Below are 55,939 nucleotides of genomic sequence, written 5' to 3'. Positions count from 1 at the left end.
CGCCGGAAGCCGCGGGCGCGGCGGCGGGCGGCGCGGCGGCGGGAGCGGACGCCTCCTGCCCCGCGGCGACGAGGTTGAGCTGGTCGATCAGATCCCTGTCGTTGCCGTCGGGCTCGGTCTCGTTGGCCTCGATGTAGGCGAGGATTTCCTTGATGCGGTCGATCGAATGCAGGATCAGCGTCACCGAATTCGGCGACACGGTGAGTTCGCCGCCGCGGAACTTGCCGAGCACGTTCTCGCCCGCGTGCGCCAGGGTTTCCAGCCGCGGCAGGCCGAGAAAGCCGCAGGTCCCCTTGATCGTGTGCACCAACCGGAAAATGTTGGAAAGGATGCCGTTATCGTTCGGATTGCGTTCGAGATTGACCAGCTCGACATCGAGCGTCGCCAGACTCTCCGACGTTTCGGTCAGAAACTCGCTCAACAGATCGTCCATATCGTCCTCTCCACACCCCCGGTGAACCCCGCACGAACGGCGGGTATGCCGGACCTTCCGGCCCGGATGCGATGCCGTCAACGGCTCCGGCTTTGCCTCAAGCCCCAGGCGCACAGTATGCCGTTACGGGGCCTTAATGAAAAGACTATTGTCGCAGTTAGAGTTTTCCCACCCCGCCGGGAAGAATGTCGAGGCCGCAGACGTCGGCCTCCTGCCAGGGGCGCGCGGCGCACCCGGCGGCGGCGGCGCGCGCCGCAAGAAGGGCGGCGGCGGCGGCGCGCGGGTCGGCGGTCTCCGCCGCGGCGAGCCCGGCCTCCGCCGCGGCGGAAAACCCGGCGCGGCGGCCCGCGGCGCGCAGGCGCAGGCCGCCCGCTTCCGCCGTCACCGCCACCTCGCCGCCGAAGGGCAGCGCATCGGCGCCGATCAGCGCCAGCAGCAGGGCGCGGCGCAGGGTCTCCGGGTCCGCCTCTTCCTCGGGAAACGCCGCCAGGGTGAACACCCGCGCCCGGTCGCCGAGCTGGGCGAAATAGGCCGCCGCCACGGCGCGCGCCGCCGCGGCGGATTTCACCGCATGGGCGGTCGGCGCGCCGAAGACGGCGCGGAAAAGCTCCAGCCGCGCGGCGAGCGCCCGCGCGCTCGCCCGCAGCAGGCCCAGCGCCTCCGCCGCAAAGCCGCCGCCGCCCTCGGCCTGTAGAAGGTCGGCGCCGTTGACCAGGGCGGAGGCCGGTCCGGCCAGGTCGTGGCACATCCGCACCACCGCCGCCTCCGCCAGTTTCGCCGCATCCGAGGCCATGCCGCTTCCCCTTTCCGTTCTTTCCGCTCGCCCCATCATAGCCGCAGCGCCGCCGCGCCGCAGCGGCAAATCCGATTGTCCCCATGACAAGATGTTGGGTGCGGCGGCCGGTTCGTGCTATGACAGGGGCGAACCGTCGGAACGCGCCCCCACGCTTCCGCCCGGCCCCACAGACGATCCGGATCGCATTCGCCCATGTCCCTGCCCGTCGCCTCGCCGCGCATGGCGTTCGTGGCCGCCGAAACGCCGAGCGCCCAGTTCGCCCGCCAACGCCTCGCCGACCGCTACGGCGCGACGGCGCTCTCCGACGCCAACGTCATCGTCGCGCTCGGCGGCGACGGCTTCATGCTGGAATGCCTGCACCGCTTCATCGACCACCCGGCGCCGATCTACGGCATGAACCGCGGCACCGTCGGCTTTCTGCTCAACGACTTCGAGGAAAACGAGCTGCCGGAGCGCATCGCCCGCGCGGTGATGGTCAGCCTCACGCCGTTGCGCATGGAGGCGGTCACGGTGACCGGCCAGACGGTGCGCGCGCTGGCGATCAACGAGGTCTCTCTCCTGCGCGAAACCCGCCAGGCGGCGCGCCTGCGCATCCGCATCGACGACATGGTCCGCCTCGACGAGCTGGTCTGCGACGGCGTGCTGGTGTGCACCCCGGCGGGCAGCACCGCCTACAACCTCTCCGCCCACGGGCCGATCCTGCCGATGGGGGCCAACGTGCTGGCGCTCACCCCGATCAGCGCCTTCCGCCCGCGGCGCTGGCGCGGCGCGATCCTGCCGCACTCCTCGCGGGTCTCCTTCGAGGTGATGGAAACCGGCAAGCGCCCGGTGAGCGCGGTGGCCGACTACACCGAAGTGCGCGACATCGCCGCGGTCACCGTGCACGAGGACCCGATCGCCAAGCTGCGCATGCTGTTCGACCGCGAACACCACCTGGAAGAACGCATCCTCAAGGAGCAGTTCACCCCATGAGCGGCGAACCGGAGCCGACGGCGCGCGCCTTGCGCATTCTCCTGCGCGGCGCCCCGGCCTGGGGCGGCACCGTCGCCGTCGGCGCCGCCGGGGGGTGGGCCTTCGACCTTCTGCACATGCCGCTCGCCTGGATGCTCGGGGCGATCGCCGCCACCACCGCCGCGGCGCTCTGCCGCGTGCCGGTGCGCATCCCGCAGCGCATCGCGCCGGTGATGTTCTCCGTCGTCGGGGTGCTGCTCGGCTCCACCTTCCCCGCCGACATCCTCTCCCGCGCCGGGCGCTGGTCGGTGTCGCTCGCCGCGATGCTGCCCTACGTCATCGTCATCACCCTGGCGGTGGCCGCCTACTTCCGCTTCGTCACCCGCTTCAACCACCCCACCCGCTTCTTCTCCGCCTGCCCCGGCGGCCTCAACGAGATGATGATCATGGGCGGCGCGCGCGGCGGCGACGAGGCGGCGATCGCGCTGATCCACGGCATGCGCATCCTCACCGTGGTCTACGTGCTGCCGCTCTCCTTCCAGTATTTCGGCGGCGCGGACACCGCCGCGGCGCGCGCCGCGGCGCGGGTCACCGCCATCCCCGACGCCGCCGCCTGGGCGATCATGGCCGCCTGCGCCGTCGCCGGGGCGTGGGGCGGCATCCGCCTCAAACTGCCCGCCGGGGTGCTGGTCGGCCCGATGATCCTCTCCGCCGCCGCCCACCTCGCCGGATGGACCGACGCCCGCCCGCCGGACTTCCTCGTCCACGCCGCCCAGGTGGTGATCGGCTGCGGCATCGGCTGCCGCTTCCTCGGCACCGCGCCCGCAGTGTTCCTGCGCGCCGTAATGGTCTCGCTGGGCTCCACCTTCCTCATGCTCGGCATCGGCGCGGCCTTCGCCTGGGCGCTCGGGCCGATGGCGGGGGCGAGCTTCGCCGCCCTCATCCTCGCCTACTCGCCCGGCGGCATCACCGAAATGAGCCTCGTCGCCATCGCGCTCGGCATCGACCCGCTGTTCGTCACCACCCACCACCTGGGGCGCATCATCATGGTGCTGTCGGCCACCCCGGTGCTGTTCCGCCTGATGCGCAAATCCCCCGCCCCCGACGCCGCGGCGGAGTGAAACAACCAAAACTTTGCGAGGGGCCTCGGTCTCCTCCCCGCACCTCCCCTAAACTTGTTTTCCCCGCGTAGAGGGACACATGCCCGTCAATCTCGACAAGCCGCACCTCTGGAAAACCGACATCGCCCAATCGGTCGATATGTATAACGACTGGTTCATGCAGTTTGCGCCTCAGGCATTCCGCGAGACGCGAATGAAAACGACAGCAGAAGTCGAGGCGGCCCTGAAATTTACCGACAACCTGCGCCGCATCGAACCGGCCACCTTAAAAGATCACCCCAAGGTGCTCTCGACCTTACGCATGGCGACATGCCCGCCGATAGCCGTTGACCGCTTGGTCGGTCTGTCCGGTGCGAGCAAAAACCTCGTCGGGCGCATGGAAGAGGGCAGGATTCCGTCCCGCATGGATCCCGCCATCCTGGAGGGAGACCTACAAAAAATCTGCACCACCATCCGGCGCATGGCCGACCCGGATATTTTCGTTTGGCTGGACCGAGGTGCCGAACCGGCCGAAGCGGAAGTTTACCGCGCGGCCACCATTGTCGCCGACCGCCTTTGCGGCGCTATGGCAAACCCGATTATTCGCAACGCGCAGGAGAAACGTCAGTTGGCCGCCATCTCGGCATGGTTGCAAGCACGTGGTTACCGGACCGCCGATAACGGCACCAAATTCAACGGTATGGCTCCCGGCACCTTCTCGTTCCGCATGAACGTTCCAGTTACGCTGGAAGGTGGCAGACAGGTCAATATCCCCGTCGATGCCGTCATCCTGCCGAAAAACGCGCGGGCGGGTCAGTTGCCTGTTTTCTTCGAGGCGAAGTCGGCCGGTGACTTCACGAACGTGAATAAGCGCCGCAAGGAAGAGGCCGTAAAAATGACTCAATTGCGCAACACACACGGCCCCTCCGTCAGCTTCAGCTTGTTCCTGTGCGGCTACTTCGACAGCGGATACCTTGGCTACGAGGCGGCGGAGGGAATAGACTGGGTTTGGGAACACCGCATCGACGACATGAAAAAGTTCGCCATCTGATGGACCACGGGAAGCTCGAGGCGCAACGATTAGTCCTCCAAGCGGAACTCGACGCCCAAAAGAGCCAAGTCGAGCGGAACAAACTCGGACAATTCGCCACGCCGACCGCCCTGGCCCGCGAGATTCTCTCCGCCTCCCTGGGCCTTCTCCCGCCTGACGAAACCATTCGCTTCCTCGACCCGGCTATCGGAACGGGTGCATTTTTTTCGGCGCTGCTGGCGACCGCCAGCCACGCGCGCATCGCCAAAGCCGTCGGATACGAAGTCGACGCGCACTATGGCTCACCCGCCATCGAACTATGGCGCGGCACCGGCCTGGACTACCGCATGGGGGACTTCACCACACAAGAACCGGGCGAGCGCGCCAATCTTGTCATCTGCAACCCGCCCTACGTGCGGCACCACCACATGACGAAAGAGAAAAAAATAAGTCTTCAAGACGCCTCGGAACACACCTTCGGCGTGCGCGTGGCCGGTCTCGCCGGTCTTTACACCTATTTTCTCGCCCTATCGCATGCATGGATGGCTGAAAACGGCATCGCCGCATGGCTGGTCCCATCCGAATTCATGGACGTGAACTATGGACGGGCCGTAAAAAAATATCTTCTGGGCAAGGTTACCCTACTGCGCATTCACCGCTTCGAGCCGCATGACGCCCAATTCAACGATGCGCTGGTGTCTTCATCCGTCATCTGGTTCCGCAACGCGCCACCGCCGCCGACACACCACGTTGAGTTCACCTTCGGTGGAACGCTTGCAGATGCCCGGGTCCGCAAAATGATCGCAGACACCGACCTAGCGGACGAACCCAAATGGACGCACTACCCCGTTTCCGGCGTCCGCATACAGCGCTCCGGGGCCAGAATCGGCGATTTTTTCAAAATCCATCGCGGCATCGCCACTGGCGACAACAAATTCTTCCTGCTGACTGCGGAGCAGGCATCCGCACGCGGCATTCCAGCGCAATTTCTGCGCCCGATCCTGCCGAGCCCGCGATACCTCAAAGACTCGGAAATTCCGGCCGAAACCGATGGCACCCCCAAGATCGAGAAACCCCTGTTCCTCCTCGATTGCCGCCTCCCCCCCGAAGAGGTCGCGGCAAGACACCCCGCACTATGGGCCTACCTCTCCAGTGGCATCCCTCGCGTCTCCAATCGCTACCTCTGTGCCCACCGCTCACCCTGGTACCGCCAGGAAAATCGTCCCCCGGCGCCGATCCTCTGCACCTACATGGGCCGGAGCGGCGGAAAAAACGGTAAGGCACCGTTCCAAATGATTCTGAACCACTCGAAAGCAATCGCCGCCAATGTCTATTTGATGCTCTATCCCAAGCCCTCGCTTCAGAGCGCCATCGACGAACGACCGGAACTGCTCCACAAGGTCTGGCAATTCCTGCAAACCGTGCGACTCGAAGAGATGCTCGATGAAGGAAGGGTGTATGGCGGAGGACTGCACAAAATGGAGCCGAAGGAACTGGCGAACGTCGGCGCCGGGGAAATTGCCGAGTTGATCAGTCTCGGCAAACCGCAACGGCGAAGCCTCTCCGCGGCGGAGTGAAGAGAACCAAAACTTTGCGGGGGGACTCGGTCCCCCCGCAAAGTTTTTTCTTTGAACTCAGCCCCAGACGAACGCCGGGATGGCGGCCACCGGGGTTTCTCCGGCGGCGGCGGCGAGGGCGTGGGCGGCGGCGGGGTCCGGCATCTCGCCGTGGGCGGTGGCGAGTGCGGCGGCGTTGACGCCGCCGGTGCAGAGCACCGCGTCGATGCCCGCGGCGCGGCAGCCCGGGATATCGGTGGCGAGTCCGTCGCCGATGCCCGCGACGCGGCTTTTCTCCGGGTTGCCGAGAAGGGCGAGCGCCTCGTCGTAGACCGCGGCGTCGGGTTTGCCGACGAAGGCGACGGCGCCGCCCCGCGCGGCGTAGAGGTCGGCGATGTTGCCTGCGCAGACGACGTTCCGCCCGGCGCGGATGACGCCGCGGTCGGGGTTGGCGCAGATCATCGGCGGGCGGGTTGCGGCGAGGCGGGCGATCTCCGCCTCGTAGGCGGCGAGCGGGTGTGCGAAGTCGCGCGGGCCGCAGACGAGGACGAAGTCCGCCTTTGCCGGGTCTGCGGTTTCGGTCACCGGCAGCCCGGCGAAGACGTCGCGGTCCTTGTCCTGGCCGATGAAGTAGAGACGCTGCCCGAGGGATGCGAAGGCGGGTCCGCTGCGGCGTTCGAGGCGCTGCCGCGTCGCCTCGCCGGAGGAGTGGATGGCGTCGTAGGCGTCGCGCGGCAGGCCCATTTCCGCCATCGCGGCGACCAGCGCATCGGCGCGGCGCGGCGCGTTGGAGAGCAGCACGGTGCGCTTGCCCGCCGCCTTGAGGCGGGTGAGCGCATCCAGCGCGCCGTCATAGGCGGTGACGCCGTCGTGCAGCACCCCCCACAGGTCGAGAACGAAGACGTCGTAGCGGCAGATCAGGGCGGAGACGCCGGAGAGAAGCGGGAAGCCTGAAGTCACGGCGCGCTGCCCCGCACCGCGGGCCGGTCCGCACCGACCGCGTCGGCGACGTGGGCGAAGCCGTCGGCCTTGAGGCATTCGGCGAGTTCGCGCGCCACCTTGGCCCCCACCGCCGGTCCGTCGAAGACCATGGCGGTGTAGAGTTGCACCAGGGAGGCCCCGGCGCGGATCTTGGCGTAGGCGTCCGCCCCGGTGGAGATGCCGCCGACGCCGACGAGCGGCAGCAGGCCCTGGGTGAGGCGGTACATCGCGGCGAGCACGCTGGTGGAAGGCTCCATCAGCGGCGCTCCGGAAAGGCCGCCCTGTTCGCTGCGCAGCGGGCTCTTCAGGCCGTCGCGCGCCCAGGTGGTGTTGGTGACGATGAGGCCGTCCACCCCGGTTTCCCCTTCCGCCAGGTCCATGCCGTCGCCCAGCGCCACGGCGGCGATGTCGGCCAGGTCCTCCGGCGTGAGGTCGGGGGCGATCTTTAAAAGCAGCGGCGGGCGGCGGCCTCCCGCCGCGGCGATGCCGTCCAGCACCGCGCGCACCCCCGCGAGGATCTCCACCAGCGGTTCGCGCGATTGCAGGGCGCGCAGGCCCGGCGTATTGGGCGAGGAGACGTTGACCGCGAGATAATCGGCATAGGGCGCAAGGCGCCGCGCCCCGGCCACGTAGTCGTCCACGGCGCGCTCGGTGTCCTTGTTCTTGCCGAGGTTGACGCCGACGATGCCGCGGCGGCGGCGCGCCGCGAGGCGGGCGGCCATCGCCTCCATGCCTTGATTGTTGAAGCCCATGCGGTTGATCACCGCGCGGTCCGGCACCAGGCGGAAGAGGCGCGGCTTGGGATTGCCGGGCTGCGGCCTGGGCGTCACCGAGCCGACCTCGACGTATCCGAAGCCCTGGGCGAGCATCGCGTCGGCGACCGCCGCGTCCTTGTCGAACCCGGCGGCGAGGCCCACCGGGTTGGGAAAGTCGAGACCGAAGACGCGGGTGGCCAGCACCGGCTCGGCGATGCGCGGCTGCGGCGGCACCAGGCCGAGACGCAGCGCGCGGATGGCGAAGGCGTGGCCGCACTCCGGGTCGAAACGCATCACCAGCGGCTTGATCAGGGGATAAAGGTCCATCCGTCCGCCTCCGTGGGTTGATCCGCCGCGTCGAGAAAGCCGAAATCGCGGTCCGGCAGGGTGCGCACCGCGCGCACCGCGGCAAGCGGCAGCGGCGCATAGAGGTGCGGGAAGAGCGCGCCGCCACGGCTTTCCTCCCACTTCAACGCCTCGCCCAGGGGCGCGGCGGCCACCGCGAGGAGGACGAGCACGCCCCCGGCGGCATAGTGGCGCGCGGCGGTGGCGGCGATCTGCGCGGCGGTGGAGAAGTGGATGAAGCCGTCGCGGCGGTCGGCCTCGCCCCCGGCATAGACGCCGCCGATGCGGAAGCCGGCCCACTCGGCCTCGGTGCAGAGCCTGAAGATCCAATCGCGTTCCATCATGGGCGCGACACTACCCGCTTTCGCGCGCCCTCTCAAGCCGCGGCGATTTTCACAACCATGACGATTTCGCTTTGCATTACGGGAATGCGGCAGCCGCGCCGCAACCGCGCAAACCCACAGGGTTTCCGGGGGCGCACAAAAAAACCAAGCAAACGCAGGGGTTATTACCCAAGCGCACGCACCGCGCGCAAATGGCACGGCGGTTGCTCCTGAAAGGCCAAGACGGACGAACACACACACAAACAAGAACGATAGCTTGGGAGAGACAACCATGGTCACCATCCACAACGCACCCTTCGGACGCTCGAACGCCTTCAACCTGTCCCTCGCCCTGATCGAAGCCCTGGGAGGCGCGGGGTTGACCGTGGTTTCCGTTCAGCCGACCCCCGCGATGCTGGAGGCGGGCGCCAGGGCGGGACAGATCGAACCCGCCGCCGCCTGCCGCGTCTATGCCGCGATGCTCGATAACGACGTTTGAACCGCGTTCGAGAGAAAAAGTCGGCGGGCAGAAGGCCCGCCGCGACACCGGCACCCGCCACCATCTGCGATGGTGGCGGTTTTTTGTCGGTCAGGGCGTGGACAATCCGCGGTTTTGCGGGATATCCTGACGCCGACAAATCAAAACAAAAAAAACCCTTGGCGCGAGGAACAAGACGGCATGGATACCCTGACGTATTCCCGCGGCGCGTGGTTCGTCGGCAACCCGCCGCTCCTGGGACCGCACGCACACTCGGTCTGGCTCGGGTCCGCGGTGTTCGACGGCGCGCGGGCGGTCGGCGGCTGCGCGCCGGACCTCGCCCTGCACTGCGAACGCGTCGTGCGCTCGGCACGGGTGATGGGCCTGGACCCGGTGCTCACCGGGCCGGAGATCACCGAACTGGCGTGGGACGGCATCTCCCGCTTCCCGGCGAAGGCGCACCTCTATATCTGCCCGCTGTTCTACGCCGACGGCGGCTTCGTCATCCCCGACCCGGCGACGACGCAGTTCGCCCTCACCGTCACCATCTCGCCGGTGCCGGAACCCACCGGCTTCGCCGCCATGGTCAGCAGCTTCCGCCGCCCGGCGGCGGACATGGCCCCCACCGGGGCGAAGGCGGCCTGCCTCTACCCCAACGTGGCGCGCGGCTACCGCGAAGCGCTGCAAAAGGGTTTCGACATCGGCGTCAGCCTCGACCCCGACGGCATGGTCGCGGAGTTCTCGTTCACCAACCTCTTCTGCGCCAAGGGCGGGTTGGTGTTCACGCCTGCAACCAACGGCACGTTCTTGAACGGCATCACCCGGCAGCGGGTGATCCAGCTTCTGCGCGACGACGGCATGACGGTGGAGGAAGTCCCCCTCTCGGTGCAGGACGTCAAATCCGCCGACGAGGTGTTCGCCTCCGGCAACTACCAGAAGGTCGGCTGGTGCCGCCGCATCGACGAGGTGGACTTCGCCAAGGGCCCGGTCTACGAACGCGCCCGCGCGCTGTATTGGGAATTCGCCCGCTCCGAGTGCTCGCGGTAGGGAACACCAAAGCTTTGCGGGGGGACTCGGTCCCCCCACCCCCCCATAACCAAGTTTTTGCGTGCCGCGCGATGGAGCCATCGCGCGGCGTGACGGTTGATGGCCGCTTCGCGCAAAACCAAACTCATGGGATCGAGGGGACCGAGTCCCCTCGCGGGTCCAGGGCGGAGCCCTGGCCTGATTTTCACCCCAGCTCTTCGCCCGCGATCGCCTTGTCCAGCAGGGCGATGCTTTCGGCGAGGCCGTAGAGGGCGAAGAAGGAGCCCATGCGCGGGCCGGTATCCTGGCCGAGCAGCATCTGGTAGAGCGCCTGGAACCATGCCTTGAGGTCGGCGAAGCAGGCATGCGTCTTGCCGACTTCGTAGACCACGGTCTGGAGGTCTTCCGGCGTGGCATTGGCGGGCTGCTTGGCGATTTCCTCGCGCAGGTGCTTGAGCGCCGCGGTCTCCTCCGCATTGGGTTTGCGGAAGGCCTTCTTCGGCAGCACGAAGTCGCGGTAGTAGGCGATGGCGCAGCGCACCAGGGAGTCGAGGAAGGGCATCGCCTTGGCATCCGCGCCCGGCACGTAGCGGCTGAGATATTGCCAGATCACCGCCGGATCGTCGGAGTGGCACACCGAGACGAGGTTCAAGAGCATGGAGAAGGCGACGCCCTCGGCCTCGGCGGGCGGGCGGCCGTTATGGATGTGCCAGGCCGGGTTGGCGAGGCGTTCCGCCTCGCTCTGCCGCGGAAAGGCGGAGACGAAACTCTGGTATTCGTCCACGGCGCGCGGGATGACGTCGAAGTAGAGGCGCTTCGCGGCCTTGGGCTTCTGGTACATGAACAGCGACAGGCTCTCCGGCGGGGCGTACTTCAGCCACTCCTCCACCGCGAGGCCGTTGCCGCGCGACTTGGAGATCTTCTCCCCCTTGTCGTCGAGGAAGAGTTCGTAGGTGAGGTTCTGCGGCTGCTCGCCGCCGAGGATGCGCACGATGCGGGAGGCGAGCTTGACCGAATCGATGAGGTCCTTGCCCGACATCTCGTAATCCACGCCGAGGGCGGCCCAGCGCATCGCCCAGTCGGCCTTCCACTGCAATTTGACCGCGCCGCCGGTAACCGGGGTTTCCACCAGTTTGCCGTCGTCGCGCTTGTAGACGATGGTCCCGGCCTTGGCGTCGGTTTCCACCACCGGCGCCTGGAGGACGACGCCGGTCTCCGGGCAGATCGGCAGGAACGGGCTGTAGGTGGCGCGGCGCTCTTCCCCGAGGGTCGGCAGCACCACCGCCTTGACCTCGTCGTGGCGGGCGAGGACGGCGAGCAGCGTCGCGTCGAAGCGGCCCGAGGCGTACCACTCGGTGGAGGACTGGAACTCGTACTCGAAGCCGAAGGAATCGAGGAAGGCGCAGAGCCGCGCGTTGTTGTGGTGGCCGAAGCTCTCGTGGGTGCCGAAGGGGTCCGGAATGCGGGTGAGCGGCTTGCCGAGGTGGGCGCGCACCATCTCCTTGTCGGGAATGTTGTCCGGCACCTTGCGCAGGCCGTCCATGTCGTCGGAGAAGGCGAAGAGCCGCGTCTTCACCCCGGGCGCGATGATATGCAACGCGTTGCGCACCATGGTGGTGCGCACCACCTCGCCGAAGGTGCCGATGTGCGGCAGGCCCGAGGGGCCGTAGCCGGTCTCGAACAGCACATAGCCCTTCTCTCCGCCTTCGTTGCCTTTGCCGCGTTTGGCCAGCCGTTTCTCCAACAGAGCCTTGGCTTCCTGGAACGGCCAGGCGTTGGAGGCGAGCGCGGCGGCAACGAGGTCGGACATGGTTCTGGTTTCCTGAAACGTCGAAATGCCCCGCCGCATCCGCGCGGCGGGGGAAAGCGAAGCTAGGCAATGCGCAGGCCGGTGTCAAATGGCGCGTATCGCCGGAGGCCGGCCTGCGGAAAAGCTCAGAACGACTTCGCGTGTTCCAGAATGGCGTCGCAGAGCCTGGTCTTGGCCTTGTCCTTCAAGGTGCTGAGGGAGAAGGTGTCGCCGTTGCCGGTTTCGAGAATGCCCTTGGTCCCGGAAACGTAGGAGGACGAGGCGGTGCCGACGTCGCCGCTGCCGGTGAGGCGGCTCAGCAGCGATTTTGCGGTGGAACCCTTGAGGTAGCTGTTCTGCACGCAGTAGCTGAGGAGGCCGCCGGTGTTGGAGGCGTTGGCCGAAGAGACGTCCGGCAGCATGCCCTTGAGGCTGGAGCCGAGCGCGCTGCCGAGGCCGTTGAGAGTCTGCGCCTGGCCGGAACCGGAAAACCCGAACGCCAACGCGCCGAAAATCAGAACCCCTCTGCAAAACCTGAGCATGAATCGCAAACTCCTCTCGTTGCGGCGCACCGCGCCATCGGCCCTGGGGGAGTGTCCGCCCCTGCCCGGCAACGCCAGGATAGTCGGAGTCCGCCGCCGCAGGAAGCGCGGTGAACCTATCGTGCGCCACGGCGCGCCGGTGCGCCGGTGCGCCGAAAGCGTGACCCATCCCACGCAAAAGGCGCATCCGGCGCATTGACGCGCCGTGGGAGCGGGCGTATGTGGAATTCTTCCGAGAACCGCCGCACGCCGCGGCGGGCCTGCACATACCGAGGCCATGACCCAGTCCCCCCTTCTCGTCCGCGTCCTCGCCGAGGCGGACGCCCCGGCCTTCCGCGACCTGCGCCTCGCCGGCATCGCCGAGCATCCGGAATACTTCGGCGCGCCCTATGCCGAGGAGGAGGCCGCCGGGCTTCCCCTGTTCGAGAAGCGCATCCGCGGCGGCCTGCCGGGCGATGCGATGTTCGGCGTCTTCCGCGGCGCGCGCATGGTCGGCATCGCCGGCATGTTCCGCGCCGCCAGCGGCACGATGCGGCACCGCGGCACCCTCTGGGGCGTCTATGTGGACCCGGCGGAACGCGGCGAGGAAACCGCGGAACGCCTGATCCGCGCGGTGATCGCGCACGCGCGGCGGCACGTGGACGTGCTGACCGGCCTGGTCACCGTCACCAACCCGCGCGCCCGTGCCTTCTATGTGCGGCTGGGTTTCGGCTTCAGCGGCATCGAGCGCAAGATTCTCAAGGTCGGCGGCCGCCACTTCGACCAGGAAATCCTGGTCATGGATTTCACCGGCGAAGCCCCTTAAACGGCAGGGGCCACCACCGCAAATTTAACATGCGCACATTTGTACGCACGACGATATTATCGTCGTTGTCCAATCTCAGCCGCGCCAGGAAACCCGCCTCCGTGTCCCCATCCCCGCTACCCGCCGCCCAGAACAGCACCAAAGTCGGCATCGCCATGATGGCCGCCTCGACCCTGCTGTTCTCCATTCTGTGGATTTTCGTGAAGATTCTGTCCGACCGCTACTCGGTCTACGAGATCGCCTTCTTCCGCAACTTCTTCGCCCTCATCCCCGCCACCTGGATGCTGCTGCGCCACCACGCGCCGGGCGAGATTCTGCAGGTGCACCGCGTCTCCGGCCACGTCTGGCGCGCGGTGCTGGGGGTCTCGGCGATTCTGCTCGGCTTTCTCTCCTACCACCTGATGCCGCTGGCCGACGCGGTGGCGATCTCCTTCATGTCGCCTTTGCTGGTCACCGCGCTGTCGGTGCCGCTCCTCGGCGAGAGGGTCGGCATCTTCCGCTGGAGCGCGGTGCTGGTGGGCTTCGCCGGGGTGATGATCATCATCCAGCCGGGCAAGGGGCTGATCACCCCCGGCGTGCTGGTGGCGCTCGGCGCGGCGCTGTTCGGCGCCCTGGCGCAGATCACCATCCGCCAACTCAACCGCCGCGACCACCCGCTCGCCATCGTGTTCTATTTCACCGTCTTCGCCACCCTGCTCACCGCGCTGCCGCTGCCCTTCGTCTGGCAGGCGCCGCAGGGGTGGGACTGGGCGCTGATGATCGCCATGGGGCTGGCGGGCGGCGCCGGGCAGTATTTCCTCACCCGCGCCTTCAACCTCGCGCCCGCCGCGGTGATCAGCCCGTTCAACTACACCAGCCTGCTGTGGACCACCATCGCCGGGGTGGTGTTCTGGAACACCATCCCGCAGCTCCACGTGTTCGTCGGCGCGGCGATCGTGGTGACCAGCGGCCTGGTCATCCTCTACCGCGAAAGCCGCAAGGGCATCCCGCCGCTGCCCCCGACGACACGGTAGACGGCAAAAACTTTCCGAGGGGACCGAGTCCCCTCGCGGGTCCGGGCCGAGCCCGGCCTGGCTTTACCCGCACACCAGCTCCGCCAGCCGCGCCCCGTCGAGCGCGGGGACGAAGCGGCCCTTGTAGCCGGTGCAGGGCTCCGCCGCGAGCATGGCGTTGAGCACCGCCTCCTCCACCGCCTCCACCACGGCGAGGAAGAGCGGGTCGAGGCGGCCGTTGCCGATGGCTTCCAGGGTCAGGCGGCGCGGTTCCGGCAGCGGGCCGGGGTTGTTGGCGGTGGAAAAGGCAAGGAAGATGTCGCCGGAATTGTTGCCCGAGGGGGTGCCGCCGCGGCCGATGCCGATGGCGGCGCGGCGCGCCAGGCGTTGCAGCTGGATCGGCAGAAGCGGCGCGTCGGTGGCGATCAGCACGATGATCGAGCCGCGTTCGCGGGTCCACACCCGGTCCCCCGGCAGGGCCTCGCCGACGGCGCGGCCGCACACGGTGAGCCAGGGGCGCAGGCCGTGGTTGGCCTGCACCAGCACGCCGAGGGTGGCCTCCTGCCCCGCCACGGTCACGCGGCGCGAGGCGGTGCCGGTGCCGCCCTTGAACTCGTAGCAGATCATTCCGGCGCCGCCGCCCACCGAGCCCTCCGCCACCGGGCCGGGCGCGGCGCGGTCGATCGCCGCGAGAACGTGGTCCTCGCCGACGTGCTGGCCGTAGATGTCGTTGAGCCAGCCGTCGAAGGTTTCCGCCGCCACCGGCAGCAGCCAGAGGTTGTTCTCCTCCAGGCGCGGACGGAAGCGTTCCACCATCCAGCGGGCGGTGGCGTGGTGCGCGACGCCGAGGGAAAGGGTGTTGGTGAGGGTGACCGGCCCGGCGAACCATCCGGCCTCGCCGATCCAGTGGGTGCCGGTCATCTCGCCGTTGCCGTTCATGGTGAAGCCGCCCGCCCACACGGGGGAGAGCAGGTCGCCCGCGGGGCGCGGCAGCACCGCGGTGACGCCGGTGCGGATGGCGGGCGCGGCATCGTCGGAAAGCGTGGTCAGCCCGACGCTCACGCCGGGCACGTCGGTGATGGCGTTGAGCGGCCCCGGGGTTCCCGGCAGGGGCAGGCCGAGGCCGCGGGCGCGCGGCCTGCCGGAGGAAGAGCGGGTCGGGGGAACGGAAACCGGCATCGGCGGGGCCTCGCTTCAGAGGTGGAAAACGGCGGCCACAGAATGCCACCCGCGGCGCGCGCGGACAACGCCCGCGGCGCGCCGCCGCCCCGCTTTCCGGTGTGCCGGGTTTTGCGAGTCGCACCCACCCCTAGGGGTGGATAGGCACTCCGGAAGGGGCGGCTATTTCCCTTCCCCGCGATAGTTCTAGGGGAAAAATGTTAAGGGTTGTGAAACCACCCCGGAGAGGGGTATTTTCGTCGCAGCTCATGAGGGGGCAAGGGGGAGGAGAACCTTCGCTGCCGGCCCCGCGCCGGGGCATTGAGGCTAACGGTCTTTCGAACAGCAGGAAACAAAGATGTACCAGATTTTACGGTGCGAGCGGTTTTCCGACGTGACGTTTCTGTGGGAAGTGCTCGCTCCCGATATCGCACACGCGGCGCGGCCGGGGCAATTCGTCATGCTGCGGCTCTACGAAGGCGGCGAACGCATCCCGCTGACGATTGCCGATTTCGACAGCGACCGGGGCACCATCACCATGGTCGTCCAGGCGCTCGGCAAAACGACTCGGGAAATGCGCGACCACTACGGCGCGGGCGACAGCTTCCTCGATTTCGTCGGACCGCTCGGCCAGGCCTCGCACCTGGAGAAGATGGGCCACGTGGTGTTCGTCGGCGGCGGCCTGGGCGTCGCGCCGATCTATCCGCAGTTGCGCGCGGCGAAGCAGGCGGGCAACCGCACCACCGGGATCATGGGCTTCCGCAACAAGGACCTGATCTTCTGGCAGGACCGCTTCGCCAAATACAGCGACGACCTGGTGATCTGCACCGACGACGGCAGCTACGGCCGCGCGGGCTTCGTCAATGCGGCGCTGAAGGACATCATCGAGAGCGAGAAGCCCGACATGGTGGTGGCGATCGGCCCGCTGCCGATGATGAACGCCTGCGTCGAGACGACGCGCCCCTACGGCGTCAAGACCGTCGTCTCGCTGAACACCATCATGGTGGACGGCACCGGCATGTGCGGCTCCTGCCGCGTCACCGTGGACGGGGTGGTGCGGTTCGCCTGCGTCGATGGCCCGGACTTCGACGGCCACCTCGTGGACTTCAAGGAACTCCTGCTGCGGCAGAAGCGCTTCAAGAAGGAGGAGGGCGAGGCGAACGAGCAGTTCGACCATGTCTGCAAGCTCGACCAGCTGCTGATCCAGGAGGGCAAGCGCACCTACAAGAAGATCACCGAGGTGGAGCCCCACCAGGTGAAGATGCCGGAGCGCGACCCGGTGGAGCGCGCCGCCAACTTCCTCGAGGTCAACCTCGGCTACTCGGCGGAAGACGCCTTCCGCGAGGCGGAGCGCTGCCTACAGTGCAAGAACCCGCTGTGCGTCGAGGGCTGCCCGGTCAACGTGGATATCCAGGGCTTCGTCCGCAACCTGCTGGTGCACGACCTCGACGCCGCGCTCCAGGTGATCTACCAATCCAGCATCTTCCCCTCGATCTGCGGCCGCGTCTGCCCGCAGGAAAGCCAGTGCGAGCAGCACTGCATCCTCGGCAAGCGCATGGAGCCGGTGGCGATCGGCCGCCTCGAGCGCTTCATCGGCGACCACGCGCGCGCCCCCAAGGCGGTGCCTCTGAAGTTCGAGAAGATCCTCGGCAAGGTGGCGGTGGTCGGTTCCGGCCCCGGCGGCCTCGCCGCGGCGGCCGACCTCAACCGCTTCGGCGCGGAGGTGACGGTCTACGAGGCGCTGCACGTCCTCGGCGGCGTGCTGCAATACGGCATTCCGCCGTTCCGCCTGCCGCGCGACATCATCGACCGCGAGATCCAGCGCCTCAAGGATTCGGGCGTCGCCTTCCTCACCAACAAGGTGATCGGCAAAACCTTCACCGTGCCGCAGTTGCTTGAAGAAATGGGCTACGACGCGGTGTTCATCGCCGCGGGCGCGGGCGCGCCTTCCTTCCTCGGCATTCCGGGGGAATACGCGGGCCGCGTCTACTCGGCCAACGAGTTCCTCACCCGCATCAACCTGATGGGCGGCAACATCTTCCCGATCGTCGATACCCCGGTCAGCGTCGGCGAGAGCGTGGTGGTGATCGGCGCGGGCAACACCGCGATGGATTGCCTGCGCGTCGCCAAGCGCCTGGGCGCGCCCAAGGTGCGCTGCGTCTACCGCCGCTCCGAAGCCGAGGCCCCGGCGCGCAAGGAGGAACTGCGCCACGCCAAGGAAGAGGGCATCGAGTTCTACTTCCTGCACTCGCCGACGGAGATCAAGACCGACGCCGACGGCAACGTCGTCGGCATGCGGGTGCAGCGCATGGAACTCGGCGAACCGGACGAGCGCGGCCGCCGTTCGCCGATCCCGGTGAACGACTTCGTCGAGCTCGACTGCGACACGGTGATCTACGCGCTCGGCACCAACGCCAACCCGGTGGTGGCGAGCACCGCTCCGGCGCTGGAGCGCAACAAGTGGGGCTACATCGTCGCCGACGAAAAGACCCAGGCGACCACCATGCCCGGCGTGTTCGCGGGCGGCGACATCGTCACCGGCGGCGCCACGGTGATCCTCGCCATGGGTGCGGGCCGCCGCGCCGCCAAGGCGATCGCCACCTATCTTTCGAACCGCGGCCACGCCTGGCCGCCGTCGCAGGATGCGATCGAGGCCTTCGTGCCGCCGACCCCGCTTCCGCCTTCCCCCGAAGACGAGGCCCCGGAACAGGCGAGCGCCTGATCCATCCCCGTCGCAAGCGGCAAGGGGCGCCTCCGGGCGCCCCTTTTCCCTTCCGGAGACCCGCCATGCCCCCTCGCGACCTGCGGCTGATCTTCTTCGGCGATTCCCTGGTCAACGGCGCCTGCGACCCGGAGATGCTCGGCTGGTGCGGGCGGCTCGCCCGCCTCACCGCGGCGCGCACGCCGGAGGCGACGTACTACAACCTCGGCGTCCGCCACCAGACCTCGCGCGAGCTGCTCGCCCGCTTCCGCGCCGAACTCGGCATCCGCCTCGCGGGCGATTTCGAAAAGCGCGCGGTGATCTCCATCGGCTTCAACGACACGGTGCTGGAAGACGGCATCCCGCGCGTGCCGCCCGCGGACTCCCGCGCCGCCCTGGCGGAGATGCTGGCCGCGGCGGCGGAGTTCGGCTGCCCGGTCCTCGTGGTCTCGCCGCCCACCTCCACCGAGGCGGCGCAGGCGGCGCGCATCCGCGCCCTGGCGGAGGCGCAGGCGGAGATCTGCGCCGCCCGCGGCGTTCCCTTCATCCCCGGCCACGCCCTCACCGCGGCAAGCCCGGCGTGGCTGCGCGAAGCGGCGGAAAACGACGGCTACCACCCGCGCGCCGCGGCCTATGCGGCGCTGGCCGAGGCGGTCTTCCGCACCCCGGAGTGGACCCGCTTCACCGCCTGAGCGCCTGGAAGCGGCACCCTAGAAAACCGCCATCGACACCGCGGCCCCGGCCAGCACCACCCAGAGCACGTCCGCCTTGAGGCGGAGCGCCGCGAGCGCCGCCGCCGCGATCAGCCCGGCGGGCGCGGACCACGCGACCGCCGCGCCGAAGTGCAGGGTGACGAAGACCAGCAGCCCGACGAAGGACGCCAGAACCCCGCGCACCGCATGGCGGAACGCGGCGGAGCCCTGTAGCCGGTCGAAATGGGGAACCGTCAACAGCACCATGAGGAACGACGGCGCAAACACGCCGATGGTGGCGGCCACCGCCCCCGTCAACCCGGCGAGGCGATAGCCGACGAAGGTGGCGGTGATGACGATCGGCCCCGGCGTCACCTGCCCCAGGGCGATGCCGTCCATGAACGTCGGGCCGTCGAGCCAATGCCGCACATTCACCACCTCGTCGAGCATCAGCGGCACGGAGGCGAATCCGCCGCCGAAGGCGAACACGTCCACCCGCATCATCAACAGAGCCAGGTCGAACAGCCGCCGGTCGAGAACGGACAGCGCCGCCAGCGCCAAAACCACGGCCGCCGCCGTCCCCGCGGCGAAGCGCAGCACCCGGCCGCCGTCGCCCGCCGTGGCGAAGCGCGCCGCCGCGGGCAGGGCCTGGCCGCGGTAGAGGACGACGCCGAGCGCCGCAGTGGCGGCGATCACCGCCATCGGGTTGCCGTGCAGGAGCAACGCCCCCGCCGCGCCCGCCGCCAGGGCCGCGTCCCGCCAGGAGGCGATGGAGGCGCGGCCGAACTCCAGGGCGGCGTTGGCGACCAGGGCGACGACGATCACCTGCAACCCCCGGAAACCGGCGAGCACCCACTCCACGGACTGCCCCGCCTGATAGGCCGCGGACAGCGCGGCCATCAACCCGAAGGCGGGCAGGCCGAAGCCCACGTAGGCGGCCAGCGCCCCCCACGGCCCACCGGCGCGCAACCCCACATACGCCGCCACCTGCATCGCGGTGGCGCCGGGGATCGACTGGCACAGCGGAATCCCCTGGGCGAACGCCTCCGGCGAAATCCACCGCCTGCGCCGCACGCTCATCTCGCGGATGTAGGAAACCATCGCCGGACCGCCGAAGCCGGTCAGCCCCAAACGCAGAAACGCGGCGAACAGCACCAGGGCGGAAACCGGCTGCCCGGCGCTCTCGGTGGACATGGCGGCGCCCTCCCCCAGCTTGCGGGTCGTCCCCCGCACCAGAACCGGACTCCGTCTTAGCGCGCCGGGCGCATCGGCCATATGATACGAATCATATTCCAGCCGGTTTGCGCGGAGGAGAAGAAGAATGACGCCTGGGGAAGATGCCTGGTGCGCGGCGGCGTGCGGCGCGGCGCGGCAACGCCGCCTCAAGGCGGGGCAGACGCTGTTCCGCCAGGGCTCCCCGGTGTTCGGCGTATTCGCCTTGGCGGAAGGGCGCATCCGCCTCGTCCGCTACGCGCCGGGAGGCGCGGCCTGCATCCTCCACGTCGCCCGTCGCGGCGAAACCTTCGCCGAAGCCGCCCTGTTCTCTCCGACCTACCGCTGCGACGCCGTCGCCGAGACCGCCTGCCGCGTCACCGTGCTGCCCAAGCGCGCCCTGCTCGCGGCGTTCGCGGCGGACCCGGCGGCGGCCATGGCCTTCATGGCCAGGCTGGCCGGGCAGGTCCAGGACCTGCGCGCGCAGTTGGAACTCCGCAATCTGCGCTCAGCCGCCGAACGGGTGATGCAATACCTGGCGCTGCTCTCGCAGCCGGAGCGGGAGACCATCGTGTTCGACCGCCCGTTCAAGGACGTGGCGGCGGAGATCGGCCTCACCCACGAGAGCTTCTACCGCACCCTCGCCGCCCTCGCGGCGAAGGGCGCGATCGTCCGCCGGGGCCGGGAAATCCGCCTGCTGCCGGGTCGGGACGGATGACGCCATGCGAAAAGGGGCGCCCGGGAGCGCCCCTTTCCTTGCCGTGTCCGCGCCCTCAGGCGGCGAAGGCGCGCTTCGCCACCTCCAGCAGGATCGCCACGCCCTTGGGCAGGGCGGCCTTGTCGAAGTCCATCTCCGGATGATGCAGGCCGGGTTCGAGGTCGCTGCCCAGGCCGATGTAGGCCGGGCGGAGCTTCGGGTTCTTGCCGACGTAGAAGTGGAAGTCCTCGCTGCCCGGCGTGACGATGGCGCCGAGCACCCCGGCATCGCCCAGCACCGCGCGGATCGCTTCGCGCGACAGGTCCACCATCGCCGGGTCGTACTCGGCGGCGGGCACGCCGCCCCGCACCGAGACCTCCGCCTCCGCGCCGTTGGCCGCCGCGGCGTGGGAAACCGCGGTGCGCAGCTTGGCCATCAGTTCGTCCATCAGCGCGTTGGTCTCCGCCCGCAGGTCGAAGATCATCTCCGCGCGGTCGGGGATGAGGTTGGTGGCCACGCCGCCCGCCTGCAGCTTGGTGGTCTTGGCCGACCACGCCTGCGCGGGGTTGAGGCGGATGGCGTTGACCGCGCCCACCACCGCCGCCGCGGCGTCGATGGCGTTGACCCCCAGGTGCGGCCGCGCCCCGTGCGAGGGCACGCCCTTGATCACCGTCTCCACCACGGTGCTCGCCCCGTGGCGGAGCGCGGGCGTGGCCTGGCCGAGCCGCGCCTCCTGGATCGGCCGCAGATGGATGCCGAACAGCATCTCCACGTCGGCCACCGCGCCGCTCTCGATCATCGCCAGCGCGCCGGTGAGAATCTCCTCCGCCGGCTGGAAGACGATCTTGAGCCTGCCGCGCGCGGGCGGCGCCTTGGCCAGCGCCTCCGCCGCGGTCAGCAGCATGGCGGAGTGCGCGTCGTGCCCGCAGGCGTGGCGGCATTCCTTCCGCCCGTCGATGACGAAGGGCAGGGCGTCCATGTCCGCCCGCAGGCCGACCACCGGGCCGGGCTTGCCGCTGTCCAGCGTGCCGACCACCCCGGTGCCGCCGATGCCGGTCTGCACCGCGTAACCCGCCTTCTTCAGCGCATCCGCCAGATAGGCGGAGGTCTTCACCTCGGTGAAGCCCACCTCCGGCATCGCGTGGAGGGCGTCATAGACCTCCCGGACTCTGCTTTCCTGTGACATCTCGAACCTTTCCTTCCACGGCTCAGGCGACGAAGCGCATCACCAGCATGGCGATCCCCGCGTTGAGGACGCAAATCCCGAACAGCACCGGATAAAACCGGGTCTGCACGCCCGCGGTGCCGAGCAGACGGCCCATGTACTGAATCTGCGACCCCATGAGGAAGATCGCAGGGATCAGGATGGTGACATGGGTCATCGTCAGCACCTTGCCCGCATAGAGCGAGGCGGCCACGCCGACGCCGCCGCCCATGGACAGCCACGCCCCCATCAGCACCGCGATGCTCTCGCCCGGCAGGCCGAACACCGCCATCACCGGGCCGAACGCCTTGCCCAGAAGGTCGAGCGCGCCGGTGACCTTGAGAATCTGGATCAGCACGAAGGCCATCAGCACGTTGGGCAGGATATTGGCGACGCCGACGGTCCACCCCTTGCGCGCTCCGTCCACGAAGATATCGACGACGGTTTTCTTGCTTTCCATGGCTCAGGCCTCCTTGACCGCGTGGCGCAGGTACATGCGCATCAGGTTCGCGCCGAAAATCTTGAGGATGAACATCAGCGCCAGAGGCACGATGATCGGCACGGTCATGAATCCGAACAGCGCCGCGCCGCTGGAAAGGTAGTTGGTGATGGTGCCGCCCGCGGAGAATTGGAAGGCGCAGAAGATCGTCTTCTCGTCCTCGGTGAGGAAGTCCTCCTCGCGCAGCATCTTGGTCATGCCCGCGCCCGCATCGGTGCTCTGCAAGCTGGTCACCAGGGCCAGGCCGGCGATGCCCGGAATGCCCATCAGCGGCCGCAGGATCGGCGTGAGCAGCTTCTGCCCGGCGCGCAGGCCGCCCAGGTGGTCCACCACCTCGACGATGCCGAGCGCCAGCATCACTGCAGGCACCAGGCTGATCGCGAAGAGGAAGCCGTCGCGCGCGCCGTTGCCGCCGCTGCCGCGGAAGGTGGCCTTGCCGGTCGCCGCGATGGCGCCGTAATGGCCGTTCAAGGTGTTGAAATCGATGACGGAAAGCCAGCCCTGCTGCTTGGCGAAAATTCCGGAAAAAATCAAAATCGCGCAGATCAGCGCAATGTAGCCCGAGAGCGGGACCTTGATATCCTCCAATATGCCGAGAGACCTCTCTTTTCGCTCCTTGTCGTCTTCATTCATTTGGTCATTCCTCCGAATGCACTTTTTTATCGATGCCGGGCATATCCCCCGGCCGGAGACCCAAAACGCCCCCCCCCTTTCCGGCCGTCAATCGGCCGAGCGCATCCGCGTTTCCCGCAGATACGCATAGATCGTGTACTTCGTGTTCCCCATCTCCTGCGCCAGAGCCTCCACCGCGCCCTTGAACAGAAAGAACCCCTCGCGGTCGAGCCACTCCACGGCCTGAATCTTCTCCACCTTGCCCGCATACGACAAAGGCTTGCCCAGGTGCCGGCGCACCCGCTGCAAGCCCTGCTCCACCAACGCGTTGACGCTCGGCGGCGCGGCGGAGGCGGGAGCCTCCGCCTCCTCCTCCGCCGGGGCCGCGCCCCCGGTCAACTGCGCCACCAGCGCCTGCAACTGCTCGGCGCGGGACAAATCGTAATGCACCGCCAGAAAAACCGCGCCCGCGCCCCCCGCCCCGGCGACCCGCGCCAGGGTGGACCGCAACCGCCGCCCGCCGGAAGAAACGCTGAAATATTGCAGGGAAGCCGCCGCCCCCGGACGGCATATCTCGGAAATCGCGGCGGCATCCGCCGCCAACGCCGCAGACCCCTCGGCCAGCCCGGCAACCCCGCCGTTGGCCACCGCAACCGCACGCGCCGCGCCGCCCGCACCCGCCAGGGCATACAACACGATGCAGTAATCCCGCCCCAAAGCCTCCGCCAAACCGGAAACCATGGAAACGAGACTCCCTATCCCGAAAACCAGGTTCGGGTCGTGATCGTCCGTTTTGTCGAGCAACTCTGCACCGGATTCTTATTGCGGCAGATGCGCCCCCTGAGCAAAAAAACGCTAACTTTCCGCCCCCACGCGAGTCAAGAACCTTCCATCACTTTTTTGACCGCCTATCACTTTTCTGTTGATGCCCCTCCCCCGCCGCGCACAAAAAGAGCGGGCCCCCTCGCCCGCTCCAAAACAAGGCCGGGCTCCGCCCGGACCCGCGAGGGGACTCAGCCCCCTCGACCCCCTAACCTGTTTTTCGCCGCGTAGCGGCAATCAAACCCTGCTGCATCGGCACGGACTTATCGCGCTTCGCGCAAAAACTAGAACCGGCAACGATGAGTCCAAGATGGCGACTCAGTCGAGTGGTACGGGCTTCCGAAAGCTGCCGTTTGGCTACTAGCCGTAAGAGTACAGGGTGGAAACTATCGTCGAACCCCGTGGTTTAAGGTCGCTTATGAAAACCTATTGAGGGAACATCATATTTGAGAGAACATCCTATCGTCGCACTAAGGGGAGGGGATAAATGGAACTCAAATCCTTTCGCGTGAGTAACTTTCGCTCAATCAACGACAGCGGCGATATCGACGTTTCACGCATCACCGCATTGCTTGGCCGGAATGAAAGCGGGAAGTCCAACATACTCCGGGCGTTGCACAGTTTGAACCCGGCGGACGGTTTTAAAGCACTTACCCCAATCAAAGATTTTCCCCGTCACCGTAAACTGTCCGAATGCCAAAACCAAACTCCGGTCGTGAGTTCCACTTGGACGTTGACTGAATACGAACAGCAACGCCTTGCAGAAATTTGGCCTGCCGCTGATGGTGTCAGCGAAGTGACCGTTAATCGCCGATACGACGAAATACGAACAGTCGGCATCGCTGCACCTGAATCGACATTCGATTTGAACGCTATTAAAGCTGATGCACGCAAAATTGATGCTGCTGTCAAAGCAAAAGCGGCAAAGCTAACGGACGATATCAAAGCCGATCTGGAACGCGCTTCGGATACTTTTCTCGCGGGTATCAGTGTTGGAACAACAGCAGCAAAATGGGCTGAAACGGCAACGCCCATTCTTGCCGCATTACGACAGGCGCTCGCAACGGCAGATACCGAACTTACTGAGGCGCAAGATCGAAGAATCATATCATTGGAAGAAATTGCGGAATCAATTCCGCAAAGAGAGGAAGCCCATAAGAAAGCTAGAAAATGGATAATCGACCACTTACCGAAGTTCATTTATCTGGAAGACTACCCAGAAATTAAAGGGCGCCAAGATATTACGCAATTCATTAAAAGAAAATCCGAAGGAAGAGAACAGCAATCGGATATAAACTTCGAAAAGCTATGCAAAGTATCTGGACTAAATCCAAACCAGCTTCACGAATTGCTTCAAAATAACGACCAAGAGACGCGCGGGCAATTGGCCAACCGTGCCGGTGCTGTCGTAACATCCGCTATTCGCAAGCGTTGGAAGGATCGCGAGCTAAAGGTACGATTCAATCTGGACGCGCAATTCTTCGAGACACTAATTTCTGACCCTAATAGCGTATATGATGTTGAAGTAAATCTTGATGAAAGAAGCCGTGGATTCCAATGGTTCTTTGCATTTTACATCGTATTTTCAGCAGACACCGAAGGTGGTAACGCCGATGGAGCAATTTTGCTTTTAGACGAACCAGGTTTATATCTCCATGCACGTTCGCAGGGTGATTTGCTTCGCCACCTAGAGGGTGATTTTTCCAATCAGATAATCTACACGACTCATTCACCGTTCATGGTTCCGACGCACAAGTTAGACTGGGTGCGCACGGTCAACATTTCCGAAAACGAAGGTACGACCGTTTCAAACGACCCTAATGGCGATGCTCGCACTCTTTTCCCGTTGCAGGCGGCGCTTGGGTACGACCTTGCTCAAAGCCTGTTTGTAGGGGCGAACAACTTGATCGTTGAAGGCGTCACTGACTTTTGGATTCTCTCCGCGGTCTCGGCGTATCTGAATGAGTGCGGCAAAGTTGGCCTCCACGAAGGACTGACGGTTACGCCAGCCGGTGGCGCGCAGAAAGTGCATTACATGGTAGCATTGCTTACGTCAGAGCAGCTAAAGGTCATGGTGCTATTTGATGACGAGAAAGATGCAAAGGCAACGCGCGATGATTTGGTTAAAGGCAAACTAATTAGGTCGGACAACGTTATTTTTGTCAGCGAGGCATTTGAAACAGCTCCCGCCGAAGCCGATATTGAAGATATTATTGATCCTGATATTTATCACGCACTTGTGATTGAGGCCTATGCCAAGGAACTGGAGAGTAAGAAGCTGGAATTGAACGACCGCATTCCCCGCATAGCGCGACGCTTCGAAGCGGCATTCAGCACACTATCGATTGGTTTTCACAAGACGCGACCAGCAAGACTGTTTCTGCAAAAAATGGCCAACGACCCGTCGTCCGTTTTGCCTGCCAGCAGCGCGGGCCAATTTGAACGTCTATTTAAAGCCATCAATGCTACCCTTGAAAAGGGCCGTGCGTGATGATTGTTCGCTACGACGATGGTGTTGTGGTCAGCAACGAAATGACTGCTTCCATCTTTTGTCACCTTGAAGTGGATTGTCCGGATACGTCCCCAAGCCAGCCCCCAGATCTTGCGCGAAGCGCCATACTGTTCGCCGCGGTTCGGGCGTAGAGGAGTTGGCGTGAGAGCAAAGTTATGGGATGCAAGGGGCCGAGCCCCTTGCCGGGTCCGGGCGGAGCCCGGCCTTGTTTTGAGCTGTCCTGCAGGGTCAGCCGATCATCACCATCGGGCAGCCGGTGGCGATCGTGCCGCCGTGGGCGGTGGGGTCGCCTTGTCTGGCGGCGGGTTTGCCGCAGATCATCACGGTTGCCGAGCCGTTGACGATGATGTCGGGCGGGCCGATGCAGAGGCAGGTGTCGCCGACCACCGCGGCGGGCATGCTGCCGATCAGCACCGTGGGCGCGCCGGGTCCGGCGATCGGGCCGCCGACGTGGGGGATGGGGGGCGTGCCCGGCGTTATCATCGGGCAGGTATGCATATCGGTGAGCCGTGCTGCGGGGGGCATGGCGTTCTCCCGCTCAGTTGATGCGGACGATGCCGCCCTTGACCGTGGTCTGGCCGCTTGCCGCGAGTTCCGCGCTGGCGGTGCCGGAGAATTCCGCCGTGGTTCCGGCTTTCGCGGAAAGGCTGGTTTTCGCGGAGAGGGTCAGGTTGCCGCCGATGGCCGCGATCTCGCCCTTGGACTTGAGGTCGAGCCTGCCGTCGGCGGAGAGGGAGATGTTGCCCCCGGCGTGAAGCTTGAGGTCGCCTGCGCTTTCCAGGCTGATGCCCGTGGCGTCGAGTTGGATGCGGTTGCCGTTGCCGTCCGCGATGGAGACGGCGTCCGTCCCATCGGTGATGACGATCCGGTTGCCGCCCGGCGTGAGGATGGTCAGCGCCTTGGTTTTGGTGTCGTAGGCGAACCCCAGGCCGGGTTCCGGCGTCTTGGGCGTCTCGGGTGTTGCGGGTGCATCGGGCATGGTCGGGCGTCCGGGTGTGCGTGAAGGAAAGGCCAGGGAGAAGGGTATACCGCCCAGGCCCGCCCGGCAATCCGCCCCGCTCGCGCGAAGCGCTATGAAGTTATGGGATGCAAGGGGCCAAGCCCCTTGCCGGGTCCAGGGCGGGGCCCTGGCCTGGTTTTCCCTCTCGCCGATACACTTTGATACACTTTTCCGGCGACAGTTCCGCCCCGTCTCGTTCGTCCCTCCACAGGAGGCTTTTCAATTCTCCGCCCCCTGACTTGTGAGAGGAGAAAAACATGACGAGCATTTCGTCCACGGACGCCTCGTCGCAGTCGCTGCTGCTGCAGCTGCTGCAACAGATGCGTGCCGAGGCGAGCCAGACATCCACGACCACAAGCTCGTCGTCGGATTCGACATCGACGAGTTCTGCGATCGGCGAGTTGTTTTCGTCGATCGACAGCGACGGCGACGGCGCGATCTCCGCAACGGAGTTTTCGTCCTTCACCGACCAGTTCGCCGCCGCCACCGCCTCCTCGCTGATCTCGGCGCAGGAAGGCACGGAAACCGGCGAAACCGGGGCGAGCGCCTTGAGCTTCGAGGACATCGACGCCGACGGCGACGGCGCGATCAGCGAGGACGAGTTCAACGCCGCGCTCGCATCCCTTGAAACCGATACCGGCGAAGCGGCTGCCGAAGCCGCTTCGGGCACAACCTCCACCGCCTCGGCGGGCGGCGCGGGTGCGGCGGGCGGATCGAGCGAAACCTACGATCCGCTCGACACCAACGAGGACGGCGTGGTTTCCGCCGCCGAACGTGCCGCCGCGAGCGGCACCTCGGTCTCGGCTCTGTCGAGCAAGCTCGGCAGCGCCACTTTCGGGGCGCTGCTCGACACCATTGCGGCCTGAAACCGGGAAGGCGGGCTCCGGCCCGCCTCCCCTCATTTCCCGCCCGGCCCCGCGAACGCGAACGGAACGGGAACGCTTGCCGTTTGCGTCCGGGGCGGGCATCATCGGCGGGCGATGAGCCCGTACCCTGTTTTCAGCGATCCGGAGTTTTGTGGATGAGCCGCCGCGTGGTGTTGCCGCGCGCTCCGGCGTTGGCCGTCACCCTGGGCGGCCTCGCCTGGATGGATGCGGAGGGGGAGGTTGCGACCCCCGCCCCGGCGGAGGCGGCGCGGCTGTGGAAGGCCGCGCCCGCCTATGTGTGCCACCGGGTGTGGGTGGCGCAGCGCCTGGGGTGCGAGCCGCCGGAGGGGTTGGACCTTCTGGAGCTGTTCGCCTTCGTCTTTCCGGCGCGGTTTGCGGTGCCGACCATTGCGGGGTTGGCGGATGCGCTGGAGCTGCCGCCGCCGGGGGAGGACCCGGCGGATCAGGCTTTGGCGTTGCTGGATGCGGCGCGGGTTCTGCTCGGCACTCTGGCGCGCCTGCCGGACCGGGAGCGCCTGCGCGCCAAGGACACCGCGCTGCCGATGGCGAAGGGCGGCTGGCCCTGGGGCGCGGCGGCTCTCGGCGCGCTGACCGAAGAGTCGGACCCGCCGCCGCCGGAGGGCGCGCGCGGCCTGCGGGTGTGGGAGCGGCTGAAGGAATGGGAGGATGCGGGCCCGCCGCCGCCCGCCGGGTGCGCCCCGGTGGGCGAGGCGGAAACGCGGCAGCGCCTCGCCGCGCTGTTGGGGACGGATGCGGAGCAGCGCCCCTCGCAGGCGGATTACGCCGCCGGTCTGGCGCACGGCTTCGCGCCGCGGGAGGCGGCGGATTCGCCCAACGCGGTTCTGGCGGAAGCGGGCACCGGCGTCGGCAAGACGCTCGGCTACATCGCGCCCGCCAGCCTGTGGGCGGAGAAGAACGGCGGCCCGGTGTGGATCAGCACCTACACCCGCAATTTGCAGCGCCAGCTGGACGGCGAGCTGTCCCGCCTCTATCCGGACCCGGCGGAGAAGGCGCGCCACGTGGTGGTGCGGCGCGGCCGGGAGAACATCCTCTGCCTGTTGAACCTGGAGGACGCTCTGGCGCGCGCGGTGCGCGCGCCGCGCGGCGTCACCGCGATCGGCCTGGTCGCGCGCTGGGCGGAGGCGACGCGCGACGGCGCGATGATCGGCGGGGATTTTCCCGGCTGGCTGGTGCACCTGCTGGGGCGGGTGCGCACCGTGGGGCTGACCGACCAGAGGGGCGAGTGCCTGCACGCCGGGTGCGCGCACTATGGCCGCTGCTTCGTGGAAAAATCGGTGCGCCGCGCCCGGCACGCGCGCATCGTCATCGCCAACCACGCCCTGGTGATGGCGCAGGCGGCGCTCGGCGGGCTGGACGACAGCTTCGTGCCCAACCGCTATGTCTTCGACGAGGGCCACCACGTGTTCGACGCGGCGGATTCCGCCTTTTCCGCGCATCTGACCGGGCGGGAGGCGCACGATTTGCGGCGCTGGGTGCTGGGCGGCGAAGACTCGATGCGCGGCGGCGTGAAGTCCCGCGCACGGGGGTTGCAGCGCCGCGCGGAGGAACTGGTGGCCGGGCATGCGGAAGCGGAGACGGCGCTCGCCGCGCTCGGCCGCGCCGCGCGCGCCCTGCCCGCCGCGGGGTGGGAATCCCGCCTCGGCGGCCGCACGCCGCACGGCCCGGTGGAGGCCTTCCTGCTCGCGGTGCAGGACCAGGTTCTCGCCCGCGCGGAGGAACCGGAGGGCCTCTATTCGCTGGAAACCGCGCCCGCGCCGCTGGCGGATGCGGTGGCGGAGACCCTGCCCGCGCTGGACAATGCCCTGTTCGCCATTCTCGGCCCGGCGCGCGGCCTCGCGGCGATCCTGCGGCGGCGGCTCTCCGAAGAGGTGGAGAGCCTGGAGGCGGCGATGCGTCAGCGCATGGAGGCGACGGCCCGCACCCTGGAACACCGCGCCCTGCAACAGGTGGCGGCATGGCGGGCGATGCTGAAGGACCTCTCCGGCGCGACCCCGGCGGAGTACGCCGACTGGTTCGGCATCGAGCGCATCGAGGGCCGCAACATCGACCTCGGCTTCTACCGCCACTGGATCGACCCGACCATTCCCTTCGCCCAGGCCCTGGCGGAGAGCGCGCACGGCATGGTGGTGACCTCCGCCACCCTGCGCGATGCGGGCGACGGGCCGGAAGGCGGGTGGGCGGCGGCGGCCCTGGCGGGCGGCGCGGGGCACTTCCCCACGCCCGCGCTGCGCATCGCGGTGCCCTCGCCCTTCGACTATGCGGCGCAGACGCGGGTGTTCATCGTCCACGACCTCGGCCGCGCCGCGCCCGCGCCCTTGGCCGCGGCGATGCAGGGGCTGTTTTCCGCCGCGGGGGGCGGCGCGCTCGGCCTGTTCACCGCGATCCAGCGGCTGAAGGAGGTGCATGCGCGGATCAAGGGGCCGCTGGCCGCGGCGGGGATCGACCTGCTGGCGCAGCACGTGGACGGGCTGGACACCACCACCCTGATCGACCTCTTCCGCGCCGAGGAGAACGCCTGCCTCTTGGGCACCGATGCGGTGCGCGACGGCGTGGACGTGCCGGGCCGCTCGCTGCGCCTGATCGCCTTCGACCGCGTGCCGTGGCCGCGCCCGGGCATCCTCTACCGCGCGCGGCGCGAGGCCTTCGGCGGCACCGCCTACACCGACCGCCTGACCCGGATGAAGCTGCGCCAGGCGTTCGGCCGCCTGATCCGCCGCGCCGACGACCGCGGCGTGTTCGTGCTGCTCGCGCCGTTGCCGTCGCGGCTGCTCTCCGCCTTTCCCGAGGGGGTGACGGCGGAGCGCGTCGGCATCGCCGAGGCGATCGCCGCAACCCGGGATTTTCTGCGAAACTAGCGAATGGTCCGCAGGCGGCCATGCGCCTTGACATCCCCGCCGCCCGGCCCGACTTTTACAGCGACTTGTTATGAGGTTGACCCACCCACGGGCGGCGCCGCGCCCTGCTGACCGCCTCCCCCCCCGTCGTTCCCGCATCGCACGGAACGGCAACCACAAGGATGCCCCCGATGCTGAGCCTGCTGCCGATCTTCGCGATTGTCGTGGTGCTGTTGACCCTGCTGTTCCTCTTCATGGCGGTCAAGGTCGTCTCCCAGGGATGGGAATGCACGGTCGAGCGCTTCGGCCAATACACCCGGACCCTGGCCCCCGGCCTGCACGTCATCCTTCCGTTCATCGACCGCATCGGCGCCCGCCTGAACATGATGGAGCAGGTTCTCGACGTCCCCAGCCAGGACGTCATCACCCGCGACAACGCCATGGTCACGGTAGACGGGGTGATCTTCTATCAGGTTCTCGACGCTGCGAAGGCCGCCTACGAAGTCCGGCAGCTGGAATTCGCGGTCCTGAACCTGACGATGACCAACATCCGCACGGTGATGGGCGGCATGGATCTGGACGAACTGCTGTCGCAACGCGACAAGATCAACGCCGAACTGCTGACCGTGGTCGATCAGGCGACCAACGCCTGGGGCGTCAAGGTCACCCGCATCGAGATCAAGGACATCAGCCCGCCCATCGATCTGGTCGATGCGATGGGGCGGCAGATGAAGGCCGAACGCCTGAAACGCGCATCGATCCTGGAGGCCGAGGGCGAGCGCCAGTCCGCGATCCTGAAGGCCGAGGGCCTGAAGCAGTCCGCGATCCTGAAGGCCGAGGGCGGACGGGAGGCCGCATTCCGCGAGGCCGAAGCGCGCGAACGCTCCGCCCAGGCGGAGGCCAAGGCGACCCAGGTGGTGTCGGAGGCGATCGCCAACGGCAACGTGCAGGCGATCAACTACTTCGTGGCGCTGAAGTACGTCGAAAGCCTGCGCGACATCGCGAGCGCCCCCAACGGCAAACTGATCCTGATGCCCTGGGAGGCCTCCGGCGTCCTCGGCTCCCTGGGCGGCATCGGCGAGATCGCGAAGCAGGTGTTCGGCCCCCCGCAGGCACCGGCGCCCGAAGCCGCCGCGCCGTCTCCCGCCCCGTCCGCCGTGCCGCGCGGCGAAGGGCCGTGGTCATGATGGACTGGGCGGAGATCGTCGCCGCGCCGATCGGCTTCTGGCACTGGTGGATCGCCGCGGCGGTTTTCGGCGCCCTGGAAATGGGGCTGCCGGGCATCGTCTTCCTCTGGCTGTGCCTTGCCGCCGTCGTCAACGGCTTCCTCGTCCTGGCCGCCGCCGCCCTGGGGTGGACGCCGGTCTGGGAGGTGCAGTCGCTGACGTTCTCGGTGCTCGGGCTGATGTCGGTGGCCGCCGGGCGCAGGCTCTGGCGCCGCCGCAGCGGCAGCGCGCACCCCACGCTCAACCGGCGCGGCAGCGAGCTGGTCGGCCGCATCTATCCCCTGGAACGGCCGATCGAAAGCGGCCGGGGGCGGATACGCCTCGGCGACACCCTGTGGCTGGTCAGCGGGCCGGATCTGCCGGCCGGAACCCGGGTGCGCGTCACCGGCATCGACGGCGCGACGCTGACCGTCGAAGCCGCCGGAAACTGACCCGCCGGGTCATCGGATTCACCGAATCTTAAAACCGCTGGGGGTAGAGTCCGGCATCGGTTCTCTCGAATCGGATGCCGCCATGCCCACTGCCGCCGCCGCCCCCACCGACCCCTCGATGCGCTTTTTACAGCGCCTGATGGCGGCGCTGGCGCATGGCCAGCGCCTCGACGACCCGCGCGATTCGGTGATCTGCCGCCGCTGGGTGGAAATCGTCGAGGGGATTCCGGACGGCAAGCTCTTCCAGATCATCCCGCAGACCCTGCGCGGCCTGTTCCGCGACCCGGAGGCGAAGGCGCGGCTGGAACGCAGCGGCCTGCGCGCCGACCTGCCGCTGCGCGTCGAGGCGATCGCGCCTTACGTGGTGAGCTTCCGCCGCTTCATGGCGGCACGCAGCGGCACCGCCGACGAAGAGGTGACGCGCGGCGTCATCGCCGGGCTGCGCCTCGAGCTGCGCCGCCTGAAGCGCCAGTTCGATCACATCTTCGACCAGGCCGCGGGCCTGGAGGCGGAACGCGACCGCCTGGAAGGCGAAAACCGCGCGCTCAGGCAAGAGGTGCTCTCCCTCCGCCTCGAACGCGACGAGGCGCAGCGCCAGGTCGGCGAGGCGCGCTCCAAGGCGTTCCGCTTCCTCCGGCTCTATCTGTTCATGCTCAAGGAGGAGTTGCAGCGCCGCCGCAGCGACCCGATCCGCATGGTCACCGTGGAGGTGGCGATCGAGACCAATCTCGCCACCCTCGAAGCCCTGGGCTGGCAGGAGCAGGCGCGCAAGAGCGCCATGGATATCCTCGGCCCCGAGCTCTATGCCGCCTATTTCGACGGCGGCGCGGTGCCCGAGCCCACCGACCCGCCGTCGCCGGAAATCCCGCACCCCGGCTCCGCCCCCTACTTCCCGCTGGGGCGGATGCGCAGCGAAGCGCCGCCCGGCTTCACCGGCAAGCCGCTGCAATAAAAAAACGGGGCGCGCTGCGCCCCGTTCTCTTTTACGGGTTTCCCCTCAGCTCTTCCGCAACGTGCCGATGCTTCCAACCGGCTTCGGCGCCTTCGCGGCGTGCGAGGCATAGATGCTCTGGCGTCCCTGCGAGGTCCAGCTCACCGATTCCTTGCCCGGCGCATGCACGATCACGTTGCGCACCTGCGCGCCCAGCACGTAGCTCGCCGCAGCGATGATCGCCACCAGCGGAATCTCGTCGGCCGCCGCCGCAGGGGCCGCGGAAGCGGCGGGAGCCTGCGCAGCGGCCTCAGTTTTTCCCGGCGAGGTCTTCCCCTTCGGGGATTTCTCCGCCTTGGCGAAGTAGGTGCCGACGATCGACGTGGCGAACCAGATCGAGATCAGCGCCGTCATCACCACGGTGATGCCCAGAAGCGCGTTCTCCCATGGCGCCAACCCGCCCATGGCCTGCTGCGCCAACTGCGCGACGTCCCCTCCCGACGCGAGGGGCGCCATACCTTCATACAAAGCACTCATGTTTCACGTTCTCCATCGAGGGTCCCAGCGGAAGGCCCTCCCCGCCCGGGCATGCCGAGGCATACCGAAGGCGGGCGCCATCCGTATCAAACTCCGGTGGACGCAATTGCATCGGACATTGGAGGTTCCCCCCTCCCCCGACACAGCCACGCGCGGGAACCCAACCGGCGGGCAAAAGCCGCCGGGAACCGGGCCGAATTGCGAAGCGCCCGGTGGCGGAGCCGCCCTGAGGGCGGGCCGCGGTTCCTCGCCGCGCCCGGGCCGCGCACGGCCGGGCGCCCCATACGCCACGCGGCGCGATGCGCCGCCCTGCGGCCGTTATCCGAGGATTCGGCCACGTTTGCTTTGGTTGCTTTGTAACATGACGCCGGGGGGAAGCGGAGTCATTTCGACGCATTTTGGGCTAAATTTCGCCACTTTTTCGCCATATTTATCCGCGGGCAGGGAAAAGGCGGCGCTCGAAAGCGCCGCCCGTAACGTTTGGAGACAGAAAGCTGAAGTGGCTTACTTCGTCTTGATGGTGCCCAACGAAGACACCGAGCTCGGAGCCTTCGCCGCGTGGGAGGCATAGATCGACTGCCGCCCTTGTGATGTCCATGCAATGGACGCCATCCCTGGAGCGTTCACCACGACGTTGCGGATCGGTGCCTGCACCATCTGCACCGCCGCCGCGATGATCACGGCCAGAGGAATGTCGGAAGAGGCCGCCGCCGCGGAAGCCGCAGCCGGAGCCGCAGCAGTAGCCTTCGGGGCGGCCTCAGATTTTCCCGGCGCGGACGCCTTCTTCTTGTTGAAGTAGTTGCCGACCGCCGAGGTGGCGAACCAGATCGAGGTCAGGGCGGTCAGAACCACCCCCATCCCCATCAAGCCGTTGGCCCACGGAGCCAACTTGTCCGCGGCCTGGGCGACCTGCGCGACGTCGGCCACAGAGGCCGCGGCGTTCAGGATTTGGATTTCGAGAGCCATACTTGGTCACTCCATCGATGTTTCCGGTGCGGACCGCTGCGAGGACGAGGAGGCTCGAACCCGCAATCGGATGCCGCAATCGTTCCGGCATAAGGCCAAAGCGACGCCGTCAACTTCGCTGGACACGCGTTCTCCCGGCACGGGGGAGCCCTCCCCCGCTGGGACGAAAACGCGAAACGGGAACCCGCTCCTCCGCGAACGGAGGCGGGAGGAGGACCGCCCAAAAGCGGCCCTGTCCCCCATCCGATCGCCCGTGCGAGCACGGAGCGACCGGCGGTCCCACGCAACATCCGGAGAGACCCCCCGGACGCCCAACCCAGTCAAACGACGTAAAGTCGTTCGGTCACATAGTCTGCTGCGCGGTGTGACGATGTTGCCATCGACGGGGTGCCCCCACCCCCCACGCAAAAACGCTTAGTGCAACCGTACCAGAACTCGGTGCGGCGGAGCGAGACGGAAATCCGGCCCGCTCCGCCGTCGGATCTTAGTGGCCACCCAGGGTGGCGATGAAGTAACCGGCGATCACCGCCGTGCCGATCACGCCGGCCACGTTCGGGCCCATCGCATGCATCAGCAGGAAGTTCTGCCGGTCATGCGAAGCGCCGACCACCTGCGAGACGCGGGCGGCCATCGGCACCGCGGACACGCCGGCGGAACCGATCAGCGGGTTGATCGGGTTGGAGCGGTTGATCGTGAGGTTCATCAGCTTGGCCATCAGCACGCCGGCCGCGGTGGCGACACCGAAGGCGACGACGCCCATCACCAGGATCTTCAGGGTGGCGAGCTGCAGGAAGTTGTCGCCCGACATCGTCGCACCCACGGAGGTGCCGAGGAAGATCGTGGTGATGTTGATGATCTCGTTCTGCGAAGCCTTGTTCAGACGGTCGCAGACGTTGCTCTCGCGGATGAAGTTGCCGAGGAACAGCATGCCCAGCAGCGGAGCGGACGGCGGCACCAGGAGAATGGTGAGCGCGCAGCTCATCGCGGCGAAGATCAGCTTCTCGGCACGCCCCACCGGACGCAGCGACTTCATACGGATCATCTTTTCCTTATGAGTGGTCAGCGCGTTCATGATCGGCGGCTGGATCATCGGCACCAGCGCCATGTAGGAGTACGCGGCCACCGCCACCGCGCCGATGAGGTGCGGAGCGAGCTTGCCGGCCAGCAGGATCGTCGTCGGGCCGTCGGCGCCGCCGATGATGCCGATGGTGGCGGATTCACCTTCGGTGAAGCCCATCGCGTAGTAGGCGGTGAAGTAGGTCGCCGCCACGCCGAACTGGGCCGCGCCGCCAAGCAGAAGGGTGCGCGGGTTGGCGATCAGCGGACCGAAGTCGGTGAGCGCGCCCACGCCGAGGAAGATGATCGGCGGGAACAGTTCGAGGTGAATACCCTGCGAGATGTACCAGTAGAGGCCGCCCGGAACGTGCTGGCCATTGATCACTTCCGGGGCGTTCCACATGTTCTCGCACGGCAGATTGGCGAGGAAAGCGCCGAAGGCGATCGGAACGAGCAAGAGCGGTTCGAATTCCTTGACCACGGCCAAGTAGAACATCACCGCGCAGACCGCCCACATCACGATCATCTTCCAGGAGACATCGTCGAACCCGGTCAGATCGCTCAACAGTTGGGTCATATCCATCGTGTGTAAGACCTTATCCCTTGGTTACGCCATCATGGCTTGGCCATGTATTAGCCCAGGGTGCAAAGAACCTGGTTCTCGTTGACGGTCTGACCCTGCGCGACGTCGATCGACTTCACGGTGCCGGCGCACGGCGCGGTGATCGGGGTCTGCATCTTCATCGCCTCGAGAGTCATCAGCTCGTCGCCTTCCTTGACCGAGGCGCCGACGGTGGTGGTGATCTTGGTCACCGAACCGGCGAGCGGGCAGGTCACGACGGTGCCGCCGGCCGGAGCGGCCGGAGCGGCCTTCGGAGCCGGAGCCGGGGCGGCGGCCGGAGCCGGGGCAGCGGCCGGAGCCGGAGCGGCGGCCGGAGCGGCGGCGACGACCGGGGCCGGAGCGGCGGCGGCGGCGGCGGCGCCGACGACTTCCACATCGACGTCGTAGGTCTTGCCTTCAACGGTAATCTTAAGCTTGGTCATTTCCCATTATCCCTTCTTGACGGCGCTGAGGCCGGATACGTCGCGCGGCGCTTTCGCCGAGTGCGACGCAAAGATCGCTTCACGACCCTGGATCGCCCAGTTCGCATTCGAGTGAGCCGGAGCGCTGATCACAACGCTCCGCATCGGCTGATTGACGATTTGAGCCGCCGCCGCGAGAATCACCGCGATCGGAAGGCTCACCGCCGCCTGCGACGCGACCGGAGCGGCAGCCGTAGACGCTACCGGCGCTTTCGAAGCGGCATCAGTTTTTTTTGGCGCGTTCTTTATGAAATACTTGCCGACCAGGGCACTGGCGAACCAGCAGCCGGTCAGCGCAATCATAACAACGGCCATCCCCATCAGACCGCCCAGCCATGCCGGCGGGGGCTCCTGCGCGGCGGCAACCTGCGCGACATCCGTCACGGACGCGGCAGCATTGGCGAGTTGTACGTAGTCCATTTCGCTTTCTGTCTCCTAGTGGGTCCGGCCTCCGCTACGGGGACGCGGATCCGCATCCGCGCCCCCGCCGGAACTCCGAGAACCCGATCCCTTACAACGGAATGTTGCCGTGCTTCTTCGGCGGACGGGTTTCCCGCTTCGAGAGCAGGGTCCGGAGCGCCAAAGCGATGGAGGCACGCGAACGCGCCGGGTCGATCACATCGGTGATCTGCACCTTGCCCGCGGCCTGGTAGGGGTTCTGGAACTCCTTGGAGTAGGCGGCCACGACTTCGGCGCGCTTCTTCGCCGGGTCCTTGGCTTCCTTGATCTCCTTGCTGTAGAGGATGTTCGCAGCGCCGTCGGCGCCCATCACCGCGATTTCGGCGGTCGGCCAGGCGAAGACGATGTCCGCGCCGAGCGAGCCCGGGCACATCGCCAGGTAGGAGCCGCCGTAGGCCTTGCGCAGGACCAGGGTGACCTTCGGAACCGTCGAGGCGGAATAGGCGAACAGCAGCTTCGCGCCGTGACGGATGATGCCGCCGCGCTCCTGCGCCACGCCCGGCAGATAGCCGGGGGTGTCAACGAGATTCAGCAACGGGATGTTGAACGCGTTGCAGAAGCGGATGAAGCGGGCGCCCTTGTCCGAGGCGTCGATGTCGATGCAGCCCGCCTTGAACGCCGGCTGGTTGGCGATGATGCCGACGACGACGCCGCCGACACGGCCCCAACCCACCACCATGTTCTTGGCGAATTCCTTGTGGACTTCCAGGAAGTCGCCGCCATCGACGAGGCGCGTGATCACCGGCTTGACGTCGAGCGGAACCCGGTTGGTCTCGGGGATCAGCTCGTTCATCTCCGGATCGTCGGCGAGCACCAGCTCGTCGGTCAGGTGATGCGGCGGCTCTTCCATGTTGTTGGAAGGCAGGAACGACAGGATCTTGTGGGTGATGGCGATCGCGTCGCGGTCGTCTTCGGCGATGAAGTGGATGTTGCCGGAAACCGAGGCGTTGGCCTGGGCCGAGCCGATTTCCGCCATGGTGCAGACCTGACCGGTCACCGCCTTGATCACTTCCGGACCCGTGATGAACATGTTCGCGGTGTTCCGCGTCATGATCAGGAAGTCCATCAGAGCCGGCGAATACGCCGCGCCGCCCGCGCACGGGCCGGCGATGACGGCGATCTGCGGCACCACGCCCGAAGCCAGAACGTTGCGATAGAAGATATCGCCATAGCCGTTCAGAGCGTCGGTCGCTTCCTGGATGCGCGCCCCACCGGAGTCGTTGATGCCGATGATCGGCATGCCCGCCTTGACCGCGAATTCCTGCAGCTGGGCGATCTTCAGCGCGTGCCGCGACCCCAGGGAGCCACCGGAAGCGGTGAAGTCCTGGGAGTACGCCGCGACCGGCTTGCCGCCGCAGTAGCCGACGCCGGTGATCACGCCGTCACACGGAATGTCTTTGTCGTCCATGCCAAAACCGCGGGTGGCGTGACGCACCAGCAGGCCGAATTCCTGGAAGGTTTCCGGCATGAACAGCAGGTCCAACCGCTCGCGGGCGGTCAGCTGACCCTTTTGGTGGCGCTTTTCGGCCTTTTCGGGACCGCCGCCAGCAAGCGCCGTAGCACGGCGCTTTTCAAGTTCTTCGAGGAGTTCTTTTGCTATCGCCATTGGGATACACGTTTCCGATAATTTCAAGGCAAGGAGGGCATATGTATCATTGTTCTTTGCCGCGTTCCAGCCTCGTGTGACACCAGGGATTCAGCACCGACTGCTGCGTCCGGACGCCGGAAAACCGGCACCTGAAACGCAACGTTTCCGCCGTCTTCGGCGGAGAAAACGGCCTGCACGCTACGCAAGCCGAACCGTCCGCGGCACGGCGCATTCCACGGGACGGTTGTCTTTCCGAATAGACGATTGCCAGACCGGGCACACGCAAAAAGCCGCGCATGGAAAAGAACCCGCGGAACCGCCAAGAATAAGAATCAGGGAGGGTAATACAGGACAAAAGAAAGGTGGAGACGGCACTTGCGGCCCCGCCGAAAATCGGCAAAGCCGGACGTGCCGCCGTCGCCCGGACCCCCATCCGGGAAACGACCTCGATCAAAGAGGCCCCCAAAAGCGGAGCCCCGACGCACCCCGTGAATACAGGCATTGTCGAGCCAGCCCCTGCTGTTTATCACGCGGCCCTACTCTCCCCAGAGGCCACGTGTTCGCTTTTCGAGGCAGCCGTCTAGCATGAAACCCGACGTGGTGCAATTTTATCCGTAAGGATGGGACAGTCTTCCTGACCAAAAAACCTGCCCCGGCAGCCCCGGACTCGTCGAAAACCCGCGCATTCCCAACGACTTTCAAGAAAATTGAAGCGCTTGCGGCAAAACCGGCGACGGCGCGGCGCACGCCGCCCGCCCGCCTTCCGCCACCACCCGCGGCGCGGCGCGCCTCCCCGCCCGGGGAGGATTCGCCTGCCGCGCCGCGCCGCCTTTTTCCGCGCTTGCGCACGAGTCCCGGGGTGGGACGCACATCCGGGTTGCGCCGCGCGGCAGGATCGCATACCCCTATGCGGCGAAGATAAAGGACTCTGCGGTCATGATCATCCTGCGGCACACCGACGACGTTCCGGCGCGCTACCGCGGCGGCATCGTCGCCATCGGCAATTTCGACGGCGTGCACCGCGGCCACCGGGCGATCATCGCCACCGCCGCCGCGCTCGCCCGCGCCGAGGACCGCCCGTTCGGCATCCTCACCTTCGAGCCGCACCCGCGCGCGGCATTCCAGCCCGATCTCGCGCCCTTCCGCCTCACCCCCTTCCGCGTCAAGGCGCGGCTGGTGGAGGAGCTGGGGGCCGACTTCATGTTCGTGCAGGCCTTCGACCTCGCCTATGCGCAGACCACCTCGGACGCCTTCATCCAGCACACCCTCCTGGAGGCGCTGGACGTCCGCCACATCGTCATCGGCCACGACTACGCCTTCGGCCGCGGCCGCACCGGCACCCCGGATTCGCTGCGCCGCGCCGGAGCGGCGCACGGCTTCGGCGTCACCGAGCTGGCCGCGGTGATCGGCCCCGCGGGCACCGCGTTCTCCTCCACCGGGGCGCGCGACGCCATCCGCGAGGGGCGCTGCGCCGACGCGCACGCCATCCTCGGCCGCGACTGGTCGGTGGAGGGCCGCGTCGAGCACGGCGAGGCGCGCGGCCGCGGCATCGGCTTCCCCACCGCCAACGTCCACCTCACCGACAGCCTGCGCCCGCGCGCCGGGGTCTATGCGGTGCGGGCGACCATCGACGACGACCCGCGGGTCTACCCCGGGGTGGCCAACTGCGGCACCCGGCCCACCTTCGACGGCAAGGGCACCGTGCTGGAAGTGCATCTGTTCGACCTGCAGGAAAATCTCTATGATCGCCACCTTCGCGTCGCGTTCATCCACTTCCTGCGCGACGAACGCAAATTCGACGGCATCGCGGCGCTGACCCGCCAAATCGAAAGCGATGCTTCCACCGCGCGCCGGATTCTCGCAGAACCGGCGCAAACCGCGAGCGTGTGACCAAGATGAGCGTGGAGACCAAATCGACCGTGTTCCTGCCCCGCACCTCCTTCGGGATGAAGGCGGGCCTGCCGAACCTCGAGCCCAAGCTGCTCGCCCGATGGGCGGCGATCGACCTGGAAGGACGGCTGCGCAAGGCCTCTGCGGGCCGCGAGCCGTTCATCCTGCACGACGGCCCGCCCTATGCGAACGGCAACCTGCACATCGGCCACGCGCTCAACAAGATTCTCAAGGACGTGATCGTCCGCTCCCAGCAGATGATGGGCAAGGACGCCCGCTACGTGCCGGGCTGGGACTGCCACGGCCTGCCGATCGAGTGGAAGATCGAGGAGAAGTACCGCGCCGCGGGCAAGGACAAGGACGCCGTGCCGGTGGTCGAGTTCCGCAAGGAGTGCCGCGATTTCGCCGCCCACTGGATCGACGTGCAGAGCGCCGAGTTCCAGCGCCTCGGCGTGTGCGGCAACTGGGAAACCCCCTACACCACGATGACCTACGCCGCCGAGGCGCGCATCGTCGCCGAGCTGGGCAAGTTCGTGCTGAACGGCGGACTCTACAAGGGCGCGAAGCCGGTGCTGTGGTCGGTGGTGGAAAAGACCGCGCTCGCCGAAGCCGAGGTGGAGTACCACGACCACACCTCCACCACCATCTGGGTGCGCTTCCCGGTGGTCAAGGCGGCGCACATCGCGCTCGAGGGCGCGGCGGTGGTGATCTGGACGACCACGCCCTGGACGATGCCGGGCAACCGCGCCATCGCCTACGGCCCGGACTTCCTCTACACCGTGGCCGAGGTCAAGGCCGCCGGCGGGATGAGCCTGGCGCGCCCGGGCGAGCGCTTCGTCGTGCTCTCCGACCTGCTGCCCGAGGTGGCGCGCGAGGCCAACATCACCGAATACGCCATTCTCGCCGAGATCAAGGGCTCGGACATGGCGGGCACGGTGTGCCGCCACCCGCTCGCCGCCCGGGGCTACGGCTTCGACGTGCCGCTGCTCGCCGGCGACTTCGTCACCACCGACCAGGGCACCGGCTTCGTCCACATGGCGCCGGGCCACGGCGAGGACGACTGGCGGCTGTGCGTCGCCAACGGCATCGCGGTGCCTTCCACCGTCTCCGACGACGGCACCTACTATCCGCAGGTGCCTCTCTTCGCCGGCAAGCACGTGTTCAAGGTGGCCCCCGACGTGCTCGCCGCGATGACCCGCGAGGGCGCGCTCTTGGCCTCCGGCAAGCTGGTGCACAGCTACCCGCACTCCTGGCGCTCCAAGGCGCCCCTGATCTTCCGCAACACGCCGCAGTGGTTCATCTCGATGGAGACCAACGGCCTGCGCGACGCCGCCTTGAAGGCGATCGACGCCACCCGCTGGATTCCGGCGCAGGGCAAGAACCGCATCCAGGCGATGGTGGAAGGCCGCCCCGACTGGTGCGTCTCGCGCCAGCGCGCCTGGGGCGTGCCGATCGCGGTGTTCATGGACAAGGCCACCGGCGAGCCGCTGCGCGATGCGGCGGTGATGGCGCGCGTCGTCGCCGCGGTGGCGGAGGAGGGGGCCGACGTGTGGTTCACCGCCCCTGCCGAGCGCTTCCTCGCGCCGGACCACGACGCGGCGAAGTATGAAAAGGTGATGGACATCCTGGACGTGTGGTTCGATTCCGGATGCACCCACGCCTTCGTGCTGGAGGACCGGGACGACCTTTCCTGGCCCGCCGCGATGTACCTCGAAGGCTCGGACCAGCACCGCGGCTGGTTCCAGTCGTCGCTGCTGGAAAGCTGCGGCACGCGCGGCCGCGCGCCCTACGACACGGTGCTCACCCACGGCTTCGTCCTCGACGAGCAGGGCCGCAAGATGTCCAAATCCCTGGGCAACACCGTCGCGCCGCAGGACGTCACCCAGCAGATGGGCGCGGACATCCTGCGCCTGTGGGTGGTCGGCTCCGACTACACCGAGGATTTGCGCATCGGCAAGGAAATCCTGTCGCGCACCACCGACGTCTACCGCCGCCTGCGCAACACCCTGCGCTACCTGCTCGGCAACCTCAACGGATTCGCCGAGACCGAGCGCGTGGCGTTCGCCGACATGCCGGAGCTGGAGCGCTGGGTGCTGCACCGCCTCGCCGACCTCGACGCCCACGTGCGGCGCACCTGCACCGAGACCTTCGCCTTCCACGAACTGTTCCAGGAAATCCACAACTTCTGCGCCGTGGACCTCTCGGCCTTCTACTTCGACATCCGCAAGGACTGCCTCTACTGCGACGCGCTCGACGATCCGCAGCGGCGCGCCTGCCGCACCGTCTTGGACATCGTGTTCAACACCCTGGTCGCCTGGCTTGCGCCGTTCACCTGCTTCACCGCGGAAGAGGCCTGGATGTGCCGCCACCCGGACAGCGCGGAGAGCGTCCACGAGCAGGCCTTCCCGGAAATTCCGGTGCAGTGGCGGGACGAAGACCTCGCCGCCCGCTGGGAGAAGGTGCGCACGGTGCGCCGCGTCGTCACCGGCGCGCTGGAGAAGGAACGCGCCGCCAAGCGCATCGGCGCGAGCCTCCAGGCCGCCCCGGCGGTCTACCTGCCCGCCGACCTCGCCGCGTTGTGCGCCGCGCTGCCGATGGCCGACATCTGCATCACCTCCGGCATCGAACTGTCCACCGGCGAAGCCCCGGCGGACGCCTTCACCCTCGAGGACGCGCCCGGCATCGCCTGCGTGCCCGCCCTCGCCGAGGGCGCGAAGTGCGACCGCTGCTGGAAGGTGCTGCCCGATGTGGACACCCACGAACACGCAGGCGTCTGCGGCCGCTGCGCCGACGCCATCGACCGCTGGGAGGCGCAGGCGTAAATGAAGCGCGGGCTGACTCTCGCCGCTCTCGTGATCCTGCTCGACCAGATCGGCAAGATGCTGATCCTGGACCTGATGCAGCCGCCGCGGGTGATCGAGATTCTGCCGGGGTTCAATCTGGTGCTGGCGATGAACCGCGGCGTCAGCTTCTCGCTGTTCGCCTCGCATGCGGACTCCGCGCCCTACCTGCTCTCCGGCCTCGCCGTCGCGGTGTGCGCCGGGCTTCTCTGGTGGCTGCGCCGCGGCGATGCGCCCGCCACCGCCGTCGGTCTGGTGATCGGCGGCGCGCTCGGCAACGTCATCGACCGCCTGCGCTTCGGCGCGGTGGTGGACTTCCTCGACGTTCACTGGCAAACATGGCATTGGCCTGCGTTCAACGTTGCCGATTCCGCCATTTCCCTCGGCGCCGCGCTCCTCGTTTTCGACGCCTTGTTCTCGCATCCTCATCACGGTAAGATGCCGCCACCATGACCCAGACAGTCTCGAACCGCCGCCTTCTTTCCGCCGCGCCCCGCCTCGGGGGGCGTCTCCTGGTGCTGGCCGCCCTCTTCGGGCTCGCCGCCTGCGGCGACGTCAAGCAGCAGTTGGGCTTCAACCGCGAAGCGCCGGACGAATTCACCGTGCTGTCGCGCGCGCCGCTGTCGATCCCGCCGGACTTCGCGCTGCGCCCGCCGCAGCCCGGCACCGCCCGCCCGCAGGAAGGCACGGAGAAGGAGCGCGCCAAGGCCGCCCTGCTCGGCCGCTCCGCCAAGAACCCGCGCGTCTATGCGCGCGAGCTCGCCGCCGACACCCGCCTCAGCTCCGGCGAAAAGACCGTGCTGCTGAAGGCCGGGGCCAACGAGGCCGAGTCCGACATCCGCGACACCGTGGACCGCGAGACCTCGACCCTGGCCAAGGAAAAGGCCTCCTTCACCGACTACCTGGTGTTCTGGGAGGACCGCTCCTACAAGGGCTCCACGGTGGACGCGGCCAAGGAATCGCAGCGCATCCGCGAGAACATGGCTCTCGGCCGCGCGCTGTCGGAAGGCGAACCGCCGAAGATCCAGCGCCAGTCCAAGGGCATTCTGGAAGGTATCTTCTAAGTCCGTCCCGCTTCAGCCGAAGGAGGATGCCGGATGCCGCTCCGCATGCCGCTTCGTCCGTTCATCTGCGCCGCGCTTTTCGCGGCGGTTCTGCCGCGCGCCGCGCTTGCCAAGGTGTTCGACCCCGCCGTCTTCACCCTGGCGAACGGCCTCACCGTGGTGGTGGTGGAAAACCACCGCGCGCCCATCGTCTCGCACATGGTGTGGTACAAGACCGGCGCCGCCGACGAGCCGCCGGGCAAGACCGGCCTTGCGCATCTGCTCGAACACCTGATGTTCAAGGGCACCCCCAAGGTGCCCGCCGGGGAATTCTCCAAGATCGTCGCGGCCAGGGGCGGCATCGACAACGCGATGACCAGCCGCGACTTCACCGCCTACTACCAGCGCATCGCGGCGCAGCACCTGCCCCTGGTGATGCGCCTGGAGGCCGACCGCATGGCGCACCTGAAGCTCGCCGAGGCGGACTTCGAAAGCGAGCGCGAGGTGGTGCGCGAGGAGCGCCGCCAGCGGGTGGAGAACGAACCCTCCGCCATGCTCTCCGAGCGGTTGTCCATGGCCCTGTGGATGAACCACCCCTACGCGCGCCCGATCGGCGGCTTCGATTCGGAGATCCGGGGGCTGACGCGCGCCGACGCGCTCGCCTTCCATAAGCGCTGGTACGCGCCCGACAACGCCATCCTGCTGGTGGCGGGCGACGTCACCCCCGCCTGGGTGAAGGAACTGGCGGAAAAGACCTTCGGGGCGATTCCGCGCGCCGGCACGCCAAAGCGCGTGCGCCCCACGCCGGAAGCGCCGCCCGCCGACATCCGCATCGCCTTCTCCTCGCCCCTGGTGCGCCAGGCGGCGTGGCGCCGCACCCAGATCGCGCCGTCGTGCGCCACCGCCGACGCCAGGACCGGCGCGGCGTTCGAGACGCTTTCCGACATCCTCGGCGGCGGCGCCACCAGCCGCCTCTACCGCAAGCTGGTGCTGGCGGACAAGCTCGCCGTCGGCGTCTCCGCCTACTACCGCGGCATGGCGCTGGGACCGGGCAGCTTCTCGGTGGCGGCCACCCCCGCGCAGGGGGTGAGCGTGGAGACCATCGACGCCGCGGTGGCCACGGAGATTTCCGCCATCGCCGAGCACGGCGTGACCGCGGAGGAACTGGCCCGCGCGCGGGAGCGCATGCTGGCGGCGCGCGTCTTCGCCCGCGACGACCTCTTCGCCGCGCCGCAGGCCCTGGCCGAGGCTCTGGCGGTGGGCTGCTCCATTTCCACCGTCGAGAATTTCGCCGAGGACGCGGCGGCGCTCTCCCCCGCCGACGTGCAGGCCGCCGCCCGCGCGCTCACCGGCCCCTATGCCCAGGGCATCCTCACTCCGGAGGCGCAGCGATGAAACGCATCCTCCTCGCCCTTCTGCTGCTGATCGCGCCGCTGCCCGCGCTGGCCGCGCCGGTGCAGGTGGTCGCCTCCCCCGGCGGCGTCACCGCCTGGCTGGTGGAGGACCACGCCAACCCGCTGGTCGCGGTTTCGCTGCTCTTCCGCGGCGGCGGCGCGGCCGCCGACCCGGCGGACAAGGCGGGCCTCGCCACGGTCGCCTCCGGCATGCTGGACGAAGGCGCGGCGGAGATGGACTCCCGGGCCTTCCAGGACCGCCTCGATGCGCTCAACGTTTCGATGAGCTTCTCCGCGGCGCGGGACAGTTTCTCCGGCGAGATGCTCACCCTCTCGGCGCACCGGGCGGAGGCGTTCGCGCTGCTGCGCGACGCGCTGACCCGCCCGCGCTTCGACGCCGAACCGCTGGAACGCATGCGCGCCGCCTTTCTCACCCGGCTGCGCCGCCAGCAGGAGAACCCGGGCAGCCGCGCCTCCCAGGCGCTGTTCGCCGCGCTCTTCCCGCAGCATCCCTACGGCCGCCCCACCGCGGGCACGGTGGAAGGGATCTCCGCGGTCGGCGCGGCGGACCTGCACGCCTTCGCGCGCAGCCGCTTCACCCGCGACCGCCTGATCGTCGGCGTGGTCGGCGACATCTCCGCCGCCGAGCTTGCGCCGCTGCTCGACGCCACGTTCGGCGGCCTGCCCGCAACCTCGCCGCTGCCGCCGGTGGCGGAGACCGCGCCCGCGCTTTCCGGCAAGACGCTGACCGTGGAGATGCCGGTGCCGCAGGCGGTGGCGATCTTCGCGCAAGCAGGGCCGGGCCGGGCCGATCCGGACTGGCTGCCCTTCCAGGTGATGATGTACGTGCTCGGCGACGGCGGGTTCTCCTCCCGCCTCACCGCCGAGGTGCGCGAGAAGCGCGGCCTCGCCTACGGTGTGGACGCGGGTTCCCTGCCCTTGGCGGATGCGCCGCTGGTGGCGGGCAGCGTCGGCACCCAGACCGCGAAGATCGGCGAGAGCATCTCGATCATCCGCGCCGAGTGGGAGAAGATGCGCGCCCATGGCGCGACCGCGGAAGAGGTGGAGAAGGCGAAGAGCTTCCTCGCCGGGTCCCTGCCGTTGCGGCTGAACTCCAGCCCGGCGATCGCGGGCACCCTCACCGCGCTGCTCTATTACCGCCTGCCGCCGGACGAGCTGGACCGCCGCGCCGCGGAGATCGCCGCGATCACCCCGGCGGACGTCGCCCGCGTCGCCGCCAAGTGGCTGACGCCGGATAAGCTCACCTTCGCCGTCGCCGGGGAAACCGCCAAGATGCATCTGGACGCACAATGAGGATCGCGCTTTTGCACCTCGACCTCGCGGTGGGGTCGGTCTCCCGCAATCTCGGCCTGATCGTCGAGGCCGCGTCGCGCGCCGCCGACGCCGGGGCGGACTGGATTCTCACCCCCGAGGTGGCGTTGCAGGGCTACTTCTTCACCGACGCCGACCCGGCCCCGATCATCCCCGCGATGCCGGGGCCGGAGATCGCGCCGCTTTCCGAACTGGCGCAGGCGCGGCAGCTCACCCTCTTCCTCGGCTGCGCGGAGCGGGACGCGGCGACCGGCCTCGCCCACAACAGTTGCGTCGTCCTCGGCCCCGAGGGCGCGGTGCTCGGCCGCCACCGCAAGCTGGTGGTGCACGGCCAAACCGAGGCGTGGGCGCGCCCCGGCGCGGCGCGGCGGCCGATCGCCTGCAACGGCGTTTCCGTCGGCGCGCTGGTGTGCGCCGACATGTGGTACGCCGAGAACCCGGCGGCGATGGCCGCGGCGGGGGCCGAGGTGCTGACCCTGGCCGCCGCCTGGCCGCCCGGGCCGATGGGCCCGAACGGCGCCTGGGAGCGCGCCTCGGCGGAGACCGGGCTGCCGGTGTTCGTGTGCAACCAGACCGGCCGCCACCGCATGGACATGACCCGTGCGGAAAGCGCGGTGATTACCGGCGGCGCGCGCCGCCTCACCTACAGCGGCGCGGACCCGGCGATCCTGCTGTTCGACTGGGACAAGGAAACCGGCCTCGCGACGGAAGGGGATTTCCGCCGCATCCCGGCATAGGGGGAGCGCATCGTGGAACAACTGGACGTCGCGGTGATCGGCGCGGGGGTGGTGGGGCTGGCGGTCGCCCGCGCCTTCGCCCGGGCGGGGCGCGAGGTGGTGATCCTGGAACGGGCGGAGAGCTTCGGCGCCGGGGTGAGTTCCCGCAATTCCGAGGTGCTGCACGCCGGACTCTACTACCCCACGGATTCGTTGCGCGCCGCGGTGTGCGCGCCGGGGCGGAAGCGCCTCTACGCCTATTGCGCCGAACGCGGCATCGCGCACAAACGCTGCGGCAAGCTGCTGGTGGCCGCCGACGCGGCGCAGGCGGAACGCCTGCCCGGCATCGCGGCGCAGGCCGCGGCCAACGGCGCGGAGGATTTGCGCCTCGTCTCCGCCGCCGGGGCGCGGCGGATGGAACCGGCGCTTTGCTGCGCCGCGGCGCTCTTCTCCCCCGGCACCGGCATCATCGACAGCCACGGCCTGATGCTCTCGCTGCTCGCCGACGCCGAGGCGGCGGGCGCGGCGCTGGCGGTGATGACCCCGGTCTCCGCCATCGTGCCCGACGGCGGCGGCGCGGTGCTGCACTGCGGCGCGGGCGCGGACGCCTTCGCCGCACGGGCGAACCTCGCGGTCAATTGCGCGGGCCTGGGCTCCGTGCCGCTCGCCGCCGGGGCCTGGGGGAAGAACGCCAAGCGTCCCTGCCCGCGCCGTCACATGGCCAAGGGCAACTACTTCTCGCTCGCGGGCCGGGCGCCGTTCTCGCGGCTGATCTATCCGCTGCCGGAGCCGGGCGGCCTGGGCGTGCACCTGACGCTCGACCTCGCCGGGCGCGGCCGCTTCGGCCCCGACGTGGAGTGGATCGACGAGGAGACCTACACCGTGGACCCGGCGCGCGGCGAAGCGTTCTATGCCTCGATCCGCCGCTATTGGCCGGGCCTGCCCGACGGCGCGCTGGCCCCCGACACCTGCGGCATCCGCCCGAAGATCTTCGGCCCCGGCGAACCCACCGCCGACTTTCTCGTCGCCGGGCCGGAAACCCACGGCATCCCCGGGGTGATCCACCTGCTCGGCATCGAAAGCCCCGGCCTCACCGCCTGCCTCGCGCTGGCCGACCACGTCGCCGCGCTGGCCGGGAGCGAAAAAACCGCGACGAGCCGGAGCGTGAAGTCAACCTAGGGCGATTTACGGATGGACCGCTTTCCCGCCGACAAACGTCATGCGATCATGCGTGCGGTGAAGGGCAAAAACACCAAGCCCGAGCTCATCGTCAGACGCATGTTGCACCGGCTCGGATTCCGGTTCCGCCTCCATCGGCCCGATCTTCCCGGTCGCCCCGACGTCTATCTTCCCAAACACCGTACGGCGATTTTCGTCAACGGCTGCTTCTGGCATGGGCATGAAGGATGCAAACGGGCGACGATTCCCGCCACACGAACCGAGTTCTGGGCCGCCAAGATTTCCGCCAACAAAGAACGCGACCGAAAGACCGTCGCTTCCTTGGAACAAGTCGGCATACGGGTTTTGGTTGTCTGGACGTGTGAGATGCGGGATGAATCGATGTTGGAGAACAGGTTACGATCCGCACTGGGGGAGAGCCTCAATGGCCAGACGTTCGAAGACCCGCGATCCGGAAGCGTTGCGTCGGAAACTGATCGGTCTTCTCAGCAGATTTGAAGATCATCTGAAAAGTGACGGGCTTCGCGAGCAGGTTCGTGCCCTCATCCCCGTCAATCACACCCTCCGCGATCTGGGCTGCTCTCTCCTTCAGGACGATACCACGCATTCCGCGCGTCAACGCATCCTGGCTTACCTTCGTCGGTTTGCCGGGCAGATCGTCGATGGTGACGAGTTGATGGTCGTCGCAGGAATCAGTGAGTACGCACGTCGTATACGCGAACTCAGGGTGCAGGAAGGTTGGCCCATCCTCAGCGGGGCAACCGTTAAGCAACTTAGGGACCGCGACCCCGACGAAGCGGGGCCGGTTCCCGAAGATATTCCGCCGGAGATGAAACCGGATCAATATCTCCTTCAGCAGGATGCTCCGGACCGCGATGCCGCGTATCGCTGGCATATAGCGAACGGGATTCGGAAAAAGAAAGGCGCCGTTCAAGACAAGCTCCTTGAGTATTTCCGAAAAAACGTCGGACAGCGAATTACCAGCGAAGAGTTGCGATACGTCGCGGGGAACCGATCCGAATGGGCAAGGCGGACACGTGAACTACGAACCGAAGAAGGGTGGCCCATCGTCACCTGCTTCAACGGCGATCCGTCGCTGCCCGTCGGGGTATACGTACTTGTGCGAGATGTGCAAGGCCCTGCTCATGATCGCCATATCAAGGAAATCGTCCGCCGCGAGGTGCTGCAAAGAGACGGTCATCGATGCCGGTGGGCCGGGTGCGGCTGGTCTCAAGCGGACTACGATAAAGACCCGCGCTACCTCGAAGTCCACCACATCCGGCACCATGCCGCCGGCGGATCGAATGACGGCGACAACCTCGTAACGCTGTGCAACCTGCATCACGACATGGTGCACGGCGGAGAATCGTTGGACATAACCTCTCTATCGGAATAGCGGCCCCATCATGCGGCGTGTCGCTTTTTCGTCGCATCAAGAAACGCTTTGACGGTCAGCGCAACGGCACCGGCGAGGGGCGGCGGCACCGCATTGCCGATCTGCCGAGCCACTTCGACCTTGCTCCCCACAAACTCGAAATCGTCGGGGAACCCCATCAATCGGGCCGCTTCTCGATGGGTGATCGGGCGGTGTTGCTCCGGATGGAGATAGCGCCCTTTTTCCGGCTTGAAGAACTCGGTCCGGATCGTAACCGAGGGGCGATCCCACCACAGACGGCCGAAGAGGTCCGTACCGCCGGATGTCTTCTTAATCCAACACGGCGGCGTGATCTCGGGTGCATTTCGCTGGAGATCGAAGCGATTGCCTCCCGGAGGCACGGCTCGATACCGACGCAAACTCACCGCCGTAGGCGTCCGGCCGAAGTGAAGGTCGAGGGGGCCGGGAAGGTCGCGGATTTCCGTACCGATAGGCACGGGAAGGTCTGCAATGGCCTCGCGCACGGTTCGCCATGACGGCAACTTCGAACCGAGTTGCGGTGCGGCATGCGTTTGAGACGGTGGGAATTGGGGCACCGACCGGGCATCGGCCCGGTATCCGATAATGACCGCTCGCCGACGAGTCTGGGGTGCTCCGTAATCGGCCGCCAGCAACACTCCGGAAACGACTTCGAAGCCCATGTCCTTCGCGCGGCGAACTATCTCCTCATACTCCGGCGAGGATCGCAGTTCGGCGACGTTTTCGATGACGAATGCCTGCGCTTCGGCACGTTCCACGAAGTCCATATACGGCTGCCAGAGTTGACGGCGTGCGTCTCCCTGTCTCCGCTTATTCAGCAGAGAAAACCCTTGGCAGGGTGGACCGCCGATGACGACGTCCGCCTTCGGAATAGGACGGTCGGAAGCCAGCCACTCCTCGATATCCGCGCATACGCCGTGATCGCCGAAATTCGCGCAGTAAGTCTTCACGGCCGCCGGATCGAGGTCCATCGCCAGCACACTCCGAAACCCGCCGCCGAATCGACGGTCGGTGAATCCGAGGCTGAGCCCGCCGGCACCGGCGAACAGATCGATCAACTTGTAGGCCATGTGCACTCCACTTCAAACCCACCTATTGTGTATGAGGCGACCAGCATACGCAATATATTCACCGTCCGGATCATGCCGTAAACCACACCAAGCTGGAATCTTAATATGAAACGACATCGGAGCGATAACGGTTCTTCCCCGCACGCCTCCGGGTGACGGCGGGGGGTGGGGTCTGTTAGACTCGCTCCATAAACCGGTTTCTTCCGTCCCGCCTTCGTGGTCGAGGTGCCGCCATGTCCTTTCCCGCTTCGTTGCCCGCCCTGCCCGGCACTCCGGCCTGGCGGGCGCTCGCCCGTCACCGCGCCGCGCTCTCCGGCCGCCGCATCGCCGAGATGTTCGCCGACGATCCCGGGCGCTTCGCCGACCTGTCGCTCTCGCTCGATACGGCGCGCGGGCCGTTCCTCCTCGACCTGTCGAAGAACGCGCTCACCGCCGAGACCCTGGACCTGCTCGCCGCGCTCGCCGCCGAGTGCGGCCTGGCGGAGCAGGTTGCCGCGATGTTCGCCGGAGAGGCGATCAACGCCACGGAGAAGCGCGCCGCCTTCCACGTCGCGTTGCGCGCCGGGGCGGATGCGCCGCCCGAGGTGCGTGAGGTTCTGGACCGCATCGCCGATTTCTCCGCCGCGGTGCGCGCGGGCGACTGGCGCGGCGCCACCGGCAAGGCGGTGACCGACGTGGTCAACATCGGCATCGGCGGCTCCGACCTCGGCCCGGCGATGGTATGCGGCGCGCTCGCCGCGTTCGGCCGCGACGATTTGCGCGCCCACTTCGTCTCCAACGTCGATGCCGCCCACATCGCGCGCACCCTGCGCGGGTTGGACCCGGAGACGACGCTTTTCATCGTCACCTCCAAGACCTTCACCACCCAGGAGACCCTGCGCAACGCCACCACGGCGCGCGGCTGGCTGACCGGCCATCTCGGCGAGGCGGCGGTGGCGCAGCACTTCGTCGCGGTGTCCACCAATGCGGCGGCGGTTTCCGCCTTCGGCATCGACACCGCCAACATGTTCGGCTTCTGGGATTGGGTGGGCGGCCGCTATTCCCTGTGGTCGGCGGTGGGGCTCTCCATCGCCATCGCCGTCGGCTTCGAGGCATTCGAGGCTCTGCTGGCCGGGGCCCGTACCATGGACGAGCACTTCCGCGATGCGCCGCCCCTGGAGAACCTGCCGGTGGTCCTCGCGCTCGCCGGAATCTGGAACCACAGCGCGCTCGGCATTCCGGCGCTCGCGGTGCTGCCCTACGACCAGATGCTCGCCCGCCTGCCCGCCTACCTGCAACAGTTGGAGATGGAGAGCAACGGCAAGGGGGTGACGATGGCGGGCGCGCCGGTGGCGGCGGCCACCGCGCCGGTGCTGTTCGGCGAGCCGGGAACCAACGGCCAGCACTCGTTCTACCAGCTTCTCCACCAGGGCACGCGGGCGGTGGCCTGCGACTTCATCGTCGTCGCCCACTCCCACTACGAGATCGCCGACCACCAGCCGATGCTGCTCGCCAACGCGCTCGCCCAGGCCGAGGCGCTGATGCGCGGCCGCAGCGCGGCGGAGGCGAAGGCGGAGATGCTGGCCAAGGGCACGCCGCTCGCCGAGGCGGAGCGCCTGGCGCCGCACCGCGCCTTCCCCGGCGACCGGCCCTCCACCACCATCCTGCTGCCGCGGGTGACGCCGGAGACCCTGGGCATGCTGCTCGCGCTCTATGAGCACAAGGTGTTCGTGCAGAGCGCGGTCTGGGGGATCAACGCCTTCGACCAGTGGGGTGTGGAACTGGGCAAGCAGATGGCCGGGGCGATTCTCCCCGAGTTGATGGGCGGCGAGCCGAGGCCGCACGACGGCTCCACCGCCGCGCTGATCGGCCTCGTCTGCGCTCTGCGCGCGCCCGAGGGCGCGGGCGACGCCGACGAAGGCGACGACGAGGAAGGCGACGCCGACGACGGCCCGGGCGGCGACGCCGACAGCGGCGACGGAGGCGGCGAAGGGTGAACATCCGCCTTCTCCCCCCCGATCTGGTGGACCGCATCGCCGCGGGCGAGGTGGTGGAGCGCCCCGCCGCCGCGGTCAAGGAGCTGGTCGAAAACGCGCTCGACGCCGAGGCCGCGCGCGTCGCGGTGATCCTCCGCGACGGCGGGCGCAGCCTGATCGCGGTCACCGACGACGGCTGCGGCATGACGGCGGAGGAACTGGCGCTGGCGGTGGAACGCCACGCCACCTCCAAGCTGCCGACCGGCGACCTCACCCACATCGACCACTTCGGCTTCCGCGGCGAGGCGCTGCCTTCGATCGGCGCGGTCTCCCGCCTCACCCTCACCTCGCGCACCGCGGCGGCGGACTCCGCCTGGACGCTCACGGTGGAGGGCGGCGCGAAGGGCCGCGCCGAACCCGCGGCGCACCCGCCGGGCACCCGCGTCGAGGTGCGCGACCTCTTCTACGCCACGCCGGCGCGGCTGAAATTCCTCAAGGCGCCGCGCACCGAGGCGGCCCACGCGCTGGACGCGGTGACGCGCCTCGCCATGGCGCACCCGCAGATCGGGTTTTCCTTCTCCGACGACGGGCGCGAGCGCCTCTCCCTGCCGCCGGAGAAGGGCGACCTGTTCGACGCCCGCCTCGCCCGGCTGCGCCGCATCCTCGGCCGCGACTTCGCCGAGAACGCGGTGGCGGTGGACATCGACCGCGAGGGCCTGCGCCTCACCGGCTATGCCGGGCTGCCCACCTTCAACAAGGGCACGGCGCAGGAACAGTACCTTTTCGTCAACGGCCGCCCGGTGCGCGACCGCCTGCTGCTCGGCGCGGTGCGCGGCGCCTACCGCGACGTGCTGGCGCACGACCGCCACCCGGTGGTGGCGCTGTTCCTCACCGTCGATCCGGAGTTCGTCGATGTCAACGTCCACCCCGCCAAGGCGGAGGTGCGCTTCCGCGAGCCGGGGCTGGTGCGGTCCCTCATCGTCTCGGGGCTGAAGGCGGCGATCGGCGGGGCCGGGTTCCGCGCCGCCGATGCGGCGGAGCGCGCGCTCGCCGCCTTCCGCCCGCAGGGGGGAAGCAGCGGCTTCGGCCGTCCCGGCCCCGCCGCCGGGCCGCGCGCCGCGCTCGACGCGGCGATTTCCTTCCAGGCTCCGGCGGGGCTTGCCGAGGCGCTGCCCGGCCTTTCCCTGCCGCCCGGCGGCGCGGTGCGCGGCAGCGGCGACGCGCCGGTGGAGCCGCCGCAGGACTATCCCCTCGGTCAGGCGCGGGCGCAACTGCACGAAACCTACATCGTCGCCCAGACCGCCGACGGCCTGGTGATCGTGGACCAGCACGCGGCGCACGAGCGCATCGTGCTGGAGCGCATCAAGGCGGAGATCGCCGCCGCCGGGGTGAAACGCCAGGTGCTGCTGCTGCCCGAGGTGGTGGAGATGACCGCGGCGGAGGCGGAGCGCGTCGCCGCGCGCGGCGCGGAACTGGCGGCGTTCGGCCTCGTCGTCGAGCCCTTCGGCGAGACCGCCCTGGTGGTGCGCGAGATTCCCGCCGCGCTGGGGGCGGCGGACGTGCGCGCCCTGGTCAAGGACATTGCCGACGGCCTTCTCGAATGGGACGACGCCACCGCGCTCACCGACCGCCTGGAGCGCGTGCTCGCCACCATCGCCTGCCACGGCTCGGTGCGGGCGGGCCGCCGCCTCTCGGTGGAGGAGATGAACGCGCTGCTGCGCCGGATGGAAGTGACGCCGCGCGCCGGGCAGTGCAACCACGGCCGCCCGACCTGGGTGGAGCTGAAACTTGCCGACGTGGAGCGCCTGTTCGGGCGCTGACCCCTATTCCGCGCCCGCTTCCGCGCCCGCGGTGGCGGCGGCGCGGGCCTTGCGCCGCGCCTCCAGCTTCGGCTTTTCGATGTTCGGCAAAAACACCGTCAACAGGCCGATGGCGGGCAGGAAGGAACACAGGTAATAGACGAAGCGGATGCCGTGGACATCCGCCACCTGGCCGAGAATCGCCGCGCCGAGCCCCCCCATGCCGAAGGAGAAGCCGAAGAACAGACCGGCGACGGTGCCCACCCTGCCGGGCACC

The 55,939-nt window shown here is 67.8% G+C and carries 51 protein-coding genes and 1 pseudogene (2 of these 52 cut by a window edge); 29 read left to right on the top strand and 23 right to left on the bottom strand.

What is annotated here, in order from left to right; all coding sequences use genetic code 11:
* Positions 1–433 carry the start of a hybrid sensor histidine kinase/response regulator gene (locus tag O7R11_RS02730; RefSeq protein WP_337995949.1) on the bottom strand. It extends 2,321 nt beyond the left edge of the window, so only the first 433 of its 2,754 coding nucleotides appear in the window; the start codon lies at positions 431–433; its stop codon lies off the left edge, out of view.
* Positions 434–590: 157 nt separating this feature from the next.
* Positions 591–1,226: a histidine phosphotransferase family protein gene (locus tag O7R11_RS02725; RefSeq protein ID WP_337995948.1), complete on the bottom strand. Its 636-nt coding sequence runs from the start codon at positions 1,224–1,226 to the stop codon at positions 591–593.
* A 195-nt stretch (positions 1,227–1,421) separates the two neighbouring features.
* Here O7R11_RS02725 and O7R11_RS02720 point away from each other — a divergent pair, with 195 nt between their 5' ends.
* The 4 genes from O7R11_RS02720 to O7R11_RS02705 all read left to right on the top strand — a co-directional run bounded on the left by O7R11_RS02720 (position 1,422) and on the right by O7R11_RS02705 (position 5,887).
* Positions 1,422–2,201 (top strand): NAD kinase, encoded by a 780-nt coding sequence (locus O7R11_RS02720; RefSeq protein WP_337995947.1) that lies wholly within the window; start codon positions 1,422–1,424, stop codon positions 2,199–2,201.
* Complete coding sequence (locus O7R11_RS02715; RefSeq protein WP_337995946.1) at positions 2,198–3,301, top strand: AbrB family transcriptional regulator; 1,104 nt, start codon at positions 2,198–2,200, stop codon at positions 3,299–3,301. The genes O7R11_RS02720 and O7R11_RS02715 overlap by 4 nt, the downstream gene beginning before the upstream one ends.
* A 79-nt stretch (positions 3,302–3,380) precedes the next feature.
* Positions 3,381–4,331, top strand: coding sequence for a XamI family restriction endonuclease (locus O7R11_RS02710; RefSeq protein WP_337995945.1), 951 nt, complete (start codon positions 3,381–3,383; stop codon positions 4,329–4,331).
* Positions 4,331–5,887, top strand: a complete 1,557-nt coding sequence (locus tag O7R11_RS02705; protein ID WP_337995944.1) for an Eco57I restriction-modification methylase domain-containing protein — start codon at positions 4,331–4,333, stop codon at positions 5,885–5,887. The genes O7R11_RS02710 and O7R11_RS02705 overlap by 1 nt, the downstream gene beginning before the upstream one ends.
* A 57-nt stretch (positions 5,888–5,944) precedes the next feature.
* Here O7R11_RS02705 and O7R11_RS02700 read toward each other — a convergent pair whose 3' ends face one another.
* From O7R11_RS02700 to O7R11_RS02690, 3 genes are read right to left on the bottom strand one after another with little or no spacing between them, the layout of a single operon-like run.
* On the bottom strand, positions 5,945–6,826 hold the full coding sequence (locus O7R11_RS02700; protein WP_337995943.1) for a TIGR01459 family HAD-type hydrolase: 882 nt from the start codon (positions 6,824–6,826) through the stop codon (positions 5,945–5,947).
* Positions 6,823–7,929, bottom strand: coding sequence for a quinone-dependent dihydroorotate dehydrogenase (locus O7R11_RS02695; RefSeq protein ID WP_337995942.1), 1,107 nt, complete (start codon positions 7,927–7,929; stop codon positions 6,823–6,825). The genes O7R11_RS02700 and O7R11_RS02695 overlap by 4 nt, the downstream gene beginning before the upstream one ends.
* Positions 7,911–8,291: a DUF952 domain-containing protein gene (locus O7R11_RS02690; protein WP_420792967.1), complete on the bottom strand. Its 381-nt coding sequence runs from the start codon at positions 8,289–8,291 to the stop codon at positions 7,911–7,913. Before O7R11_RS02690 ends, O7R11_RS02695 begins: the two co-directional genes overlap by 19 nt.
* 271 nt (positions 8,292–8,562) lie before the next feature.
* Here O7R11_RS02690 and O7R11_RS02685 point away from each other — a divergent pair, with 271 nt between their 5' ends.
* Positions 8,563–8,769: a hypothetical protein gene (locus O7R11_RS02685; RefSeq protein WP_337995941.1), complete on the top strand. Its 207-nt coding sequence runs from the start codon at positions 8,563–8,565 to the stop codon at positions 8,767–8,769.
* Positions 8,770–8,949: 180 nt separating this feature from the next.
* A complete protein-coding gene (locus O7R11_RS02680) occupies positions 8,950–9,795 on the top strand; it encodes a branched-chain amino acid aminotransferase (RefSeq protein WP_337995940.1) in 846 nt (281 codons plus the stop codon).
* Positions 9,796–9,979: 184 nt separating this feature from the next.
* Here the strand turns inward: O7R11_RS02680 and O7R11_RS02675 are convergent, their stop codons facing one another.
* Both O7R11_RS02675 and O7R11_RS02670 read right to left on the bottom strand, forming a co-directional pair.
* Positions 9,980–11,584 (bottom strand): lysine--tRNA ligase, encoded by a 1,605-nt coding sequence (locus O7R11_RS02675; RefSeq protein WP_337995939.1) that lies wholly within the window; start codon positions 11,582–11,584, stop codon positions 9,980–9,982.
* A 125-nt stretch (positions 11,585–11,709) separates the two neighbouring features.
* The gene (locus O7R11_RS02670) at positions 11,710–12,105 is read right to left on the bottom strand and encodes a DUF2501 domain-containing protein (protein WP_337995938.1); all 396 of its coding nucleotides are present in this window, start codon (positions 12,103–12,105) and stop codon (positions 11,710–11,712) included.
* 277 nt (positions 12,106–12,382) lie between these two features.
* On the opposite strand from O7R11_RS02670, the gene O7R11_RS02665 reads away from it, so the two are divergent.
* Both O7R11_RS02665 and O7R11_RS02660 read left to right on the top strand, forming a co-directional pair.
* Positions 12,383–12,910 (top strand): GNAT family N-acetyltransferase, encoded by a 528-nt coding sequence (locus tag O7R11_RS02665; RefSeq protein ID WP_337995937.1) that lies wholly within the window; start codon positions 12,383–12,385, stop codon positions 12,908–12,910.
* A gap of 101 nt (positions 12,911–13,011) precedes the next feature.
* On the top strand, positions 13,012–13,923 hold the full coding sequence (locus tag O7R11_RS02660; RefSeq protein WP_337995936.1) for a DMT family transporter: 912 nt from the start codon (positions 13,012–13,014) through the stop codon (positions 13,921–13,923).
* 63 nt (positions 13,924–13,986) lie between these two features.
* On the opposite strand, the gene O7R11_RS02655 is transcribed toward O7R11_RS02660, so the two are convergent.
* Positions 13,987–15,081, bottom strand: a complete 1,095-nt coding sequence (locus O7R11_RS02655) for a DmpA family aminopeptidase (RefSeq protein WP_337995935.1) — start codon at positions 15,079–15,081, stop codon at positions 13,987–13,989.
* A gap of 337 nt (positions 15,082–15,418) precedes the next feature.
* Here O7R11_RS02655 and gltA point away from each other — a divergent pair, with 337 nt between their 5' ends.
* Together gltA and O7R11_RS02645 are read left to right on the top strand one after the other, a co-directional pair.
* On the top strand, positions 15,419–17,782 hold the full coding sequence (gltA, locus tag O7R11_RS02650) for an NADPH-dependent glutamate synthase (protein ID WP_337995934.1): 2,364 nt from the start codon (positions 15,419–15,421) through the stop codon (positions 17,780–17,782).
* A gap of 65 nt (positions 17,783–17,847) precedes the next feature.
* Positions 17,848–18,453 (top strand): GDSL-type esterase/lipase family protein, encoded by a 606-nt coding sequence (locus O7R11_RS02645; RefSeq protein ID WP_337995933.1) that lies wholly within the window; start codon positions 17,848–17,850, stop codon positions 18,451–18,453.
* A gap of 18 nt (positions 18,454–18,471) precedes the next feature.
* Here the strand turns inward: O7R11_RS02645 and chrA are convergent, their stop codons facing one another.
* On the bottom strand, positions 18,472–19,647 hold the full coding sequence (gene chrA, locus O7R11_RS02640) for a chromate efflux transporter (RefSeq protein ID WP_337995932.1): 1,176 nt from the start codon (positions 19,645–19,647) through the stop codon (positions 18,472–18,474).
* Positions 19,648–19,774: 127 nt separating this feature from the next.
* Here chrA and O7R11_RS02635 point away from each other — a divergent pair, with 127 nt between their 5' ends.
* Complete coding sequence (locus O7R11_RS02635; protein ID WP_337995931.1) at positions 19,775–20,383, top strand: Crp/Fnr family transcriptional regulator; 609 nt, start codon at positions 19,775–19,777, stop codon at positions 20,381–20,383.
* 55 nt (positions 20,384–20,438) lie between these two features.
* On the opposite strand, the gene O7R11_RS02630 is transcribed toward O7R11_RS02635, so the two are convergent.
* The 4 genes from O7R11_RS02630 to O7R11_RS02615 all read right to left on the bottom strand — a co-directional run bounded on the left by O7R11_RS02630 (position 20,439) and on the right by O7R11_RS02615 (position 23,418).
* Positions 20,439–21,548: an amidohydrolase gene (locus O7R11_RS02630; protein WP_337995930.1), complete on the bottom strand. Its 1,110-nt coding sequence runs from the start codon at positions 21,546–21,548 to the stop codon at positions 20,439–20,441.
* Between the two features lie 22 nt (positions 21,549–21,570).
* Positions 21,571–22,026, bottom strand: a complete 456-nt coding sequence (locus O7R11_RS02625) for a YjiG family protein (RefSeq protein ID WP_337995929.1) — start codon at positions 22,024–22,026, stop codon at positions 21,571–21,573.
* Between the two features lie 3 nt (positions 22,027–22,029).
* Positions 22,030–22,698, bottom strand: coding sequence for a nucleoside recognition domain-containing protein (locus O7R11_RS02620; protein ID WP_337995928.1), 669 nt, complete (start codon positions 22,696–22,698; stop codon positions 22,030–22,032).
* Positions 22,699–22,785: 87 nt separating this feature from the next.
* Positions 22,786–23,418, bottom strand: coding sequence for a helix-turn-helix domain-containing protein (locus O7R11_RS02615; RefSeq protein WP_337995927.1), 633 nt, complete (start codon positions 23,416–23,418; stop codon positions 22,786–22,788).
* Positions 23,419–23,986: 568 nt separating this feature from the next.
* Between O7R11_RS02615 and O7R11_RS02610 the strand changes: the two genes are divergently transcribed.
* Positions 23,987–25,990 (top strand): AAA family ATPase, encoded by a 2,004-nt coding sequence (locus O7R11_RS02610; RefSeq protein ID WP_337995926.1) that lies wholly within the window; start codon positions 23,987–23,989, stop codon positions 25,988–25,990.
* Positions 25,991–26,239: 249 nt separating this feature from the next.
* On the opposite strand, the gene O7R11_RS02605 is transcribed toward O7R11_RS02610, so the two are convergent.
* Positions 26,240–26,536, bottom strand: coding sequence for a PAAR domain-containing protein (locus tag O7R11_RS02605; protein WP_337995925.1), 297 nt, complete (start codon positions 26,534–26,536; stop codon positions 26,240–26,242).
* Between the two features lie 13 nt (positions 26,537–26,549).
* Positions 26,550–26,990 (bottom strand): hypothetical protein, encoded by a 441-nt coding sequence (locus O7R11_RS02600; RefSeq protein WP_337995924.1) that lies wholly within the window; start codon positions 26,988–26,990, stop codon positions 26,550–26,552.
* 278 nt (positions 26,991–27,268) lie between these two features.
* Between O7R11_RS02600 and O7R11_RS02595 the strand changes: the two genes are divergently transcribed.
* The 5 genes from O7R11_RS02595 to O7R11_RS02575 all read left to right on the top strand — a co-directional run bounded on the left by O7R11_RS02595 (position 27,269) and on the right by O7R11_RS02575 (position 33,362).
* On the top strand, positions 27,269–27,877 hold the full coding sequence (locus O7R11_RS02595; protein ID WP_337995923.1) for an EF-hand domain-containing protein: 609 nt from the start codon (positions 27,269–27,271) through the stop codon (positions 27,875–27,877).
* Between the two features lie 155 nt (positions 27,878–28,032).
* Positions 28,033–30,774, top strand: a complete 2,742-nt coding sequence (locus tag O7R11_RS02590; protein WP_337995922.1) for an ATP-dependent DNA helicase — start codon at positions 28,033–28,035, stop codon at positions 30,772–30,774.
* Between the two features lie 170 nt (positions 30,775–30,944).
* Positions 30,945–31,940, top strand: coding sequence for an SPFH domain-containing protein (locus tag O7R11_RS02585; RefSeq protein WP_337995921.1), 996 nt, complete (start codon positions 30,945–30,947; stop codon positions 31,938–31,940).
* Positions 31,937–32,410 carry an NfeD family protein gene (locus O7R11_RS02580; protein WP_337995920.1) on the top strand — a complete coding sequence of 158 codons (474 nt, stop codon included), beginning with the start codon at positions 31,937–31,939 and terminating at the stop codon, positions 32,408–32,410. Before O7R11_RS02585 ends, O7R11_RS02580 begins: the two co-directional genes overlap by 4 nt.
* A gap of 82 nt (positions 32,411–32,492) precedes the next feature.
* Complete coding sequence (locus O7R11_RS02575) at positions 32,493–33,362, top strand: coiled-coil domain-containing protein (RefSeq protein WP_337995919.1); 870 nt, start codon at positions 32,493–32,495, stop codon at positions 33,360–33,362.
* A 45-nt stretch (positions 33,363–33,407) separates the two neighbouring features.
* Here the strand turns inward: O7R11_RS02575 and O7R11_RS02570 are convergent, their stop codons facing one another.
* The 6 genes from O7R11_RS02570 to O7R11_RS02545 form a co-directional block, all read right to left on the bottom strand.
* On the bottom strand, positions 33,408–33,821 hold the full coding sequence (locus O7R11_RS02570) for an OadG family protein (RefSeq protein ID WP_337995918.1): 414 nt from the start codon (positions 33,819–33,821) through the stop codon (positions 33,408–33,410).
* 561 nt (positions 33,822–34,382) lie between these two features.
* Positions 34,383–34,844, bottom strand: coding sequence for an OadG family transporter subunit (locus O7R11_RS02565; protein WP_337995917.1), 462 nt, complete (start codon positions 34,842–34,844; stop codon positions 34,383–34,385).
* A 484-nt stretch (positions 34,845–35,328) separates the two neighbouring features.
* Positions 35,329–36,483, bottom strand: coding sequence for a sodium ion-translocating decarboxylase subunit beta (locus O7R11_RS02560; protein WP_420792966.1), 1,155 nt, complete (start codon positions 36,481–36,483; stop codon positions 35,329–35,331).
* Positions 36,484–36,533: 50 nt separating this feature from the next.
* Positions 36,534–36,944 carry an acyl-CoA carboxylase biotin carboxyl carrier protein subunit gene (locus O7R11_RS02555; RefSeq protein ID WP_337995916.1) on the bottom strand — a complete coding sequence of 137 codons (411 nt, stop codon included), beginning with the start codon at positions 36,942–36,944 and terminating at the stop codon, positions 36,534–36,536.
* Between the two features lie 6 nt (positions 36,945–36,950).
* A complete protein-coding gene (locus tag O7R11_RS02550; protein WP_337995915.1) occupies positions 36,951–37,403 on the bottom strand; it encodes an OadG family transporter subunit in 453 nt (150 codons plus the stop codon).
* A gap of 91 nt (positions 37,404–37,494) precedes the next feature.
* Positions 37,495–39,048 carry an acyl-CoA carboxylase subunit beta gene (locus O7R11_RS02545; protein WP_337995914.1) on the bottom strand — a complete coding sequence of 518 codons (1,554 nt, stop codon included), beginning with the start codon at positions 39,046–39,048 and terminating at the stop codon, positions 37,495–37,497.
* A 918-nt stretch (positions 39,049–39,966) separates the two neighbouring features.
* On the opposite strand from O7R11_RS02545, the gene O7R11_RS02540 reads away from it, so the two are divergent.
* From O7R11_RS02540 to O7R11_RS02495, 10 genes are read left to right on the top strand one after another with little or no spacing between them, the layout of a single operon-like run.
* The gene (locus O7R11_RS02540) at positions 39,967–40,920 is read left to right on the top strand and encodes a bifunctional riboflavin kinase/FAD synthetase (protein WP_337995913.1); all 954 of its coding nucleotides are present in this window, start codon (positions 39,967–39,969) and stop codon (positions 40,918–40,920) included.
* A 5-nt stretch (positions 40,921–40,925) separates the two neighbouring features.
* Positions 40,926–43,742 carry an isoleucine--tRNA ligase gene (gene ileS, locus O7R11_RS02535; protein ID WP_337996275.1) on the top strand — a complete coding sequence of 939 codons (2,817 nt, stop codon included), beginning with the start codon at positions 40,926–40,928 and terminating at the stop codon, positions 43,740–43,742.
* Positions 43,743–44,213, top strand: coding sequence for a signal peptidase II (lspA, locus tag O7R11_RS02530; RefSeq protein WP_337995912.1), 471 nt, complete (start codon positions 43,743–43,745; stop codon positions 44,211–44,213). It begins immediately after the preceding gene.
* The gene (locus O7R11_RS02525) at positions 44,210–44,824 is read left to right on the top strand and encodes a DUF3035 domain-containing protein (RefSeq protein WP_337995911.1); all 615 of its coding nucleotides are present in this window, start codon (positions 44,210–44,212) and stop codon (positions 44,822–44,824) included. Before lspA ends, O7R11_RS02525 begins: the two co-directional genes overlap by 4 nt.
* A gap of 45 nt (positions 44,825–44,869) precedes the next feature.
* Positions 44,870–46,198, top strand: coding sequence for a M16 family metallopeptidase (locus O7R11_RS02520; protein ID WP_337995910.1), 1,329 nt, complete (start codon positions 44,870–44,872; stop codon positions 46,196–46,198).
* A complete protein-coding gene (locus tag O7R11_RS02515) occupies positions 46,195–47,511 on the top strand; it encodes a M16 family metallopeptidase (RefSeq protein ID WP_337995909.1) in 1,317 nt (438 codons plus the stop codon). The genes O7R11_RS02520 and O7R11_RS02515 overlap by 4 nt, the downstream gene beginning before the upstream one ends.
* A complete protein-coding gene (locus O7R11_RS02510) occupies positions 47,508–48,266 on the top strand; it encodes a carbon-nitrogen hydrolase family protein (RefSeq protein WP_337995908.1) in 759 nt (252 codons plus the stop codon). The genes O7R11_RS02515 and O7R11_RS02510 overlap by 4 nt, the downstream gene beginning before the upstream one ends.
* 12 nt (positions 48,267–48,278) lie before the next feature.
* The gene (locus tag O7R11_RS02505) at positions 48,279–49,424 is read left to right on the top strand and encodes an NAD(P)/FAD-dependent oxidoreductase (RefSeq protein ID WP_337995907.1); all 1,146 of its coding nucleotides are present in this window, start codon (positions 48,279–48,281) and stop codon (positions 49,422–49,424) included.
* A 12-nt stretch (positions 49,425–49,436) separates the two neighbouring features.
* Complete coding sequence (locus tag O7R11_RS02500; protein ID WP_337995906.1) at positions 49,437–49,922, top strand: very short patch repair endonuclease; 486 nt, start codon at positions 49,437–49,439, stop codon at positions 49,920–49,922.
* Entirely contained in the window at positions 49,849–50,820 is a 972-nt protein-coding gene (locus O7R11_RS02495; protein ID WP_337995905.1) for an HNH endonuclease, read from the top strand. The genes O7R11_RS02500 and O7R11_RS02495 overlap by 74 nt, the downstream gene beginning before the upstream one ends.
* 8 nt (positions 50,821–50,828) lie before the next feature.
* Here O7R11_RS02495 and O7R11_RS02490 read toward each other — a convergent pair whose 3' ends face one another.
* Positions 50,829–51,908, bottom strand: a complete 1,080-nt coding sequence (locus O7R11_RS02490; RefSeq protein WP_337995904.1) for a DNA cytosine methyltransferase — start codon at positions 51,906–51,908, stop codon at positions 50,829–50,831.
* A 251-nt stretch (positions 51,909–52,159) separates the two neighbouring features.
* Between O7R11_RS02490 and pgi the strand changes: the two are divergent.
* Together pgi and mutL are read left to right on the top strand one after the other, a co-directional pair.
* Positions 52,160–53,782: pseudogene (gene pgi / locus O7R11_RS02485) on the top strand (glucose-6-phosphate isomerase); the annotation flags it as partial.
* A 98-nt stretch (positions 53,783–53,880) separates the two neighbouring features.
* Positions 53,881–55,683 (top strand): DNA mismatch repair endonuclease MutL, encoded by a 1,803-nt coding sequence (mutL, locus tag O7R11_RS02480; RefSeq protein WP_337995903.1) that lies wholly within the window; start codon positions 53,881–53,883, stop codon positions 55,681–55,683.
* Positions 55,684–55,686: 3 nt separating this feature from the next.
* On the opposite strand, the gene O7R11_RS02475 is transcribed toward mutL, so the two are convergent.
* A protein-coding gene (locus tag O7R11_RS02475; RefSeq protein WP_337995902.1) for an MFS transporter crosses the window boundary here: on the bottom strand, positions 55,687–55,939 show its 3' portion. Its footprint extends 995 nt past the window's final position; only the last 253 of its 1,248 coding nucleotides appear in the window; the start codon falls outside the window, past its right edge; the stop codon is at positions 55,687–55,689.

This window comes from Oleispirillum naphthae (genome assembly GCA_027864655.1).
In the GTDB taxonomy this organism is placed as follows: Bacteria; Pseudomonadota; Alphaproteobacteria; order Rhodospirillales; family Rhodospirillaceae; genus Oleispirillum; species Oleispirillum naphthae.
The sequence above is the reverse complement of the archived record's forward strand: the minus strand, read 5'-3'. Positions and strand labels throughout refer to the sequence as shown.

What these genes read in the sequence shown, in the direction of transcription:
- O7R11_RS02725 (WP_337995948.1), bottom strand. Translation starts at nt 1,226, where the DNA reads ATGGCCTCGGATGCGGCGAAACTGGCGGAGGCGGCGGTGGTGCGGATG.
- O7R11_RS02720 (WP_337995947.1), top strand. Translation starts at nt 1,422, where the DNA reads ATGTCCCTGCCCGTCGCCTCGCCGCGCATGGCGTTCGTGGCCGCCGAA.
- O7R11_RS02715 (WP_337995946.1), top strand. Translation starts at nt 2,198, where the DNA reads ATGAGCGGCGAACCGGAGCCGACGGCGCGCGCCTTGCGCATTCTCCTG.
- O7R11_RS02710 (WP_337995945.1), top strand. Translation starts at nt 3,381, where the DNA reads ATGCCCGTCAATCTCGACAAGCCGCACCTCTGGAAAACCGACATCGCC.
- O7R11_RS02705 (WP_337995944.1), top strand. Translation starts at nt 4,331, where the DNA reads ATGGACCACGGGAAGCTCGAGGCGCAACGATTAGTCCTCCAAGCGGAA.
- O7R11_RS02695 (WP_337995942.1), bottom strand. Translation starts at nt 7,929, where the DNA reads ATGGACCTTTATCCCCTGATCAAGCCGCTGGTGATGCGTTTCGACCCG.
- O7R11_RS02690 (WP_420792967.1), bottom strand. Translation starts at nt 8,291, where the DNA reads ATGATGGAACGCGATTGGATCTTCAGGCTCTGCACCGAGGCCGAGTGG.
- O7R11_RS02685 (WP_337995941.1), top strand. Translation starts at nt 8,563, where the DNA reads ATGGTCACCATCCACAACGCACCCTTCGGACGCTCGAACGCCTTCAAC.
- O7R11_RS02680 (WP_337995940.1), top strand. Translation starts at nt 8,950, where the DNA reads ATGGATACCCTGACGTATTCCCGCGGCGCGTGGTTCGTCGGCAACCCG.
- O7R11_RS02675 (WP_337995939.1), bottom strand. Translation starts at nt 11,584, where the DNA reads ATGTCCGACCTCGTTGCCGCCGCGCTCGCCTCCAACGCCTGGCCGTTC.
- O7R11_RS02670 (WP_337995938.1), bottom strand. Translation starts at nt 12,105, where the DNA reads ATGCTCAGGTTTTGCAGAGGGGTTCTGATTTTCGGCGCGTTGGCGTTC.
- O7R11_RS02665 (WP_337995937.1), top strand. Translation starts at nt 12,383, where the DNA reads ATGACCCAGTCCCCCCTTCTCGTCCGCGTCCTCGCCGAGGCGGACGCC.
- O7R11_RS02655 (WP_337995935.1), bottom strand. Translation starts at nt 15,081, where the DNA reads ATGCCGGTTTCCGTTCCCCCGACCCGCTCTTCCTCCGGCAGGCCGCGC.
- gltA (WP_337995934.1), top strand. Translation starts at nt 15,419, where the DNA reads ATGTACCAGATTTTACGGTGCGAGCGGTTTTCCGACGTGACGTTTCTG.
- O7R11_RS02645 (WP_337995933.1), top strand. Translation starts at nt 17,848, where the DNA reads ATGCCCCCTCGCGACCTGCGGCTGATCTTCTTCGGCGATTCCCTGGTC.
- chrA (WP_337995932.1), bottom strand. Translation starts at nt 19,647, where the DNA reads ATGTCCACCGAGAGCGCCGGGCAGCCGGTTTCCGCCCTGGTGCTGTTC.
- O7R11_RS02635 (WP_337995931.1), top strand. Translation starts at nt 19,775, where the DNA reads ATGACGCCTGGGGAAGATGCCTGGTGCGCGGCGGCGTGCGGCGCGGCG.
- O7R11_RS02630 (WP_337995930.1), bottom strand. Translation starts at nt 21,548, where the DNA reads ATGTCACAGGAAAGCAGAGTCCGGGAGGTCTATGACGCCCTCCACGCG.
- O7R11_RS02625 (WP_337995929.1), bottom strand. Translation starts at nt 22,026, where the DNA reads ATGGAAAGCAAGAAAACCGTCGTCGATATCTTCGTGGACGGAGCGCGC.
- O7R11_RS02620 (WP_337995928.1), bottom strand. Translation starts at nt 22,698, where the DNA reads ATGAATGAAGACGACAAGGAGCGAAAAGAGAGGTCTCTCGGCATATTG.
- O7R11_RS02615 (WP_337995927.1), bottom strand. Translation starts at nt 23,418, where the DNA reads ATGGTTTCCGGTTTGGCGGAGGCTTTGGGGCGGGATTACTGCATCGTG.
- O7R11_RS02610 (WP_337995926.1), top strand. Translation starts at nt 23,987, where the DNA reads ATGGAACTCAAATCCTTTCGCGTGAGTAACTTTCGCTCAATCAACGAC.
- O7R11_RS02605 (WP_337995925.1), bottom strand. Translation starts at nt 26,536, where the DNA reads ATGCCCCCCGCAGCACGGCTCACCGATATGCATACCTGCCCGATGATA.
- O7R11_RS02600 (WP_337995924.1), bottom strand. Translation starts at nt 26,990, where the DNA reads ATGCCCGATGCACCCGCAACACCCGAGACGCCCAAGACGCCGGAACCC.
- O7R11_RS02595 (WP_337995923.1), top strand. Translation starts at nt 27,269, where the DNA reads ATGACGAGCATTTCGTCCACGGACGCCTCGTCGCAGTCGCTGCTGCTG.
- O7R11_RS02590 (WP_337995922.1), top strand. Translation starts at nt 28,033, where the DNA reads ATGAGCCGCCGCGTGGTGTTGCCGCGCGCTCCGGCGTTGGCCGTCACC.
- O7R11_RS02585 (WP_337995921.1), top strand. Translation starts at nt 30,945, where the DNA reads ATGCTGAGCCTGCTGCCGATCTTCGCGATTGTCGTGGTGCTGTTGACC.
- O7R11_RS02580 (WP_337995920.1), top strand. Translation starts at nt 31,937, where the DNA reads ATGATGGACTGGGCGGAGATCGTCGCCGCGCCGATCGGCTTCTGGCAC.
- O7R11_RS02575 (WP_337995919.1), top strand. Translation starts at nt 32,493, where the DNA reads ATGCCCACTGCCGCCGCCGCCCCCACCGACCCCTCGATGCGCTTTTTA.
- O7R11_RS02565 (WP_337995917.1), bottom strand. Translation starts at nt 34,844, where the DNA reads ATGGCTCTCGAAATCCAAATCCTGAACGCCGCGGCCTCTGTGGCCGAC.
- O7R11_RS02560 (WP_420792966.1), bottom strand. Translation starts at nt 36,483, where the DNA reads ATGGATATGACCCAACTGTTGAGCGATCTGACCGGGTTCGACGATGTC.
- O7R11_RS02555 (WP_337995916.1), bottom strand. Translation starts at nt 36,944, where the DNA reads ATGACCAAGCTTAAGATTACCGTTGAAGGCAAGACCTACGACGTCGAT.
- O7R11_RS02550 (WP_337995915.1), bottom strand. Translation starts at nt 37,403, where the DNA reads ATGGACTACGTACAACTCGCCAATGCTGCCGCGTCCGTGACGGATGTC.
- O7R11_RS02545 (WP_337995914.1), bottom strand. Translation starts at nt 39,048, where the DNA reads ATGGCGATAGCAAAAGAACTCCTCGAAGAACTTGAAAAGCGCCGTGCT.
- O7R11_RS02540 (WP_337995913.1), top strand. Translation starts at nt 39,967, where the DNA reads ATGATCATCCTGCGGCACACCGACGACGTTCCGGCGCGCTACCGCGGC.
- ileS (WP_337996275.1), top strand. Translation starts at nt 40,926, where the DNA reads ATGAGCGTGGAGACCAAATCGACCGTGTTCCTGCCCCGCACCTCCTTC.
- lspA (WP_337995912.1), top strand. Translation starts at nt 43,743, where the DNA reads ATGAAGCGCGGGCTGACTCTCGCCGCTCTCGTGATCCTGCTCGACCAG.
- O7R11_RS02525 (WP_337995911.1), top strand. Translation starts at nt 44,210, where the DNA reads ATGACCCAGACAGTCTCGAACCGCCGCCTTCTTTCCGCCGCGCCCCGC.
- O7R11_RS02520 (WP_337995910.1), top strand. Translation starts at nt 44,870, where the DNA reads ATGCCGCTTCGTCCGTTCATCTGCGCCGCGCTTTTCGCGGCGGTTCTG.
- O7R11_RS02515 (WP_337995909.1), top strand. Translation starts at nt 46,195, where the DNA reads ATGAAACGCATCCTCCTCGCCCTTCTGCTGCTGATCGCGCCGCTGCCC.
- O7R11_RS02510 (WP_337995908.1), top strand. Translation starts at nt 47,508, where the DNA reads ATGAGGATCGCGCTTTTGCACCTCGACCTCGCGGTGGGGTCGGTCTCC.
- O7R11_RS02500 (WP_337995906.1), top strand. Translation starts at nt 49,437, where the DNA reads ATGGACCGCTTTCCCGCCGACAAACGTCATGCGATCATGCGTGCGGTG.
- O7R11_RS02495 (WP_337995905.1), top strand. Translation starts at nt 49,849, where the DNA reads ATGGCCAGACGTTCGAAGACCCGCGATCCGGAAGCGTTGCGTCGGAAA.
- O7R11_RS02490 (WP_337995904.1), bottom strand. Translation starts at nt 51,908, where the DNA reads ATGGCCTACAAGTTGATCGATCTGTTCGCCGGTGCCGGCGGGCTCAGC.